At 60.4% G+C, this 55141-nt stretch carries 57 protein-coding genes, 4 pseudogenes and 1 riboswitch (2 of these 62 only partly in view); of the genes and pseudogenes, 38 read left to right on the top strand and 23 right to left on the bottom strand.

Translation table 11 applies throughout. The features are described 5' to 3' along the window. Positions 1-162, bottom strand: the 5' end (the start) of a protein-coding gene (gene upp, locus C6382_RS06610) for a uracil phosphoribosyltransferase (RefSeq protein WP_045188053.1). Its footprint begins 477 nt before the window's first position; the window shows 162 of its 639 coding nt (coding positions 1-162); its start codon is at positions 160-162; its stop codon lies off the left edge, out of view. Positions 163-324: 162 nt separating this feature from the next. Between upp and C6382_RS06605 the strand changes: the two genes are divergently transcribed. From C6382_RS06605 to C6382_RS06590, 4 genes are all read left to right on the top strand, one after another. Further along, positions 325-882, top strand: coding sequence for a hypoxanthine-guanine phosphoribosyltransferase (locus C6382_RS06605; protein ID WP_107023814.1), 558 nt, complete (start codon positions 325-327; stop codon positions 880-882). Between the two features lie 5 nt (positions 883-887). Further along, positions 888-1361 carry a WbuC family cupin fold metalloprotein gene (locus C6382_RS06600; protein ID WP_107023724.1) on the top strand — a complete coding sequence of 158 codons (474 nt, stop codon included), beginning with the start codon at positions 888-890 and terminating at the stop codon, positions 1359-1361. 36 nt (positions 1362-1397) lie between these two features. Further along, a complete protein-coding gene (locus C6382_RS06595; protein ID WP_107023723.1) occupies positions 1398-1865 on the top strand; it encodes a hypothetical protein in 468 nt (155 codons plus the stop codon). 70 nt (positions 1866-1935) lie between these two features. After that, on the top strand, positions 1936-2223 hold the full coding sequence (locus C6382_RS06590) for a PA4642 family protein (RefSeq protein WP_107023722.1): 288 nt from the start codon (positions 1936-1938) through the stop codon (positions 2221-2223). Positions 2224-2277: 54 nt separating this feature from the next. On the opposite strand, the gene mqo is transcribed toward C6382_RS06590, so the two are convergent. Then, on the bottom strand, positions 2278-3783 hold the full coding sequence (gene mqo / locus C6382_RS06585) for a malate dehydrogenase (quinone) (RefSeq protein WP_107023721.1): 1506 nt from the start codon (positions 3781-3783) through the stop codon (positions 2278-2280). A gap of 606 nt (positions 3784-4389) precedes the next feature. After that, positions 4390-4623: a hypothetical protein gene (locus tag C6382_RS06580; RefSeq protein WP_107023720.1), complete on the bottom strand. Its 234-nt coding sequence runs from the start codon at positions 4621-4623 to the stop codon at positions 4390-4392. A 177-nt stretch (positions 4624-4800) separates the two neighbouring features. Between C6382_RS06580 and C6382_RS06575 the strand changes: the two genes are divergently transcribed. Continuing rightward, positions 4801-5385: a YajG family lipoprotein gene (locus C6382_RS06575; RefSeq protein WP_038614708.1), complete on the top strand. Its 585-nt coding sequence runs from the start codon at positions 4801-4803 to the stop codon at positions 5383-5385. A 71-nt stretch (positions 5386-5456) separates the two neighbouring features. On the opposite strand, the gene C6382_RS06570 is transcribed toward C6382_RS06575, so the two are convergent. Continuing rightward, the gene (locus tag C6382_RS06570; protein ID WP_107023719.1) at positions 5457-5663 is read right to left on the bottom strand and encodes a hypothetical protein; all 207 of its coding nucleotides are present in this window, start codon (positions 5661-5663) and stop codon (positions 5457-5459) included. 169 nt (positions 5664-5832) lie between these two features. Between C6382_RS06570 and C6382_RS06565 the strand changes: the two genes are divergently transcribed. Next, positions 5833-6093: a hypothetical protein gene (locus C6382_RS06565; protein WP_107023718.1), complete on the top strand. Its 261-nt coding sequence runs from the start codon at positions 5833-5835 to the stop codon at positions 6091-6093. Positions 6094-6165: 72 nt separating this feature from the next. Here C6382_RS06565 and C6382_RS06560 read toward each other — a convergent pair whose 3' ends face one another. Next, the gene (locus tag C6382_RS06560; RefSeq protein ID WP_107023717.1) at positions 6166-7329 is read right to left on the bottom strand and encodes a 1-acyl-sn-glycerol-3-phosphate acyltransferase; all 1164 of its coding nucleotides are present in this window, start codon (positions 7327-7329) and stop codon (positions 6166-6168) included. A 124-nt stretch (positions 7330-7453) separates the two neighbouring features. Between C6382_RS06560 and C6382_RS06555 the strand changes: the two genes are divergently transcribed. From C6382_RS06555 to C6382_RS06545, 3 genes are read left to right on the top strand one after another with little or no spacing between them, the layout of a single operon-like run. Beyond that, entirely contained in the window at positions 7454-7636 is a 183-nt protein-coding gene (locus tag C6382_RS06555) for a CPXCG motif-containing cysteine-rich protein (protein ID WP_107023716.1), read from the top strand. Next, a complete protein-coding gene (locus tag C6382_RS06550; protein ID WP_107023715.1) occupies positions 7636-7896 on the top strand; it encodes a putative signal transducing protein in 261 nt (86 codons plus the stop codon). The genes C6382_RS06555 and C6382_RS06550 overlap by 1 nt, the downstream gene beginning before the upstream one ends. Before the next feature lie 12 nt (positions 7897-7908). Beyond that, on the top strand, positions 7909-8532 hold the full coding sequence (locus C6382_RS06545) for an SOS response-associated peptidase (RefSeq protein WP_107023714.1): 624 nt from the start codon (positions 7909-7911) through the stop codon (positions 8530-8532). A gap of 59 nt (positions 8533-8591) precedes the next feature. Here C6382_RS06545 and C6382_RS24620 read toward each other — a convergent pair whose 3' ends face one another. Beyond that, positions 8592-9335: a methyl-accepting chemotaxis protein gene (locus C6382_RS24620; protein ID WP_371919577.1), complete on the bottom strand. Its 744-nt coding sequence runs from the start codon at positions 9333-9335 to the stop codon at positions 8592-8594. A gap of 111 nt (positions 9336-9446) precedes the next feature. Continuing rightward, positions 9447-9641, bottom strand: a pseudogene (locus tag C6382_RS24615) (HAMP domain-containing protein); the annotation flags it as partial. A gap of 1246 nt (positions 9642-10887) precedes the next feature. Here C6382_RS24615 and C6382_RS06535 point away from each other — a divergent pair. Next, on the top strand, positions 10888-11703 hold the full coding sequence (locus C6382_RS06535) for a M48 family metallopeptidase (protein ID WP_107023712.1): 816 nt from the start codon (positions 10888-10890) through the stop codon (positions 11701-11703). Between the two features lie 57 nt (positions 11704-11760). Here the strand turns inward: C6382_RS06535 and C6382_RS06530 are convergent, their stop codons facing one another. The 3 genes from C6382_RS06530 to C6382_RS06520 all read right to left on the bottom strand — a co-directional run bounded on the left by C6382_RS06530 (position 11761) and on the right by C6382_RS06520 (position 14610). Beyond that, entirely contained in the window at positions 11761-12348 is a 588-nt protein-coding gene (locus C6382_RS06530; RefSeq protein WP_107023711.1) for a TMEM165/GDT1 family protein, read from the bottom strand. An 88-nt stretch (positions 12349-12436) separates the two neighbouring features. Next, positions 12437-12556, bottom strand: a riboswitch (yybP-ykoY riboswitch). A 39-nt stretch (positions 12557-12595) separates the two neighbouring features. Beyond that, entirely contained in the window at positions 12596-13594 is a 999-nt protein-coding gene (locus C6382_RS06525; RefSeq protein WP_107023710.1) for a class I SAM-dependent methyltransferase, read from the bottom strand. Positions 13595-13644: 50 nt separating this feature from the next. Next, positions 13645-14610 (bottom strand): 2-hydroxyacid dehydrogenase, encoded by a 966-nt coding sequence (locus C6382_RS06520; RefSeq protein ID WP_107023709.1) that lies wholly within the window; start codon positions 14608-14610, stop codon positions 13645-13647. 233 nt (positions 14611-14843) lie between these two features. Here C6382_RS06520 and C6382_RS06515 point away from each other — a divergent pair, with 233 nt between their 5' ends. From C6382_RS06515 to C6382_RS06460, 12 genes are all read left to right on the top strand, one after another. Beyond that, positions 14844-15473, top strand: a complete 630-nt coding sequence (locus tag C6382_RS06515; RefSeq protein WP_107023708.1) for a LysE family translocator — start codon at positions 14844-14846, stop codon at positions 15471-15473. Between the two features lie 123 nt (positions 15474-15596). Then, positions 15597-17279 carry a fatty acid--CoA ligase gene (locus tag C6382_RS06510; protein WP_107023707.1) on the top strand — a complete coding sequence of 561 codons (1683 nt, stop codon included), beginning with the start codon at positions 15597-15599 and terminating at the stop codon, positions 17277-17279. 336 nt (positions 17280-17615) lie between these two features. Next, on the top strand, positions 17616-19499 hold the full coding sequence (locus C6382_RS06505) for a DUF1302 domain-containing protein (protein ID WP_107023706.1): 1884 nt from the start codon (positions 17616-17618) through the stop codon (positions 19497-19499). A gap of 27 nt (positions 19500-19526) precedes the next feature. Next, the gene (locus tag C6382_RS06500) at positions 19527-20891 is read left to right on the top strand and encodes a DUF1329 domain-containing protein (protein WP_107023813.1); all 1365 of its coding nucleotides are present in this window, start codon (positions 19527-19529) and stop codon (positions 20889-20891) included. A 205-nt stretch (positions 20892-21096) separates the two neighbouring features. Continuing rightward, positions 21097-23820, top strand: coding sequence for a LuxR C-terminal-related transcriptional regulator (locus C6382_RS06495; RefSeq protein ID WP_107023705.1), 2724 nt, complete (start codon positions 21097-21099; stop codon positions 23818-23820). 75 nt (positions 23821-23895) lie between these two features. After that, a complete protein-coding gene (locus C6382_RS06490; RefSeq protein WP_107023704.1) occupies positions 23896-24480 on the top strand; it encodes an MliC family protein in 585 nt (194 codons plus the stop codon). Between the two features lie 89 nt (positions 24481-24569). After that, complete coding sequence (locus C6382_RS06485; RefSeq protein WP_371919576.1) at positions 24570-25640, top strand: diguanylate cyclase domain-containing protein; 1071 nt, start codon at positions 24570-24572, stop codon at positions 25638-25640. Between the two features lie 121 nt (positions 25641-25761). After that, a complete protein-coding gene (locus tag C6382_RS06480; RefSeq protein ID WP_107023702.1) occupies positions 25762-27369 on the top strand; it encodes a tetratricopeptide repeat-containing response regulator in 1608 nt (535 codons plus the stop codon). Beyond that, positions 27366-28058 carry a sensor histidine kinase KdpD gene (locus tag C6382_RS06475; protein WP_107023701.1) on the top strand — a complete coding sequence of 231 codons (693 nt, stop codon included), beginning with the start codon at positions 27366-27368 and terminating at the stop codon, positions 28056-28058. The genes C6382_RS06480 and C6382_RS06475 overlap by 4 nt, the downstream gene beginning before the upstream one ends. A gap of 232 nt (positions 28059-28290) precedes the next feature. Next, complete coding sequence (locus tag C6382_RS06470; protein WP_107023700.1) at positions 28291-29481, top strand: sodium:proton antiporter; 1191 nt, start codon at positions 28291-28293, stop codon at positions 29479-29481. Between the two features lie 149 nt (positions 29482-29630). After that, complete coding sequence (locus tag C6382_RS06465) at positions 29631-30275, top strand: MBL fold metallo-hydrolase (protein ID WP_107023699.1); 645 nt, start codon at positions 29631-29633, stop codon at positions 30273-30275. Positions 30276-30371: 96 nt separating this feature from the next. Next, positions 30372-31067: an OmpA family protein gene (locus C6382_RS06460; RefSeq protein WP_107023698.1), complete on the top strand. Its 696-nt coding sequence runs from the start codon at positions 30372-30374 to the stop codon at positions 31065-31067. A gap of 86 nt (positions 31068-31153) precedes the next feature. On the opposite strand, the gene C6382_RS06455 is transcribed toward C6382_RS06460, so the two are convergent. The 4 genes and pseudogenes from C6382_RS06455 to C6382_RS24310 all read right to left on the bottom strand — a co-directional run. Continuing rightward, positions 31154-31732: a hypothetical protein gene (locus tag C6382_RS06455; protein WP_107023697.1), complete on the bottom strand. Its 579-nt coding sequence runs from the start codon at positions 31730-31732 to the stop codon at positions 31154-31156. A gap of 57 nt (positions 31733-31789) precedes the next feature. After that, positions 31790-32692, bottom strand: a complete 903-nt coding sequence (locus C6382_RS06450) for an acyltransferase (protein WP_107023696.1) — start codon at positions 32690-32692, stop codon at positions 31790-31792. 2 nt (positions 32693-32694) lie between these two features. Beyond that, positions 32695-34791, bottom strand: coding sequence for a phosphate acetyltransferase (gene pta / locus C6382_RS06445; RefSeq protein WP_107023695.1), 2097 nt, complete (start codon positions 34789-34791; stop codon positions 32695-32697). 82 nt (positions 34792-34873) lie between these two features. Further along, a pseudogene (locus C6382_RS24310) lies at positions 34874-35026 on the bottom strand (DUF3565 domain-containing protein); the annotation flags it as partial. On the opposite strand from C6382_RS24310, the gene C6382_RS06435 reads away from it, so the two are divergent. From C6382_RS06435 to C6382_RS06425, 3 genes are all read left to right on the top strand, one after another. Further along, positions 34995-35480: a peptidylprolyl isomerase gene (locus C6382_RS06435; protein ID WP_028944158.1), complete on the top strand. Its 486-nt coding sequence runs from the start codon at positions 34995-34997 to the stop codon at positions 35478-35480. The pseudogene C6382_RS24310 and the gene C6382_RS06435 overlap by 32 nt on opposite strands. Positions 35481-35635: 155 nt before the next feature. Further along, positions 35636-36118 (top strand): glutathione peroxidase, encoded by a 483-nt coding sequence (locus C6382_RS06430; RefSeq protein WP_107023694.1) that lies wholly within the window; start codon positions 35636-35638, stop codon positions 36116-36118. 155 nt (positions 36119-36273) lie between these two features. After that, positions 36274-37377, top strand: a complete 1104-nt coding sequence (locus C6382_RS06425; protein WP_107023693.1) for an NADH:flavin oxidoreductase — start codon at positions 36274-36276, stop codon at positions 37375-37377. Here C6382_RS06425 and C6382_RS06420 read toward each other — a convergent pair. Then, the gene (locus tag C6382_RS06420) at positions 37346-38563 is read right to left on the bottom strand and encodes a glycosyltransferase family 1 protein (protein WP_107023692.1); all 1218 of its coding nucleotides are present in this window, start codon (positions 38561-38563) and stop codon (positions 37346-37348) included. The genes C6382_RS06425 and C6382_RS06420 overlap by 32 nt on opposite strands. Positions 38564-38678: 115 nt before the next feature. On the opposite strand from C6382_RS06420, the pseudogene C6382_RS24610 reads away from it, so the two are divergent. After that, positions 38679-39512 (top strand): annotated as a pseudogene (locus C6382_RS24610) (PAS domain-containing protein); the annotation flags it as partial. Between the two features lie 114 nt (positions 39513-39626). Further along, complete coding sequence (locus C6382_RS24605) at positions 39627-40058, top strand: methyl-accepting chemotaxis protein (protein WP_371919575.1); 432 nt, start codon at positions 39627-39629, stop codon at positions 40056-40058. A gap of 17 nt (positions 40059-40075) precedes the next feature. Here the strand turns inward: C6382_RS24605 and cysZ are convergent, their stop codons facing one another. Next, a complete protein-coding gene (cysZ, locus tag C6382_RS06410; protein WP_107023690.1) occupies positions 40076-40804 on the bottom strand; it encodes a sulfate transporter CysZ in 729 nt (242 codons plus the stop codon). Positions 40805-41070: 266 nt separating this feature from the next. Between cysZ and C6382_RS06405 the strand changes: the two genes are divergently transcribed. Together C6382_RS06405 and trxB are read left to right on the top strand one after the other, a co-directional pair. Further along, positions 41071-41670 (top strand): peroxiredoxin, encoded by a 600-nt coding sequence (locus C6382_RS06405; protein WP_010223549.1) that lies wholly within the window; start codon positions 41071-41073, stop codon positions 41668-41670. A 135-nt stretch (positions 41671-41805) separates the two neighbouring features. After that, a complete protein-coding gene (gene trxB / locus C6382_RS06400; RefSeq protein WP_107023689.1) occupies positions 41806-42768 on the top strand; it encodes a thioredoxin-disulfide reductase in 963 nt (320 codons plus the stop codon). A 72-nt stretch (positions 42769-42840) separates the two neighbouring features. Here trxB and nadC read toward each other — a convergent pair whose 3' ends face one another. Next, positions 42841-43689 (bottom strand): carboxylating nicotinate-nucleotide diphosphorylase, encoded by an 849-nt coding sequence (nadC, locus tag C6382_RS06395; protein WP_107023688.1) that lies wholly within the window; start codon positions 43687-43689, stop codon positions 42841-42843. A 195-nt stretch (positions 43690-43884) separates the two neighbouring features. On the opposite strand from nadC, the gene ampD reads away from it, so the two are divergent. The 6 genes and pseudogenes from ampD (at position 43885) to C6382_RS06370 (ending at position 49861) form a co-directional block, all read left to right on the top strand. Then, positions 43885-44451, top strand: a complete 567-nt coding sequence (gene ampD, locus C6382_RS06390) for a 1,6-anhydro-N-acetylmuramyl-L-alanine amidase AmpD (protein WP_107023687.1) — start codon at positions 43885-43887, stop codon at positions 44449-44451. Then, the gene (ampE, locus tag C6382_RS06385; protein WP_107023686.1) at positions 44448-45281 is read left to right on the top strand and encodes a regulatory signaling modulator protein AmpE; all 834 of its coding nucleotides are present in this window, start codon (positions 44448-44450) and stop codon (positions 45279-45281) included. The genes ampD and ampE overlap by 4 nt, the downstream gene beginning before the upstream one ends. A gap of 189 nt (positions 45282-45470) precedes the next feature. Then, positions 45471-46613 (top strand): annotated as a pseudogene (locus C6382_RS24600) (HAMP domain-containing protein); the annotation flags it as partial. Positions 46614-46754: 141 nt separating this feature from the next. After that, a complete protein-coding gene (locus C6382_RS24595) occupies positions 46755-47468 on the top strand; it encodes a methyl-accepting chemotaxis protein (protein ID WP_371919574.1) in 714 nt (237 codons plus the stop codon). Between the two features lie 170 nt (positions 47469-47638). Further along, positions 47639-48853, top strand: coding sequence for an enoyl-ACP reductase FabV (fabV, locus tag C6382_RS06375; protein WP_107023684.1), 1215 nt, complete (start codon positions 47639-47641; stop codon positions 48851-48853). A 60-nt stretch (positions 48854-48913) separates the two neighbouring features. Then, complete coding sequence (locus C6382_RS06370) at positions 48914-49861, top strand: alpha/beta fold hydrolase (RefSeq protein ID WP_107023683.1); 948 nt, start codon at positions 48914-48916, stop codon at positions 49859-49861. Here the strand turns inward: C6382_RS06370 and C6382_RS06365 are convergent. The 4 genes from C6382_RS06365 to C6382_RS06350 are packed head-to-tail and all read right to left on the bottom strand — an operon-like array spanning position 49848 to position 51823. Beyond that, positions 49848-50186 carry a HopJ type III effector protein gene (locus C6382_RS06365; protein WP_107023682.1) on the bottom strand — a complete coding sequence of 113 codons (339 nt, stop codon included), beginning with the start codon at positions 50184-50186 and terminating at the stop codon, positions 49848-49850. The two genes, C6382_RS06370 and C6382_RS06365, sit on opposite strands and share 14 nt — an antisense overlap. Then, a complete protein-coding gene (locus C6382_RS06360; protein WP_107023681.1) occupies positions 50179-50475 on the bottom strand; it encodes a DUF1244 domain-containing protein in 297 nt (98 codons plus the stop codon). Before C6382_RS06360 ends, C6382_RS06365 begins: the two co-directional genes overlap by 8 nt. Before the next feature lie 24 nt (positions 50476-50499). Beyond that, a complete protein-coding gene (gene folM, locus C6382_RS06355) occupies positions 50500-51198 on the bottom strand; it encodes a dihydromonapterin reductase (protein ID WP_107023680.1) in 699 nt (232 codons plus the stop codon). Between the two features lie 55 nt (positions 51199-51253). Then, complete coding sequence (locus C6382_RS06350) at positions 51254-51823, bottom strand: antibiotic biosynthesis monooxygenase (RefSeq protein ID WP_107023679.1); 570 nt, start codon at positions 51821-51823, stop codon at positions 51254-51256. 224 nt (positions 51824-52047) lie between these two features. Here C6382_RS06350 and C6382_RS06345 point away from each other — a divergent pair, with 224 nt between their 5' ends. Continuing rightward, complete coding sequence (locus tag C6382_RS06345; RefSeq protein ID WP_107023678.1) at positions 52048-52998, top strand: MerR family transcriptional regulator; 951 nt, start codon at positions 52048-52050, stop codon at positions 52996-52998. Here the strand turns inward: C6382_RS06345 and C6382_RS06340 are convergent. Continuing rightward, positions 52983-53600, bottom strand: coding sequence for a hypothetical protein (locus C6382_RS06340; protein ID WP_107023677.1), 618 nt, complete (start codon positions 53598-53600; stop codon positions 52983-52985). The genes C6382_RS06345 and C6382_RS06340 overlap by 16 nt on opposite strands. 72 nt (positions 53601-53672) lie before the next feature. After that, positions 53673-54131, bottom strand: a complete 459-nt coding sequence (locus C6382_RS06335) for a PAS domain S-box protein (RefSeq protein ID WP_107023676.1) — start codon at positions 54129-54131, stop codon at positions 53673-53675. 140 nt (positions 54132-54271) lie between these two features. Between C6382_RS06335 and C6382_RS06330 the strand changes: the two genes are divergently transcribed. Beyond that, entirely contained in the window at positions 54272-54727 is a 456-nt protein-coding gene (locus tag C6382_RS06330) for a flavodoxin (protein ID WP_107023675.1), read from the top strand. Positions 54728-55080: 353 nt separating this feature from the next. Further along, on the top strand, positions 55081-55141 hold the start of the coding sequence (locus C6382_RS06325; protein ID WP_107023674.1) for an alpha/beta fold hydrolase. The gene runs 845 nt beyond the window's last position; only the first 61 of its 906 coding nucleotides appear in the window; it begins with the start codon at positions 55081-55083; the stop codon falls past the right edge of the window.

Below are 55141 nucleotides of genomic sequence, written 5' to 3'. Positions count from 1 at the left end.
GATCTCGTAGGTTTCGAGTGGCAGGTCTTTGGTGGCCTCGTAGGTCAGGAGCGTGCCGACTTCCTGAGCGAGTTCGCGGAAGTTCTTGGTGCTGATATCAGCACGGCGCATCAGGCCGAGCTTGTGACGGATCAGCGGATGGCGGATCTCACGGGTAGGCATAGGGAAAGCTCCGGGGGCGGGCAAAAAAACCGCGGTAGATTAATCTATTCAGCCGTGTGTGTCCTATAGGCATTCTGGACGTTAGTCCATAAACGCTTGATCTGGCGCCCTCGGATGCGTACCTTTGCCCGCTTTTCTCAATTGCAGCCCCTGGAGAGCGCCATGTCCGCTGATCTCGAGCATATCCGTCAAGTCATGCGAGAGGCTGACTGCCTGTACAACGAAGCAGAAGTTGAGGCTGCCATTGCCCGCGTTGGCGCGCAAATCAGCGAAGTGCTGGCCGAGAGCAACCCGGTGGTGTTCTGCGTGATGAACGGTGGTCTGATTTTCGCCGGCAAGCTGTTGACTCACCTGCAGTTCCCGCTTGAGTCGTCTTACCTGCATGCGACCCGCTACCGTAATCAGACCAGCGGTGGTGATCTGTTCTGGAAAGCCAAGCCCGAAGTCTCGTTCATCGACCGTGATGTGCTGATCATCGACGACATCCTTGATGAAGGTCACACTCTCAGCGCCATCATCGACTTCTGCAAACATGCCGGTGCCCGCGCCGTGCACACCGCCGTACTGATCGATAAGGATCACGACCGCAAGGCCAGTGCCGAGCTGAAGGCTGACTTCTGTGGCCTGAGCTGCGTTGACCGTTATGTGTTCGGTTACGGCATGGACTACAAGGGTTACTGGCGCAACGCCAACGGCATTTACGCTGTTAAAGGGCTCTGAATCTCATGCGCCAGCCCGGATTTCTCGACCAGGCGTTGTTTGCCGATCTGGCTGCCAAAGCAGCGGCTAGTCCGCGCAGTCGCCAGCATCACAATTTTCATGAAATGGAAGAGCCTTGCCACCGCATGGCGGTTGGTCTGCAGCCTGCTACCTATATACCGCCACACCGGCATCTGTCGGCCGACAAGGCCGAATGCTTGATCGTCCTGCGTGGCAAGCTTGGCCTGTTGATCTTTGATGAGCAGGGTGCGGTGGTCGACAAGCGGGTGATGCAGGCCGGTGGTGATTGTCTGGGTGTTGATCTGGCGCCAGGGACCTTTCACGGCCTGGTGGTGCTGGAAGCAGACAGCATGATGTTCGAGTGCAAATCCGGGCCTTATCGCCCGGTGGGCGAAGGGGAGCTGGCTAGCTGGGCGCCACGCGAAGGTGAGCCGGGTGTTGCCGACTATCAGGCCTGGATGCGTGCGCACTTCGACTGACGTGCTAGAGTGCCAGGCCGTACCAAGGAGCCTGTCATGCGTGCGATTGTCCTCTTTTTTCTGCTGTTGAGCATGCCGCTGGCTGCTGCACCCTTGCACAGCCAGTTTCTGCCACCAGATGACCAATCCCTGCGTCAGGAAGCCCCTGAAACCCAGCAACTGCTGCAAGTCACCAGCTATTCCGTGGTGGTGGGCAATCAGCGTCAGTCCAACCAGCAACCGATTCCTGTGACCTCGCCGTTGACCCTGCGCCTGAAGGGCAAGCCATTGAGCAAAGGTACAGCCGCGAGTCAGGTGCTGATCAGCTTCGACGGTGAAAGTAAAAGTCTGAAAAAACCGGTGTATGACGACAAAAGCAAAACCCTTAATCTCAATTATCCGCTCAGCCAGTACCACGTGATCCTCGATCTGCTGCGCAACGACACCGTCTACGTGCAGTTCCTCAGCTATGCCAACGGCCATGTCTGGGCCGATCTGCATACCGGCACCATACGCGCGCGTTGAGTGCCGGTGCCGGGCAGGGGTAAACTGCCGGCCCGTGAAAATGTCCGTGATGGTTCAGTTGGAGTCGGCAATGCGTAAAGACAAGAAGCAAGTGATTGGGGATGAGATCAGTGACGAGTACGTCAAATCCTTCCTGCAGTTCGAACCGGCGGATGCCACTTCACCTTCGCTGCACAAACTGATCAAGGCCTATCGCGGCCTGCGCATCGATGACTTCGAGCGCTTTGTCGGTTTCTTTGTCGAGGCCGGCCTGGACCTGGACGGTAAAGACGAGCACGGCAAAACCTTCGTCGATCAGATCCGCGACCAGCGCAACGCCGCCGAGTACATCGCGATCATCGACAAGGCCCGCAGCTGATTATCTTGCGCGAATAAAAAAACGCCCCGAAGGGCGTTTTTTTATTCCGGTGCGTTACGCGTAGTGCTGCGCCGGGCTGTTTTCGACCAGGCCCAGGACTTCGTCGTTGTGCGCGCTGATCTTGTGATACAGCGCAGCGTCAGCGGCCAGGACCTTTTCCCGGGCCGGGAAAATTTCCTTGAGCTTGGCTGCCCAGGCGCCTTTGGTTTGTTCGGGGAAGCAGCGTTCGATCAGCTCAAGCATGATCGATACTGTCACCGAAGCGCCCGGGGAGGCGCCCAGCAGGGCGGCCAGGGTGCCGTCTTTGGCCGCTACCAGTTCGGTACCGAACTGCAGGATGCCGCCTTTTTTCGGGTCTTTCTTGATGATCTGCACGCGCTGGCCGGCCACTTCCAGGCGCCAGTCCTCGGCTTTCGCCTCGGGGTAGAAGCGACGCAGCGAGTCCAGACGCTGCTCCATTGACTGCATCACTTCGCTGACCAGGTACTTGGTCAGGTCCATGTTGTCGCGGGCCACCGCGAGCATCGGGCCGATGTTGCCCATGCGTACCGACAGCGGCAGGTCGAGGAACGAGCCGTGCTTGAGGAACTTGGTGGTAAAGCCGGCATACGGGCCGAACAGCAGCGAGGTCTTGCCGTCGACGACGCGGGTATCCAGGTGCGGCACCGACATCGGTGGCGAACCGACTGCGGCCTGGCTGTAAACCTTGGCCTGGTGCTTCTTGACCACTTCCGGGTTGTCGCAGCGCAGCCATTGGCCACTGACCGGGAAGCCGCCAAAGCCCTTGCTCTCTTCGATGCCCGACTGCTGCAGCAGCGGCAAGGCCGCGCCACCGGCGCCGAGGAAGACGAAGCGGGCGTCGACTTCACGGCTGCTGCCGCTGTTGACGTCCTTGATGCTGACGGTCCAGCCGCTGCCGTTACGGCGCAGGCCAGTGACCCGCTTGCAGTACTTGACCTGGGCATCCGGCGCGCTGGCCAGGTGCTTGAGCAGTTTGTTGGTCAGGGCGCCGAAGTTGACGTCGGTGCCTTTCATGACGCGAGTGGCGGCGATTTTCTGGTCGGCAGGGCGACCCGGCATCATCAGCGGCATCCACTCGTTCATCAGCGCTTTGTCTTCGGTGTATTCCATTTCGCTGAAGGCGTGGTGCTGCTTGAGCAGCTCAAAGCGCTGCTTCAGGAAGCTGATGCCTTTTTCGCCTTCGACGTAGCTCAGGTGCGGCACAGGGTTGATGAACGCCCGTGGCGAGCTGAACGCGCCTTTCTTGCTCAGGTAGGCCCAGAACTGGCGGGACACCTCGAACTGGGTGTTGATGTGCACCGCTTTCTTGATGTCGATGCTACCGTCGGCAGCTTGCGGCGTGTAGTTCAGTTCACACAGTCCGGCATGGCCGGTCCCGGCGTTGTTCCACGGGTTGGAACTTTCCGCGGCACCCGAATCCATCAACTCGACGACTTCCAGCTTGATCGCCGGGTCGAGTTCCTTGAGCAGTACGGCCAGGGTGGCACTCATGATGCCTGCCCCTACCAGTACTACATCGACTGCTTCGTTCTGCGCCATTTAACGCGTCTCCAAAATCTACAGCACCAAATTGACAGCATAGGATCTCTGGCTTGGCCAGGATCGCCATGTCCGATTCTTCGCAGTTTTTGCAACTTCAGCGGACACCGCCAAACGGGCTTTGCGTTGCCTATGAACGCATTTTAAGGCCGATGCGGCAATTCGACTTATGGTCAAGGTGTCCGTCGTGCGTTATGGACCGGCCTCAGGCACTCATCCTGGATGAGCACTGTTGCCAGCTGTTCAGGGCTGTTCGGGACACTTTAGGTGCTTTTGCACATGCCAGACTGTTCATTGCTCGCCACACTCTCGTGAAGTTGTGAAAACCCGTTTTTTCACGCTCTTTTGGAGTCGTGAACCTCAAAATGGTCTGCGCGATGGCAGACCCGGCAGGTTCAGGCAGAGCAGAGGGCCGAATATTGCAGGCACACTGGCTGGTGCAAGACCTGTGTGGAAGGCTCTCTGTGGGCGGTGCGGAGGATGCCGATGGTGAACATTGGCGGTGCTACGAGGCCCGATCAGGAGACGTCCTTATAATCGGGGGGAGATTATAGCGATGTCTCGGGCAGAAATGATCTTTATTAGCGACTTTTATTGATGCACGGTTCAGGCAGCGAGGCTGCGCTGTACCCAGTTACCGCGTGCACGCGCGCAAACCCGGGCGCTGGCGGGCAGGGGGCGGTTGAGCCAGCTGAGGCGTATTTCGTCGATTTCCACCCAGTCGTCCGCATCAGGCCGGGTTGCGCACTGTTTGAAGGCCAGGCAAAGCCCCTGGGCGTCGAGTCGTGCGAAGTTGCGCATTGGCCGGCGGTTGAGCAGTGAAGGCCAGAACCAGGACATAGCGGTCTACCTCTTTGAATGTTCTGGGCACCAGCATAGCCACCAGGTGATTAAACGATTGTGACAACGAACCGGCGGCGCTTGCGCCTGTCTTATTCGCTAATGGCACGGCGATGGCTGGGCCGCGTCGTGCTGGTTATACTGGCGGCCTTTGCTGCCTATTCTGGAGAGATGAGCATGTTGCAACGTTTGTTGTTCGGTTTGATCGCGGTGACCAGTCTGACCCTGGCCGGTTGTGCCCACAGCCCGCAACAACTCAGCCCGCAACCCAAACTCACCGCCCAGCTCGCCCCGGTCGGCCATGGCCAGCCGGTGGTGGTCAAGGTGGTCGATGGCCGTGCTTCGCAAACCCTGGGCACCCGCGGTGGCCTGTACCCTGAAACCAGCGCCATCACCGTGACGGGCAACGATATCCTGCCGAAACTGCAAGCCCAGGCCGAAGCCGCTGTGCGCCTGCTGGGTTTCACACCGACGCCAAACGCCTATAACGCACCGCAGCTGACCGTGACCCTGGCCGAGCTGAAGTACCAGTCGCCCAAAGAAGGCATGTACGTGACTGAAGCCACCATTGGTGCGACCTTCAAAGCTGACGTGTCCAATGCCAATCGTCGCTACAGCGGCCGTTATGGTGCTTCCCTGGACCAGCGCTTCGGCATGGCGCCGAACCAGGAAACCAACACCAAGCTGGTGAGCGATGTTCTAAGCGACGCCCTGACCCGTCTGTTCAAGGACCAGGCCATCGGCCAGATCCTGGGCGAGTAAGCTGGGCAGCTTGAACACCCGCAAAAGCCCGATGGCTGTAGTGCCGCCATCGGGTTTTTTTGTACCTGGCTTCAGGCCGCTTCGACGTAGAGGTCCAGCACGCTGATGCCGGTCTGGCCATCGACCTCGGGCAGGTCGTCGTGGGCATGGCCGCCCAAGGCGCAGTACACCAGCCACTGACGGTCCTGAACGTTGAAGGCCAGGCCATCGATCAAGGCCTGCTGCTCGTCGCTCTGGGCGATCAGGTAGAGGCGGTCCTGGTTTTCGGCGTGCAGCATGACAAGCTCCGGTTCGTTGCGAAGGCCGCTAGGGTGGCGTGTGTTGATGACGAACGTATGACGGCGGAAATTAATCGTCGTTTGTCGCAAAGGGCAGGAATACGCGCGGCGCTTGGGTAGAATGCGCGCCGTATCGAGTGTTTCGATGTACTTCTTTTGAGGTTCTGCGATGTCGTTGCAAGTGATCTGGGGGCTGTTTGCCGCCCACCCGGCCAAGCTGATCAACCTGCTGGCCCTGGTGTTGACCTGCCCTGGCGGGCTGTTGCTGCACAGCGCCCGGCGCCGTGCCGCGCAAACTCTGGCCGGTATGGCCGCCGATGAAGCGGTGGTCGATGGCATGAACATGCGCATCAACCGCTTCTATTACATTCTCGGCTTTGCCTTCCTGGCGTTGGCCTTGCTGCTGTCCTGGTTCAGTACCTGGATCTGAACCCTAATCGCGGGGCAAGTCGAGTCGTCGCACCGCCGCTCCCACAGTGGGAGCGAGCTTGCCCCGCGATGATCAAAGCCCCAACCCAGCTTTAACCCGATACTGGTTACGCACCGGCGTCGCATACTGCTGCACCAGGTACGGCTGCTGCTCGACCGGGCAGGCATCCAGACGGCGCTGCCATTCGGCCTGGGCGCGGGCCAGTTCGTCGGCCGGGAACAGCTTGGCCGCCGTCGGCACCTGCAGGGCAGGATCGGCCTCAGCCCATTGCGCATAGGCCAGGTAATGCACCGGGAACAACCGGTAGCCGCCGAGAATCTGCCGATCGATTTCCACCGCCAGTTGCTTGGTGTCCTCGAAGAATTCTGTCACCGGCGGGGCGAAGTTGATGTGCACCCGTCCCTTGTAGCCGGTGATGCCCTGGGCAATGCTCAGGTCATCTTCACCTGGCGCCTTGGTGTAGCTACCAGTGGTGGCGCGGATGTACAGCTCGCGGGCCTTGGCCTGATCGCACGGGTCGTATTCATAGCTGATCGACACCGGGCTCAGGTTCAGCGACTGGATCACCGCCCCGAACGGCTCTTCCTTGCGGCTCATGTGGAACATTTTCAGGATTGCCGAATCGGTGCGATCGTCACCATCCTTGGCCCGGCCTTCAGCCTGGGCAATCCAGATCGACGAACCGTCGTTGCGGATCGAATGGTTGATGTAGGCCGAGAGCAGTTGGTAGGCCGCCAGTTTTTCCCGGCGCCCGCTGATCGAGCGGTGGACGATGAAGCTTTTGTTCAGGCGCATCATGTCGCTGACAAACGGCTTTTGCAGCAGGTTGTCGCCAATGGCGATCCGCGGCGTCGGCAGGCCGGCGTGGTACACCGCGTAATTGACGAACGCAGGGTCCATGACGATGTCACGGTGGTTGGCCAGGAACAGGTAAGCGGTGCCGGACTTGAGCAGCTCGACGCCGGTGTAGGTCACGCCGTCGGTGGCCCGCTCGATGGTATGGTCGACGTAATACTCGACTTTGTCCTGTAGGGTCGAAACGCAACTGACACCGGCAAACTCTTTGCGCAGACGCCGGGCGATCAGCGGCTTGAGCAGCCAGCCGAAAGCTCCGGCCATGCGCGGGAAGCGGAAGTGGGTGAGGATATCGAGGAATGCCGGGTCGCTGAGCAGGCGTGCCAGAACGGCAGGGACCTCAGCGTCGTCGTACGGTCGGATGGCATCGAATTCGCCCATCATGCTCTCTTGTTGGAAACGGCTAGGGTAAAAGGTAGGGCCGGGGTTCGAAAAACGGCTCGAACACGCGCAGGTCCTGTAAATAGACCGGCAATTATACGCACAAGTCACTCGGGAGGCCGCGATGCTGGAAACTGCAACCTACGATTGCCCCTATTGTGGTGAAGAAGTTGAAACGACAGTGGACCTGTCTGGTGGTGATCAGGAATACATCGAGGACTGCCAGGTCTGCTGCAAGCCGATCAGATTCGTGCTTCAGGTGCATGGTGAGGAATGGATGCTGGACGTTTACGGTGAGAATGACTGATGCAGCGAATCTATGATCCGGAAAACCTGCTGGAAGCTGAAATGCTCATCGGCATGCTCACCAGTGAAGGTATCCAGGTACACCTGGTGGGCCGTGACTTGATGGGCGCCATCGGCGACCTGCCGGTGCACGGTCTGCTGGGTCTGGCGGTCGCCGATGAACAGGCCGAATGCGCACGCCAGTTGATCGCTGCGTACAATACTGCCCAGCCACTTGCGGGCGACGAACCGGAGAACATTCCCGGAACCCTGATTTGCTAGGTTTTTGCCCTCATGTGTGGACGTTATGCGCTGTTTCGCTGGTCTCCCGCTTTTGCTGCGTTGCCGGGATTTCCCAGTGACCAGCAGGCGCAATGGAATATCTCCCCTGGCGCCTCGGTGCTGATCCAGCGCCGCCTCGAAGATGGCCAGCTGGAGCTGGCGCGGGCGCGCTGGGGGCTGACCCCGGCCTGGCTCACCGACCTGTCACGCACACCGGCCCATGCCCGGGCCGAGACCCTGGCCGAGCAACCGATGTTTCGCGAGCCGTTTCGCCTGCGCCGCTGCCTGATGCCGGCCAACGGCTTTTATGAATGGCGCGGCACCCAGCGTAAACGCCCCTACTGGCTGACGCCGGGGGAGGGCTCTTCGCTGTTCTTTGCGGCTATCTGGGAGGCGTATCCGGTGCAGGATCAGGTCTGGTTGAGCACCGCAGTGGTGACTCAGGCGGCAGTGAATCAACGGCGGCCGCTGATGCTCGATGCGTCGGGGCAGGCGGCCTGGCTCGATCCCGAAACGCCTGTGGCGCGGCTGTATGAGCTGTTGGCCAGCAGTCAGGCGCCGTTGCGCGAGCGGGTGCTGGCCAATTTTGTCAATGATCCCAAGCTCAATGGGCCGGAGTGTTTGACGCCGGCTTAAAAGCATCGCGGGGCAAGTCGGATCGCCGCACCGCCGTTCCGACTTGCCCCGCGATTGCATTACACCCGGAACTGATTGATCAACCGCCGCTGCTGCTCGGCCAGCTTGGTCAGCTCGGCACTGGCGTTACTCGACTCATCCGCCCCGCCCGCCACTTCATTAGCCACCTGACCAATGTTGATCACATTGCGGTTGATATCCTCAGCCACTGCGCTCTGCTCTTCCGCAGCGCTGGCGATCTGGGTGTTCATGTCATTGATCACCGACACCGCCTGAGTGATGCTTTCCAACGCCTCGGCAGCACGCGCGGCCTGTTGCACGCTGTCATCAGTCTTGCCCTGACTGTTCTCCATGACCCGCACCACATCGCGGGTACCTTGCTGCAGTTGCTGAATCATCTGCTGGATTTCTGCAGTGGCCTGCTGGGTCTTCTGCGCCAGATTGCGCACCTCGTCAGCAACCACGGCAAACCCGCGACCCTGTTCGCCAGCGCGTGCCGCCTCGATGGCCGCATTGAGTGCCAGCAGGTTGGTCTGCTCGGCAATGGCGCGGATCGCGGTGAGGATCGCGTTGATGTTCTCGCTGTCGCGGGCCAGGGTCTGTACCACGCCAACTGCCCGGCCAATCTCTTCGGCCAGGGCGCTGATCGAGTCTGAAGTGTTACGCACGATCTGCAGGCCCTGATGGGCCGCCTGATCGGCGTTACTGGCCGCCTGGGCGGCATGGGTGGCATTACGCGCCACATCCTGGGCGGTAGCCGTCATTTCATGCACCGCGGTGGCCACCAGGTCGATCTCGGCCATTTGCTTGTGTACGCCCTGGTTGGTGCGGATCGCTATGTCGGCAGTGTGTTCCGAGGAATCGCTGACCTTCTGCACCGAGGCCACGACCTGGCTGATCATCGCCTGCAGCTTGGCCAGGAAAGTATTGAAGCCCTTGGCGATCGAACCCAGTTCATCGGCGCGGTCACTGCTCAGGCGGCGGGTCAGGTCGCCTTCGCCCTGGGCAATGTCGTCGAGCATGGTCACCATCTGGCGCAACGGACGGGCGATGCCGTGAGCCAGCAGCCAAATGACCAGCAAGCCGAGGGCGGCGATGCCCAGGCCCATCAGGGTCATGCCGGTGAGATCGGTGCTGCGTTGGGCGCTGAGTTCGTCCTGAAGCTTGTTCACGTCAGCCATTACCGCGCTCAGTGGCAACTCCAGCAAAAGCGTCCAGCGCGCGTCGGTATTGCCGATCTTGAACGGCAGGTACAACTCGATGCGCCCGGCCTTTTGATTGACCTCGTAGCGCAGGTTTTCACCGCCAAGCTGGCTCAGCGTAGTGGCGACACTGGCGTCGAGGACGTCACTGGCTTTCTCGCCGAACTTGCTTGGGTCTTTGGTAAACGCCACCAGGCGTCCGTTGGCGGAGAGCAGTGCCAGTTCGCCAGCACCGTTATAGAGCTGTTTATCAGCGGTGTTGAGCAGCTCCTGGATGAAGTTCACCGACAGGTCGGCACCGGCAATTCCCTGAAACTGGCCATCAATCAGGATCGGTTCGACGAAAGAGGCGAGCATGACCATCTTGTCGCCCACCTTGTAAGGCGCCGGGTCGATCACGCAGGCTTTTTTCGAGTCTCGCGAGCACAGGTAGTACTCACTGGCACGTACACCGGTGGCGAGGATGGTCTGATCATTGACGTCGGCCAGTTTGTCCAGGCCGAGGCTGCCGTCATCATTACGGAACCACCAGGGCAGAAAGCGCCCGTTGGCACTGTCGATACCAGTGATGGCGGTACCGACGAAGCGGCTGTCAGCTTGGTCCAGGGCGTTGGCTTCCCAGCCCAGGTAAGTTCCCAGGATCAACGGGTTGGTCACAGCTGTCTGTTTGAGCAGGGCGATCAATTGTTCGCGCTCGATCTTGAGCAGCGGGTTGCCATTGGCATCTTTCATACCCAGCATGGCGTTGCTGGTGGCCAGCCCGCGGGCGATCAACAGCGGCGCTTCCAGGCCGCGCTGGATTTCGCTGACTTGTGTGCGGGCCAGGGCGCTCAGGCGTTGTTCGATCACTGCCTCGAACTGCTGCTGGGTGCGGGTCTGCACCAGCTCTTGGGTACGCTGGCCGCTGTACACGGCGTAAAGCACCAGGGCGGCAACTATGCTTAAGACAATAGCGCCGGCCAGGGCCGCGACAGAAAACTGGATCGACCTGAACTTCATGAAAGGCTCCAAGCACAAGAAATTTCGTCTGCCTTGCGTTATCGGCGTTTGCCGGTCAAAGCATGAGTGCCGTCTGGAGAATTCTTTGTGCAGGGTGTGGCGGGCTCAATCGAGTCGGCCTAGGATACGCGGCATGTTCGAATGGAGTGTTTTCATGCGTAAGTCATTAGTTATCGGTGCCCTGAGTGCCAGCGTACTGCTTTGCGGATGCCAGGCAGTGAGCACCACCAGCGGCGGCGCCGTGGGGGTCGAGCGTAAGCAGTATATGTTCAGCATGCTGTCGACCGACGAGGTCAACCAGATGTATGCCCAGTCCTATCAGCAGACCCTGGGCGAAGCGTCGAGCAAAGGTGTGCTCGACAAGACCAGTGCCCAGGCCAAGCGTGTCCAGGTGATTGCCGACCGCCTGATTGCCCAGGCACCGAAGTTCCGTCCGGATGCGGCGCAGTGGAATTGGGAAGTCAACCTGATCAAGAGTGACGAGCTCAATGCCAACTGCGGTCCTGGCGGCAAGATCTTTTTCTATACCGGGTTGATCGACAAGCTGAAGCTGAGCGATGACGAGATCGCCGCAGTGATGGGCCATGAAATTGCCCACGCCTTACGTGAGCATGGCCGTGAAGCCATGTCCAAGGCCTATGGTGTGCAGATGGCGCGTCAGGGCGCGGGCGCCTTGCTCGGTCTTGGCCAGGACAGCCTGGCGATTGCCGACACCGTGGTGCAGTACAGCATGACCTTGCCTAACAGCCGCGCCAACGAGAATGAGGCCGACCTGATCGGCCTGGAGCTGGCCGCTCGTGCCGGTTACAACCCCAATGCCGCGATCACCCTGTGGGACAAGATGAGCCAGGCATCGGGTGGTTCGCAGCCGGAGTTCATGAGTACCCACCCGGCCTCGGCCAGCCGTCAGGCTTCGTTGCAGGCGGCGATTCCGAAGGTGATGCCGTTGTACGAGCAGGCCAAGAAGTAACCTGGGGGGGGCCGCTTTGCGGCCCATCGCCGGCAACGCCGGCTCCTACAGGTGCTCTCAGCCTATCCAGCCACTGACCTGCATCGCCGAATACACCGCCACGGCGGCCAGTACGAAGAACGCCGCCGAAGCCAGGCGACGGATCAGGGTCAAGGGCAGTTTCTCGGCGGCGAAGTTGCCCGCCAACACCACTGGCACGTTGGCAATCAGCATGCCCAGAGTGGTGCCGATGATCACCATGATCAGGTGCGGATACTGGGCTGCCAGCATCACCGTGGCGACCTGAGTCTTGTCGCCGATTTCCGCGATGAAGAAGGCTATCAGGGTGGTCAGGAACGGTCCGAAGCGCCGCGCTGTGCTGGCCTCGTCGTCATCCATCTTGTCCGGAATCAGCGTCCACAAGGCGGTGGCGGCGAAGCTCGCAGCGAGGATCCAGTGCAGGCTGGCGGCGGAGAAGAAGGTGCTGACCCAGGCACCGACAGCGCCGGCAGCCGCATGGTTGGCCAGGGTCGCGGCGATGATGCCGGCGATGATCGGCCAGGGTTTGCGAAAGCGGGCAGCGAGGATTAGCGCGAGCAATTGGGTTTTGTCGCCAATTTCGGCGAGGGCCACGATCGCGGTCGGGACGAGCAATGATTCCAGCATCAGGATTCCTACGGGGGCGGGTCGACACGGCTATGACACGTACAGCCTTCCCGCCCCGGGTAAGGTGTGCGTGTCATAGGTCTTGTCAAACCCTGGGTCCGTCTGTGCGGACCGCGGGTCGCACGCGCCATGGTCTGTTGACCAAGTATGTTGACGCGTACCGGGCGAGCTGGGTGCTCGCGGGAGACTACTCCCCTAGGACGGAGCGGATTCTGCCTAGGCAAATCCGTTTCGGCAAGCGCTGATTTTAACCGCGTGTTGCCTGGTAGATGCGAAAGCCTTGCCCCTCGGCGCGTATCCGGCAATTGCCCAGCGCTTCTTCGATTAGCGGTTGATAGCGCAGGAAGCTGTTAGCTACCAAACGCATTTCTCCGCCTTTTTTCAGATGATCGGCTGATTTTCTCAGCAGATTTTCCGAGGCCTGGTAATTGGTGTGAACGCCGGTGTGGAACGGCGGGTTGCTCAGGATCACATCCAGATCGCGGGGGGCGGCATCGATGCCGTCACCGCAGATCACCTCACCTTCCAGACCATTGGCGGCGAGGGTCAGGCGGCTGCTGGCGACGGCAAAGGCGTCGACGTCAAGCAGGGTGATCCGGCTTTGTGGATAACGGCGCTTGAGCGCCGCACCGAGCACACCGGCGCCACAGCCGAAGTCGAGAACATGGCCGACCGGCAGTTGATCAAGGTTTTCCAGCAGCAGGGCGCTGCCGCGATCCAGCCTGCCATGGCTGAATACGCCAGGCAGGCTGACGATCTTCAGCGCGCCATCAGCCAGCTCCAACTCGAAATGCTCTGCCACGCTCTCCAGCGACTTGGCTTCAGGTGCGTGTTCTACGGTGACCTGCCACAGCTGGCAGTGGCGGGCGCTGTCGAGCTTGCGCGGTTTGCCAAAGGCATGTAGCTGTTTTGCCGCGCCTTCGATGCCGCCGCGCTTTTCGCCGACCAGATACAGCTCGCGTCCAGCCAGGCGCGAGGCCAGGGCATTGAGCAGGTAGTTGGCCAGTTCGCGGGACTTGGGCAGGAACAGTACGGCAGCGTCGAAAGCCTGGGCAGGCGCCTCTACGCCGAAATGGCTGCGACCGGCAAAGCGGGCATCGATAGCGCTCTGATCGCCGGCATGCCAGCTCCAGCCGTGGGCTGCCGGCAGCTTGCCGAGCAGGTCGTCGGCGGGCAAACCTGCGAGCAACAGCGAGCCCTGGAAAAGCTCGGCCTGACGAAGCAACACTTCACTGCGCGGGTCCATGGATGGAGGCTCCTGAAAAAGTGGCGCAGTTTATCAGAGCCAGACGCGGCTTAACCGACCTGTCGACGTGGGCTGCCGGCAAAAAACGCCTCGGCGTTTTCGCACAACTGTTCGACGATACGCTGGCGTGACTCCACCGCGCCCCAGGCACTGTGCGGGGTGACGATCAGGCGCGGGATGTCCCTGGCCAGCAACGGGTTGCCATGGACCGGCGGTTCGACACTCAACACGTCGGTGGCGGCCCCCCCCAAGTGGCCGGAGCGCAAGGTATCGGCTAGCGCCTGCTCGTCGATCAGACCGCCACGGGCGGTGTTGATGACAAAGGCGCCGGGCTTGAGCAGGGCCAGTTCGCGGGCGCCGATCAGGTTGCGGGTGTGTTCGTTGAGCGGGCAGTGCAAGGTCAGCGCATCGACCCGAGGCAGCAGTTCATCGAGAGGCAAGCGGTCTTCACGAGGCGGGCGCCCAGGCAACTGTCCGAACAGTACCCGCATGCCAAAGGCTTCGGCCAGGCGCGCCACGGCTCCGCCCAGTTCACCGTGTCCGAGCATACCGAGGGTCTTGCCCTCCAGCTCGATGATCGGGAAGTCCAGCAGGCAGAACTGCTTGGCCCGCGCCCACTGTCCCTCGGCCACGGCGTGTTGATAGTCTGGCAGGCGCGTGGCCAGTGCCAGCAGCAGGGCCAGGGTGTGCTGGGCGACCGACGGTGTGCCATAACCCTGGCAGTTGCTGACCACGATGCCCTGGGCCTGTGCAGCCTGCAGATCGACATTGTTGGTGCCGGTAGCGGCCACCAGGATCAGCTTCAGGCTGGGGCAGGCTGCCAGGGTGCTGGCGTCGATCGTCACTTTGTTGCTGATGGCCACAGTGGCGCCCAGCAAGCGCTCCATCACCTGATCGGGGGCGGTGGCCGAGTACAGTTGCAGCTCGTCGAAGCAACCGCGCAGGCGATCCAGGCTGAGGTCGCCCAGGTCCAGGGAGTGATGGTCGAGGAAAACGGCACGGCGAAGGGCGGACATGGAAGCTCCAGTGAGTGACGGTCGGGCTCAGGTCGGATAAGCAAATTAACGTCTTTTGCAGCTTGATTCCAATCCATCCTGCAGGGCGACTGTGGGAGCGGGCCTGCCCCGCGATGTGGAGTGACGGATCTAGCACAATAGCGGGGCGGGCCCGCTCCCAGCGGTTGTTACGAGGTGTGTCTAGGGCGTAATGTACGGTCTTCTGATTTCACCCACTGCCGCAAGGAGCTCCCATGTACTGGGCTGAATTTCTCACTGTTGCCTTGATTCACCTGTTGGCCGTGGCCAGTCCCGGTCCCGATTTTGCCGTGGTGGTCCGCGAGAGCGTGACCCATGGGCGCCGCGCTGGTACCTGGACTGCCTTTGGCGTGGGTATGGCGATTTTCCTGCATGTGGGCTATTCGCTGCTGGGTATCGGCCTGATCGTGTCGCAATCCATTGTGCTGTTCAACGCCCTCAAGTGGCTGGCGGCGGCTTATCTGCTGTACATCGGCTTCAAGGCATTGCGCGCAGGTCCCGGCGTACCCGGTAGCGATACCGTGCAGGCTTCGACGGTCGAGCGTACGCCGCGTGCGGCGTTTGTTGCCGGTTTCATGACCAATGGCCTGAACCCCAAGGCCACGCTGTTCTTCCTGTCCTTGTTTACCGTGGTGATCAACCCGCACACGCCGCTGGCCATCCAGGCCGGTTACGGCGTGTACCTGGCTGCCGCCACCGGCCTGTGGTTCTGTCTGGTGGCGATGCTGTTCAGCCAGCAGCGCGTCCGCGCAGGCTTTGCCCGTATGGGCCACTGGTTTGATCGCACCATGGGCGCGGTACTGATTGCCCTGGGTGTGAAGATCGCCTTCACCGAAATGCACTAATGGCGATTCGCCTCTAGCGATTTGCCCGGCCAAATCATTCCTTCGGCTGATTTGGCCGGCGTTGTGGCGTTCTAGAGTAGGTTATGTCTTGCCCAGCTCGTGCACTCTAGAAAAGGGACTCCTATGTTGCAGACTCGTGTCATTGCGCCTGCCGAGGGCGCGTATCAGTTTCCACTGTTGATCAAGCGTTTGTTGTTGTCCGGCAGCCGCTACGAGAAAACCCGCGAAATCGTTTACCGCGATCAGTTGCGCTACAGCTACCTGACCCTCAACGAGCGCATTGCGCGCCTGGCCAACGTGCTGACCGAGGCCGGGGTCAAGGCCGGTGACACCGTGGCAGTGATGGACTGGGACAGCCATCGTTACCTGGAATGCATGTTCGCGATTCCGATGATCGGTGCGGTGGTGCACACCATCAATGTGCGCCTGTCACCGGAGCAGATCCTCTACACCATGAACCACGCCGAAGACCGCTTCGTGCTGGTCAACAGCGATTTCATCGGCCTGTACCAGGCCATCGCCGGGCAGCTGACCACGGTAGAGAAAACCCTGTTGCTGACTGACGCAGAGTCCAAGACCGCCGATCTGCCGAACCTGGTGGGCGAGTACGAGCAATTGCTGGCTGCGGCCAGCCCGGTCTATGACTTCCCTGATTTTGACGAGAACTCGGTCGCCACGACGTTCTACACCACCGGTACCACCGGTAACCCCAAAGGTGTGTACTTCACCCACCGGCAACTGGTGCTGCACACCCTGGCCGCCGCTACGGTCACCGGCAGCATCGACAGTGTGCGCCTGCTGGGCAGTAACGATGTGTACATGCCGATTACCCCGATGTTCCACGTCCATGCCTGGGGCATTCCTTACGTGGCCACGATGCTGGGGATCAAACAGGTCTATCCAGGGCGTTACGAGCCGGAGATGATGTGCGAGCTGTGGCGCAATGAGAAGGTTACCTTCTCCCATTGCGTGCCTACGATCCTGCAGATGCTGCTCAATGCCAAAGGCGCGCAAGGCCAGGATTTCGGCGGCTGGAAGATCATCATTGGCGGCAGCGCGCTGAACCGCGCCCTGTACGAAGCCGCCAAGGCTCGTGGCATTCAGCTGACCGCCGCCTACGGGATGTCCGAGACGTGCCCGTTGGTCTCTGCCGCTCACCTCAACGACGAGCTGCTGGCGGGCAGCGAGGATGAGTGCATCACCTACCGGATCAAGGCCGGCGTGCCGGTGCCGTTGGTGGAAACGGCGATTGTCGATGGTGAGGGTAATTTCCTCCCGAATGATGGCGAAACGCAGGGGGAGCTGGTACTGCGTGCACCCTGGCTGACCATGGGTTATTTCCGTGAGCCGGAAAAGGGCGCCGAACTCTGGCAGGGCGGCTGGCTGCACACCGGTGACGTTGCCACTCTCGACAGCATGGGCGTGATCGACATTCGCGACCGTATCAAGGATGTGATCAAGACCGGCGGCGAGTGGATCTCCTCGCTGGAGCTTGAAGACTTGATCAGCCGTCATCCAGCGATTCGCGAGGTGGCGGTGGTCGGGGTCGCCGACCCACAGTGGGGCGAACGACCTTTTGCCCTGCTGGTCGTCCATGAAAACCAGGTTATCGATGCCAAGGCGCTCAAGGAACACCTCAAGCCTTTCGTGGAACTTGGGCACATCAACAAGTGGGCGATTCCCAGTCAGATTGCCCTTGTTACTGAAATTCCCAAGACCAGCGTCGGCAAGCTCGACAAGAAGCGCATCCGCCTGGACATCGCTCAGTGGCAAGCCAGTAACAGCACGTTTCTCTCGACCTTGTGAAGGCTGGCGGGTCGTACCCGATCGGGTGCGACCCGCAGGCTAGACACTTATTCGCTTTGTCAAACGACACTTTTAAGCCATTCTTGCCCTGCCAGCACAGCGGCCGGTGCGCAACACCGCGCCACAGGGGCAGACATGCAAATCACACTTTAGAGGGATCAAGCACCTGTACCTGCTGGCTATAGTCGGGTCAGGGGATTTTCAGGAATGGGGGGCCGCACATGAATGTGCCTGGCCACTTGCTTGACGATCAGGGTGCGCTGACACCTGTCGAGCAAAGCGTTTCTGCAAAGGACTCACGCCATAAAAATAAAGAAAGTACATGGAGTAGCGTCGATGACATCAGTAAATCTGTTCTGGCGCCGGGCGAAACTGCCCTTGGCCGTCAGCCTCGCTTCTACGCTCGCCGGTCCTGCATTCGGCGTCAGTTTCAACATCGGTGAAATCGAAGGGTCGTTCGACTCGTCGCTGTCCGTGGGGGCCAGTTGGTCGACGGCTAAACCGAACGAGAATCTGATAGGCGTCAACAACGGCGGCAAAGGCTTGTCGCAGACCTCCGACGACGGCCACCTGAACTTCAAGCGCGGTGAGACCTTCTCGAAGATCTTCAAGGGCATTCATGACCTGGAGCTCAAGTACGGCGATACCGGTGTGTTCGTCCGTGGCAAGTACTGGTACGACTTCGAGCTCAAGGATGAACACCGCGAGTTCAAGGACATCAGCGACTCCAACCGCAAAGAGGGCGCCAAGTCCGCCGGTAGCGAGATTCTCGACGCCTTCGTCTATCACAACTACTCCATCGCCGATCAGCCGGGTTCGGTGCGCTTCGGCAAGCAGGTGGTCAGCTGGGGTGAAAGTACCTTCATCGGTGGCGGTATCAACTCGATCAACCCGATCGACGTTGCCGCCTTCCGCCGCCCTGGCGCCGAGGTCAAGGAAGGTCTGATCCCGGTCAACATGTTCTATGTGTCGCAAAGCCTGACCGACAACCTCTCGGCCGAAGCCTTCTACCAGATCGAATGGGACCAGACCGTCGTCGACAACTGCGGCACGTTCTTCTCGCAACCGGACGTGATCGCCGATGGCTGTACCGACAACCTGCGCTTGCTTAACAGCAGCCGCAGCCTGCCGCCACAAGCACTGGGCTTCCTGGCGAGCCAGGGTGTCGACATCAACGAAGAGGGTGTAAAGGTCGACCGTAGCGCCGATCGCGATGCGCGCGACAGTGGACAATTCGGTGTGGCCTTTCGCTACATGTTCGAACCGCTGGATACCGAGTTCGGCGCCTACTTCATGAACTACCACAGCCGTGCGCCGATTTTCAGTGCCACGGGTGCTGATCCTTCGGTCTATGCCGGCCTGGCCAACTTGCCGCCCGAGCTGCGGCGACTGGCGCCGCAGATTGTCGCCGGTAATTCGAAGTACTTCGTTGAGTACCCTGAAGACATCCGCCTGTACGGTTTGAGCTTCTCCACCACCCTGCCTACCGGTACCGCGTGGAGCGGTGAGCTCAGTTACCGGCCCAATGCGCCGGTTCAGCTCAACACCACCGATATTCTCTATTCGGGTGTTACACCGATTCCGGGGCTGGGCAACGCGTCGCTGCTCAAGGGGGTTCCAGGTCAGGATCGGCACGGCTACACCCGTAAGGAAATCACCCAGTTCCAAACGACACTCACCCACTTCTTCGACCAGGTGATGGGCGCCAGCCGCCTGACCGTGGTGGGTGAAGTTGGCGTGACTCACGTCGGCGGCCTGGAGAGTGCACACAAGATGCGTTATGGTCGTGACCCAGTCTACGGTCCAGGGCCGCTGGAACCTACCGGACCGCTCAATACCTGCGAGTTCCTCAACAATCTGACCATCACCGGTGCCGGTAACAATGCCTCGTCGGCCAACGCTTCGCGCAAATGCGAGAACGACGGCTTCACCACCAGCACCTCCTGGGGCTACCGAGCTCGCGCGATCTGGGACTACAACGACGTATTCGCCGGGGTCAACCTCAAGCCTAACGTGGCCTGGTCCCATGACGTCTCCGGTTACTCCCCGGGCCCTGGCGGCAACTTCGAGGAAGGGCGCAAGGCAGTCAGCCTGGGCCTGGATGCCGAGTACCAGAACACCTACACCACCAGCCTGTCGTACACCAACTTCTTCGACGGCAAGTACACCACCGTGGATGACCGCGATTTCATCGCCCTCAGCTTCGGTGTGAACTTCTAAGAACACGGATTCAGGACGAGCATGAACATGAAAATGACCAAGAATCTGCTGCAAGCCGGTGTGTTGGGCCTGTCGCTGCTGGCCTCCAGCGTCATGGCGGCGGTGTCCGCCGACGAGGCGGCCAAGCTCGGCACGACCCTGACGCCAATGGGCGCGGAAAAAGCCGGTAATGCCGATGGTTCGATCAGTGCGTGGAAGCCGCTGGCCAAGAATGCCGGCGCCGTTGACGCCAAGGGCTTCCTTGCCGACCCATACGCTGGCGAAAAGCCGCTGTACACCATCACCGCGCAGAACGTCGACCAGTACAAGGACAAACTGTCCCCGGGTCAGGTGGCGATGCTCAAGCGCTACCCGGACAGCTACAAAATCCCGGTGTACCCGACCCACCGCGGCTCAACCGTGCCGGATGATGTATTTGCCGCGATCAAGGAAAACGCCACCAAAACCAATCTGGTCGCGGGTGGCAACGGCCTGGAAAACTTCACCACTGCCGTGCCCTTTCCAATTCCCAAGACCGGCGTCGAAGCTATCTGGAACCACATTACCCGCTATCGCGGTGGCAGCGTGACCCGTCTGGTAACCCAGGCCACGCCGCAAACCAATGGCTCCTACAGCTTGGTGTACTTCCAGGATCAGTTCGTCTTCCGTGACAAGATCAAGGGCTACGATCCGGCCAACCCGGGCAACGTGCTGTTCTACTTCAAGCAGAAGGTGACGGCGCCGGCGCGTCTGGCCGGTACCGTGCTGCTGGTTCACGAGACCCTCGATCAGGTCAAGGAACCGCGCAAGGCGTGGGTCTACAACGCCGGTCAGCGTCGTGTGCGTCAGGCACCACAAGTGTCCTACGACGGTCCGGGTACTGCAGCCGATGGCCTGCGGACCTCCGACAACCTGGACATGTTCAACGGTGCGCCGGACCGCTACGACTGGAAGCTCGAAGGCAAGAAAGAGATGTACATTGCCTCCAACAGCTACAAGCTCGACTCGCCGACGCTCAAGTACGCCGACATCATCAAAGCTGGGCACATCAATCAGGACTTGAGCCGTTACGAGCTGCGCCGCGTCTGGCACGTGGTCGCAACCCTCAAGCCAGGTCAGCGTCATATCTACGCCAAGCGTGACTTCTACATCGACGAAGACACCTGGCAGGCTGCTGTGATCGACCAGTACGACGGTCGCAATCAACTGTGGCGCGTTTCCGAGGCCCACTCCCAGGACTACTACAACGTCCAGGTGCCGTGGTACACCCTGGAAACCATCTACGACCTGCAGTCGGGTCGCTATTTGGCACTGGGCATGAAGAACGAGGAGAAGAAGGCTTACGACTTCGGATTCTCGGCTAGCATTAGCGACTTCCAGCCCGCAGCGCTTCGCCAGGAAGGTGTGCGCTAAGCTTCAAACCTCCGTGTGATCTCCCAGAACGCCCCGGCTTGCCGGGGCGTTTCTGTTTCTGCGGCCTGCCTTGGTTCGGGATTGTCGCTTTTTGTTGTAGTCTTTTTTCGGCAAAGCGCGGCAATCATCTTCAAATGTGCGTTTTTAACCGCTAGTCTGCCCAGACCCGTACTGCCGAAGATTTTCTAACTAAAACGAGCCGGCCATGACTGATCTGTCCCGTACGCAAGGGTTCGCCAGCCAGGCCATGAGCGTCCTGGAAGGACGCTTCTATCGCCCGCCACTGCCTGAAGGGCACGTGCCGCGGGCGCGCTTGTGCCAGCGCCTGCAATCGGGGCTGGGCGGCCGCTTGTTGCTGGTCACCGCGCCAGCAGGTTTCGGCAAGAGCTCTCTGGCTGTGGAGTTCTGTCAGGGGCTGCCCAATCACTGGAGCAGCCTGTGGCTGGGGTTGAGTCGTCGCGATAACGACCCGGGGCGCTTTCTCGAACGCTTGCTTGAGGGCTTGCAGCAGTATTGCCCGGCACTGGGCAATCAAGCCATGGGCCTGCTCAAGATGCGCCAGCGCCACCAGCCGTTTGCCTTCGAAGAATGGCTCGATGGCCTGCTCGATGAGTTGGCCCACCACCTGCAACCTCACAACCCCTTGTTGCTGGTGTTGGATGACTACCATCTGATACAGGGCCCGGTGCTTGATCGTTGCCTGCAATTCTTCCTCAACCATCTGCCACCGGGGCTGGTGCTGCTGGTCACCAGCCGTCAGCGTCCGGACTGGCACCTGGCGCGCTTGCGTCTGTCGCGACAGTTGCTTGAACTCAACGAACAGGACCTGCGCCTGGCCCCCGACGAATCGTTGGCGGTGTTGGGCCAGCAGTCAACGGGCTTGCGCGGCCAGGCCCTGGATAACCTGATTCAGCGCAGTGACGGTTGGATTGCCGGGCTGCGTTTCTGGCAGTTGGCGGCCAGCGAGTCTGGCGCCGACAGTGCGTTGCCGCAGGCCCTGCATGGCGGCGAGGGGTTGATCCGAGATTACCTGCTCGAAGAAGTGCTCGATATTCTGCCGGCCGAAGTGCAGGGCTTCCTCAACGACACCGCTTGCCAGGAGCGCTTCTGTAGCGAGCTGTGCGATGCCCTGCGTGAGAGTCACGACAGCGCCGAGATCATCGCCTACCTGCAGGCGCATCAGGTATTCCTGGTGCCGCTGGACGAACATGGGCGCTGGTACCGCTATCACCATCTGTTTTCCGACTTGCTGCGCAGCCGTCAACCCAGCCTGCCTCTGTCGAGCTTGCACCTGCGTGCCTGCCGCTGGTTCCAAAGCCAGGGATTACTCGACGAGGCTGTGGAGCAAGCCTTGCGGGCAGGGCACCTGGATGTCGCCGCCAATCTGGTACAGAACCTGTCCGAAGAGCAACTGCTGGCCGAGCAGAACGTTGGTATGTTGCTGCGCTGGAAGATGGACCTGCCCGATAGCCTGCTGATCAGTACCCCACGGCTGATTGTGCTGTACAGCTGGGCCTTGGGCCTGGCTGGGCAACTGGACGCCGCCGAAGAGCTGGCCAGTCACCTGAGTCGCTTCCTGCCAGCGCCTTCGGCGACGGCGCAGCGCTCCATGCTGGCGCAATGGCTGGCCTTGAGTGGGGTCATCGCCCGCAGCCGTGGTGATCGCGAGCGCACCCGGTCCTATTGCGTAGAAGCCCTGCGCAGCCTGCCGCAGAAACGCTACGGCCAGCGTCTGGTGTGCTTGTCGACGGTTTCCAACCTGGCTATTGCCGATGCTGACTTCTCGCGGGCCCGCAGCTGGAACCGCGAGGCGCTGGAGCTCGCTCAGCGGGTCGGCAACCCACTGTTCGAAGCCCTGGCACATTACGATCGCGCGCGGGTGTTGCATGCTCGCGGCGAAGTGCTGCGGGCGCTCGATGAAATACGCCAGGGTTTGCAGCGTTTGCAGGGGCTGTCGGCGCAGCGCTTGTACGCAGCGCGGGCGCGGCTGACCTTGTACGAAGGCTATCTGCTGGTCGCGCGCCTGCAACCGGACGCCGGGCGCAGCCGCCTGCGCGCAGGTCTGGTCGAGGCACGGGCCTGTCGCGACATCAGCGTGCTGATCGGTCATTGCGTGATCGCTTCGCTGGATGGCCGCGAAGGGCGTTTTACCGAAGCCTTTGCCGAACTTGCCGAGGCCGAACGGCTGATGCACATCTGGGACGTACCGCCGATCTTCTATCTGGCAATGATTACCCTGATCAAATGCGAACTCTGGCTGGCGCAAGGGCGTACTGATCTTGCCGAGTCCTGGTTGTTGCGTCTGGGCCAGACCTACGGCGGCAAAAAGGCAGCTGCGGCACCGGAGTTCCATCCCTTGCTGGGGCTGCATATCGAATTGCAACAGGCCTTGCTCGAGCGTACCCAAGGGCGCCTGGAGCAGGCCGGACAACGTCTGCAAGCGCTGGTAGAGCGCGGTCAGGCCAGTGGTGGCCAGTTGTTGTGTGTCACCGCGCTGTGCCAATGGACAGACTTGTTGCTGGCCAGCGGTAACGAGATGCAGGCCCGTGATTTACTCGCGCTGAGCCTGGAGGCTGGCCGCGGTGGCGCCTTGCAGGTGTTCCAGCGGCTATTGCAGGAACATCCGCTGTGGCTGCGCGAGCAGTTGCTGATGCAACCTGCGAGTCCGACGCAAGCCAGCCTTCTGGCGCTGTTACCGGCACTCGATGCTGCGCAAGTCGCCAGCGCCAGCTGTGAGGCCTTGAGCACACGGGAGAAGGCAGTGCTGGAGTTGATTGCCCTGGGTTGTTCCAACCAGGAAATCAGCGAACGGCTGTTCATCTCCTTGCATACGGTCAAGACCCACGCCAGTCACATCAACAGCAAGCTTGGCGTCGAGCGCAGGACTCAGGCTGTCGCCCGGGCCAAGGCCCTGGGCCTGCTGGCCTGACGACTGAATGTGCGGTCATGGGAGGAATTTCTGCTGTACTGACTGGCAGGTTCTTTTCTGCTGGAGGCCACTCCCATGTTCCGTGCACGCACCCTGGTGCAGCTGACCTGCTTGTTGCCCATAGGTACAGCGCTGGCGGCAGAAGGGCCGTCGTTTTCCTGCGACAAGGCCGAGGGCGTGGCACTGAAAGTGTGCCAGAGTCCGCAACTGAGCAAACTCGACCGTGACCTCGCAGCCCTCTATAAACGCGTGCTCGGACAAGCCGACAGCGATTCGCAAAAGCAGCTCAAGGCGACCCAGCGCGGCTGGATCAAGGGCCGTGATGAATGCTGGAAAGCCAGCGATGTTGATGCCTGTGTACTTGAGCAGTATCAGGTTCGCATGGTCAAACTACAGATCCAGTCCGGTGCAGTGTTGGTACCAGCAGCCGTTGAATTTGACTGCAATGACGGCAGCATGCCTTTCACTGCCGTGTTTTACAACCAGCTCGAACCGCGAGCGGCGGTGCTCACCTATGGCAGCGATCAGGCCATCGCACTTGCCCTGCCTTCAGGCAGCGGCAGCAAATATGGCGCCCAGGGCGTCGAGTTCTGGGAGCATCAGGGCGAAGCCAAAGTGAAATGGTATGGCGCCGAGCTGACCTGCCAGGCAGTGCACTGAGGTAGAGCCTACGCCAGGCTTTACGAGAGGCAGAGGATCGAAGAAGATGGCTGCTTGCCATCATTGTTGAGCGCTTCACCATGACGCAGATGCTGTACATCGTCGCGCCATGGATCGGCTTGGTCATCCTGTCGATCCTGTGGGTACGTGCGTTGTTGCGCGGGCGTGAGCTTGAACGGCAATTGCGTGAATGCCGCCAGCCCCTTGATGATCCGGGCCGCAGACAGGCGCAGGATTGTGCCGTGCAGCCGGAAGACGTCGAGCGTTACAAGCGCAGCCAGTACTTTGCCCGCATTGGCACCTGGGACTGGGATATCGACACCGAACAGCTCTATTGGTCTGATGCCATTTACCCCATGTTCGGCTTTCAGGTCGGGGAAATCGTCCCCAGCTATGAGCGTTTCTGCGCCAGTGTGCATCCGGATGACCGTGCCCAGGTCCGCGCCGGGGAACTGCGCTGCATTGAAACGGGTGAAAATCATGATGAGGAGTACCGCGTGGTCTGGCCTGACGGCAGCATTCGCTGGCTGCGCGAGACCGGCAACGTGGTGTGCAACAGTCAGGGCAAGGCCGTGAAAATGATCGGGGTGGTGCGCGATATCACCGAAGAAAAAGCCTGGGCCAGCCAGCTACAGAACCTGGCGCACAACGATGCCTTGACCGGCCTGCCCAACCGTCTGGTATTTGAGCAACGCCTGGCACTGGCCCTGGACAAGGCCCGCAATAGCAACACTCGGGTGGCCTTGGTGTTTATTGACCTTAACGGTTTCAAGGCGATCAACGACTGTAGTGGTCATGCCACCGGTGACCAGGTGTTGAAGTTTACTGCCAGGCGGCTCAAGCAAATGCTGCGTACGGCCGATACTGTGGCCAGGATTGGTGGCGATGAGTTCGTCCTGATTCTTGAAGGGTTCTCGCCCGGTGTCAGGGTGGAGGAAGAAGTGCGGCTGCTTTGCGTCAACATGATCGAGTCGCTGGCTTTTCCCATGATCGTTTCCGGTGAGCTATTGCAGGTGGGTTCCAGCTTGGGTGTAGCGATCTATCCGGATCATGCCGCGAGCATGGACACCTTGATTCACCTTGCGGACCTGGCCATGTATGAAGCCAAGCGCAGTGGTGACAACCAGTACCGGCTCGCTGTAGCAGGAGCTTGCGCATAAGCCCGATGGTCAGCCCATGAGTGTCGACCCTGATGTCGTGCCGGATATACCCGCGAAGCCAGCCTGTGGTTGTTGAGGTCTGTGCATCCTTTTTTTCTATTTGTCATGTCAGGTTTCGTGGATGCAGGTCTACAGCCATAAAAATTTTTTGATCGTCGATGATTTCTCGGACTTTCGCAGTTCGGCGCGCTCCATGCTGCGTGAGCTGGGCGTGCGTGATGTCGATACTGCCGATAGCGGTGAGCAGGCTCTGCGTATGTGCGCGCAGAAGCGTTATGACTTCATCCTCCAGGACTTTCACCTGGGCGACGGCAAGAAGAACGGCCAGCAGGTGCTTGAAGACCTGATCCTCGACAAGTTGATCAGCCATGAGTGTGTGTTTCTGATGGTTACCGCCGAGACCAGCCAGGCGATTGTCCTCAGTGCCCTGGAGCATGAGCCGGATGCCTACCTGACCAAACCGTTCAACCGTATTGGTCTGGCTCAGCGTCTGGAAAAACTGGTGCAGCGCAAGACCTTGCTCAAGCCGATCCTCCAGGCCCTGGACCGTGGCCGCCCGGCTGAAGTGCTCGCTGCCTGCGCCGAGTTGTGCAAGAAGGATCCGCGTTTTGCGCCACTGTGTTTGCGTTATCGCGCTGACGCGTTGCGCGACCTGAATCGTTACGACGAGCTGGAAAAATTCCTCACCGCGATCATCTCCAGTCGGGCCACACCTTGGGCCTACGCGGCGCTGGGCAGCCTGTTGTACAAACGCAATCAGTTCGGCCAGGCCCAGGGAATCTATGAGCAGGCGCTCAAGGCCTTTCCGATGATGCCTGGCCTCTACGACGGACTGGCTGAAGTACTGGTCGCCCTGGGGGAAAGCAAGCGCGCCCAGGGCGTGCTGGAAGAAGCGGTACGGCTGTCACCGCTGGCGGTGCGCCGGCAGATGATGCTGGGCAAACTGGCGCTGAGCAACGATGACTTCGACACCTCCTCGAAGGCTTATCGGCATGCGGTCAGCCAGGGCCAGAGCTCGCGCTACAAGGATCCGGAGAGCAACCTGGGCCTGGTCCAGGCGCTGATGAACAAGAACTCCGGCAACGGCCTGGATGCGCGTACCCGGGTCGAGATCAACACCGTGCTCAGTGAAGTGGCCAAGGAAAACGTCGAGGACCAGGGCCTGCAGGTGCGGGCGCGGTTGATGAAAGCGGCCAGCCTGCAACAGGCCGGCGACGCCGAGACCGCCGCCAAGCTGACCGAGCAGGCCATGGCTCGCCTGGACAAGATGGAGCAGTTCTTCTCTGTCGAAGCGGCATTGGTGGTGGCGACCCAGTTGCAGCAGCTCGGCCAGGAATCGGCCGGCACCTCGATTCTGAAAAACTGCGTGGAAACCTACGGCGATGACCCCAAGGTTATGCAGAGCGTGTCGCGCCTGACCGACGATCCAGCAGTACTCGGGGCGGTGACCGAAGCCGTCGACCTCAATCGCCAAGGCGTGCGCAGTTATCAGGGCGGTCAGCTCAGTGACGCTTTGGGATTGTTCCGCCGCGCTCTGACGCTGCAACCGAAGAACATCAGCATTGCCCTCAACACCGCCCAGGCCCTGCTGCGTATCGGCGGTGAAACGCCACCGCCAGCCTTGATGGACGAATGCCGCGCCTGTTTGACCTGTGTGGCCGGCATCCCCGAGAACGACAGTCGTTACGACCGTTTCCGCAAACTGCACATCCGGGCCTTTAGCGCATGAACCAGGACAATCAGGGACTGGATTTTTCCACGGTGATCGCCTCCACCGTGCATGACATGAAAAACTCACTGGCGGCCCTGATCCAGGCCCATGGTCAGTGGTTGGCGCGCCTGCCCGAAGCCCAGCGTAACGGCAGCGAGCAGGGTGTGATGGAGCACGAGTTCACCCACCTCAATGGCATGCTGGTGCAGTTGCTGGGGCTTTACAAACTGGGTGTCAACCAGTTGCCCATGTGTCCGGATTACCACGAACTGGACGACTTCATCGAAGCGCAGTTGGCAGCCCAGCAGAACCTGCTCCAGCACCGCGATATCCTTGCCAGCTGGCGTATCGAAACTGCCAGTCCGTTAGGATTTTTCGACCGCGAGCTGGTCAGCTCGGTGGTCGCCAACGTCCTCAACAATGCCATCCGCTACGCCGGTCACACCTTGCTGATTACGGTCAGCGACGAAGGCGAACAACTGTTGTTGAGCATCAACGACGATGGTCCAGGGTTCCCCCTGCGCATGCTCGAACGTCAGCTGGATTACGTGCAGGGGATTGATGCGCAAAGCGGTAGTACCGGTTTGGGCTTGTACTTCGCAGCGCGGATTGCGGCCTTGCACGAGCGCAATGGTGTGAAGGGGCGAATTGAAATTGCCAACGGCGGCGCCTTGGGCGGCGGGTTGTTCAGGTTGTATTTGCCGTAAGTACGGCAACGCTCGGCTCCACGCCGGTGGAGACTTGCTTTGTGCGAGATCAACCTTGGCGTGGATCGCTGATCTGCGCAATGTTCAGCCACTGTGAGCCAGGGTGGCCGCGAAGAACGCAAACGTGAACAAGGCCTTCCAGGGCCTTGAACACCTCAGCTAGAGGGCAATTTGCGGATCACCCGAACCCCACCCACAATGAAGTGATACCTCCTAGCCAAGCAGGCCTGCGATGTATCAAAACCTAGCCTTGCTTGCCGCCTTTCTCCTTGTGTACAGCATTTTTGCCGGACGTCTTGAGTCACGCCTGCTCAATGGGCCGCTGATGTTCATGCTCGTCGGCTTGGTGCTGGGGCCTGCGCTAATGGGGGTGTTGCAACTGCGGATCGAGAGGGAAGGTGTCAAGGTGCTGGCCGAACTGACGCTGGCGATAGTGCTGTTCAGTGATGCCGCCAATGCCAACCTCAAGGTGCTACGGGCACATGAGGGGTTGCCCCTGCGCTTGTTGATTATCGGGCTGCCGCTGACCATCCTCGGAGGCTGGCTGGTCGGTATGTGGTTGTTTGCGCAGGTGCCGCCTCTAGAGTTGGCAATTCTGGCGACCTTGTTGGCGCCCACCGATGCTGCATTGGGCAAGGCAGTGGTCAGCAATCCCAAGGTGCTCGCTCCCGTGCGTGAGGGCTTGAACGTGGAAAGCGGGTTGAATGACGGGATCTGCGTTCCGGTACTACTGGTGTTCCTGGCGCTACTAGTCGAGGAGCAGGCGCGCGCGCCTGCCTCGCTGGCAGTGGAACTGGTGGTCGAAGAACTGGGTATTGGTGCGTTGGCTGGGATTTCCCTCACGCTAATCGCCAGGCAGTTGTATCGACTCTCCGAGAAGCACCACTGGCAAGCGTCACTGTGGTCGCAACTGACCCTGCCTGCGCTCTCCATCTTGTGCTTCGCCATCGCGCAGCTTCTGGGCGGCAGTGGGTTTATTGCTGCATTCGTTGGTGGGCTTCTGGCAAGTTACCTGTTTGCCGAACAAAAACACACCCTGCTTCAGGGCAGCGAAGAGTTTGCCAGTTTGCTGTCGGTCATTACCTGGGTTGTGTTTGGTGCGGTGGTGATCCCCAAGGTGTGGGGTAGCCTTACGCTGAACATCTGGCTATACGCAATACTCAGCTTGACCGTGATTCGCGTGATACCGGTGCTTGTCGGCCTATGGGCAACCCGTTTCGATTTCGAGACCCGCCTGTTCATTGGCTGGTTCGGTCCGCGAGGCCTGGCCACTATCGTCTTTGCGGTTATGATTATGGATTACCCTCTGCAGGCTACCAACACAGTGGTGGCTACGGCTATCTGTACGGTTCTGCTCAGCGTGCTGCTACATGGTGTGAGTGCCAACCCATGGGTTGCACGCCTGGCCGGTCGTGGGCCTTGATTGCACGCTATCCCCCCTGTTCGGTGGGGACGGGGCAACACGCGCTGATGAGACGACGTTCGCTGAGGGGGATATTCAGGGCACCTTCACGCATCCCTGGTGTGTATGACTCGCAATGTTTGAGTGCCATTAACTTTACAGGAACACCCATGAACCCCGAAAAATCCGCACTCATCCGCGAAACGTTTCCGGTCGGCCCATTGCAGTGCAATTGCACCATCATCGGCGACCCGATCAGTAAAAAGGCCATCGTCGTCGATCCGGGAGGCAACCATGAGCAGATCCTCGCCCGCCTGGACGCCCATGGCCTGAGGGTGGTGAGCATCATCCACACCCACGCGCACCTGGATCATTTCCTTGCCTCCGGGCTACTGAAGGAAAAGACCGGCGCCACTTTGCACTTGCACAAGGACGATCAGTTCCTCTGGGACAACCTGGAAATGCAATGCCAGATGTTCGGCGTGCCTTACACGCCAGTGCCGTCGCCAGACCGCTGGTTGGCCGATGACGAGGAGCTGGCCTGTGGTTGTGGGGTGGCGCTGCATACGCCGGGTCACACCCCGGGCTCGATGAGTTTCTGGTTTGCCGAGGCCAAGCTGCTGATTGCCGGCGACACCCTGTTCCGTCGTGGCATTGGTCGCACTGATTTGTGGGGTGGCGATCAAGCGACGATCGTGCGCTCGATCAAACAGCGCCTGTACAGCCTGGATGAGGACGCTACGGTGGTCACTGGCCATGGCCCGGATACTCGTCTGGGTGACGAGATGCGCCAGAATCCTTTTGTGCGTGCCTGATTGTTCAGGGAATTTTTTTGCTCTTTTGCAATCCAAGGCTGGCACAGAACCCTACAGCGGTCTGCGGCACTTTCGAATTACAGTAGGAGCTTGTCCATGTTCACCATGCGTCGTTTGATTATCGTCGCTAGCGTTGCCGCCCTGATGACCGGTTGCGCCAACCAGAGTCCGTACGACAGCCAGGGTCAGGCGCAGCAAGGCTCCACCGGGATGAGCAAAACCGCCAAGTATGGCGGTCTGGGTGCGCTGGCCGGTGCGATTGCCGGTGCTGCCATCGATCACGATAACCGTGGCAAGGGCGCGCTGATCGGCGCTGCCGCTGTGGGCGCTGCTGCTGCCGGTTACGGCTATTACGCCGACAAACAGGAAGCTGCCCTACGTGCGAGCATGGCCAACACCGGTGTTGAAGTGCAGCGTGAGGGTGACCAGATCAAGCTGATCATGCCGGGCAACATCACCTTCGCTACCGATTCGGCGAACATCGCTCCAAGCTTTTACTCGCCGCTGAACAACCTGGCCAACTCGTTCAAGCAGTACAACCAGAACACCATCGAAGTGGTCGGCTACACCGACAGCACCGGCAGCCGCCAGCACAACATGGACCTGTCGCAGCGTCGTGCGCAATCGGTGGTCTCTTACCTGACCTCCCAAGGCGTCGATGCCAGCCGTGTGACCGCCCGTGGTCTGGGTCCGGACCAACCGATTGCCAGCAACGCCGACACCAATGGCCGCGCGCAGAACCGTCGGGTAGAGGTCAACCTCAAGCCGATTCCTGGCCAGCAGTACCAGTAAGTTGCAACAGAGGTGAAGGAGGGGAGCCTGGCTCCCCTTTTTTGTGGGTTTTGTCCGGTAGGCGCGGGCTTGCCCCGCGATCAGCTTCAGTGCTGGGTTTTGATCGTCAACACATCGGTAAACACCATGTCGACGGTCTGGCCGATCTTGAGGTTCTTCATCCGCGCCTGCAGGTCCGGATCTTCAACCTTCACCACCTTTTGCGGGCCTTCAGGCGGCAGCAGGGTGACTTCGTGTGCGTTCAGGTCGATCTTGGTGATCTTCGACGTGACCTTGACCTGACGGAAAGCTTCGCCACCCGGGTTAGGGTTGTCTTTGGTGGCACGGATCACCCCGGCTTCCTTGCTGACACCAGGTTCACCGCCGACCTTGGTATCCAGCACCGTCGCCACCGAGCGGTTGACCTTTATATTGACCCGGTCGCCAACCTTGAGGTTGTGCAGGTCCTTGGCGTTCTCGCTCAACTGGATCGGCACCTGAGTGTCATTGGGGCCCGCGACCGTTACCAGGCGCTTGTCGACATCGACGGCCAGAACCTTGGTATCGACGATACTTTCACTGGCGATAGCGTCGATCAGAATGTCCTCTGCCTGCACCGAGAAACTGGCTGCAGTCATGAGTGAAGCAAGAGCGATGGCGTGGGTCAGGGTGCGCAACGGTTTCATAGGCTTACATTCCGTGTGATGGCTGATCAAGCAAAGAGCATAGATGCTCCTGGTGAATCAGGTGCAGTTGTTTTGTCGCAGGTGTTCAAGCAGGGCATCCTTGTCCTGCCACCGCTGGTTGATCCACTGCTGGAAGGCCAGGCGATAGGCTTCGTCCTGGTCGTAGTTCTTGCCCAGGAACTCTTCCGGGATCGCCAGTTCCTCCAGGTGCACAACGATGTGCTTGACCCGGCCGCACAGCAAATCCCAGAACCCTGGCGCACCCGCTGGGTAGTGAAGGGTGACATTGACGATCGACTGCAACTGCTCGCCCATGGCATCCAGAACAAAGGCAATGCCCCCTGCTTTGGGTTTAAGCAGGTACTTGTAGGGCGATTGCTGCTGGCGATGCTTGCCTGGGGTGAAACGCGTGCCTTCGGCAAAGTTGAAGATGGCCGTGGGTTTGCCGCGAAACTTTGCACAGGTGCGGCGGGTGGTTTCCAGGTCTTTGCCGGCTTTTTCCGGGTGCTTGGCCAGGTACGTCTTGGAGTAGCGTTTCATGAACGGAAAGCCCAACGCCCACCAGGCCAGGCCGATCACCGGTACCCAGATCAGTACCTGCTTGAGGAAGAACTTCAGCGGGCGGATGCGGCGGTTGAGCACGTACTGCAACACCAGAATATCGACCCAGCTCTGGTGATTGCTGGTGATCAGGTAGCTGTGCTGGTAATCCAGCCCGGCCAGGCCTTCAACCTGCCAGCGCGCCTTGCCCAGCAGGTTGATCCAGGTGTTGTTGTTACTGATCCAGGCTTCGTGGATATGACGCATCAATTCATCGGTGACCCGCTGCGCCGCCGCGAACGGCAGACACAGCTTGAACAGGCTGACGATGAATAACGGGGTGCAGCAGACAATGGTGTTGAGCCCCAACAGCAACGAGGCAATGACCCCGCGCAGTGGCGCGGGTAGAAATCCGAGCATGTTCAGCTGTCCAGTGAGCGGTTGGCCTGAATCGCGGTCAGGGCAATGGTGTAGACGATGTCGTCGACCTGGGCACCACGGGGCAGGTCGTTGACCGGTTTGCGCAGGCCCTGCAGCATCGGCCCAAGGCTTACGCAGTCGGCGCTGCGCTGCACCGCCTTGTGGGTGGTGTTGCCGGTGTTCAGGTCGGGGAATACGTAAACGGTCGCGCGCCCTGCAACCTGGCTGTTGGGTGCCAGTTGCCGGGCAATCTCCAGGTTGGCGGCGGTGTCGTACTGCAACGGGCCATCGATCTGCAGGCTGCGTTGGCTTTCTTGAGCCAGCAGGGTGGCTTCGCGGACTTTCTCCACCTCTTCGCCACTGGCCGAATCGCCGCTGGAGTAACTGATCATCGCTACCCGCGGGGCAATGCCGAAGGCTTCGGCGGAGTCGGCACTTTGCAGGGCGATTTCCGCCAGCTCGCTGGCGCTAGGGTGCGGGTTCATCACACAGTCGCCGTACACCAGCACCTGTTCGGGGAACAGCATGAAGAACACCGACGACACCAGGCTGCAGCCCGGTGCGGTCTTGATCAGTTGCAAGGCCGGACGGATGGTATTGGCGGTGGAGTGGACCAGCCCGGAGACCAGGCCATCGACCTCGTCCAGGGCCAGCATCATGGTGCCGATCACCACCGGGTCTTCCAGTTGCTGCTCGGCCATGGGCGCGTTGAGACTTTTGCTCTTGCGCAGGCTGACCATCGGCTCGACATAGCGCTCACGGATCAGGTCGGGATCAAGAATCTCCAGGCCTTCGGGCAAGGTGATGCCCTGGGCGCGGGCTACTGCCTGAACGTCGTCAGGCTTGGCCAGCAACACACAACGGGCGATACCACGCGCCTGGCAGATGGCGGCGGCCTGCACGGTCATCGGCTCGGCGCCTTCGGGCAGAACGATGCGCTTGTTGGCTTGCTGGGCGCGCTGGATCAACTGATAGCGGAACACTGCTGGCGACAGGCGTAGCTCGCGCGGCGTACCGCAGCGCTGGTGCAGCCAGTCGGCATCCAGGTAACTGGCGACGAAGTCGGTGATGATTTCCGCGCGCTCGCGGTCATCCACCGGAATTTCCTTGTTCAGCTGGTTCAACTGGTTGGCGGTGTCATAAGAGCCGGTACTCACCGAGAGGATCGGCAAGCCGGCCAGCAATGCACCTTGGCACAGTTCGAGAATGCGCGGGTCAGGCTTGCTGTCGCTGGTCAGCAACAGTCCGGCCAGGGGCACGCCATTGATCGCCGCCAGACTGACGGCGAGGATGATGTCGTCGCGGTCGCCCGGTGTCACTACCAGGGTGCCGGGCTTGAGCAGTGGCACGGTATTGGCCACGGTACGGGCACAGAGGATGATCTTGTTCATCCGCCGCTGTTCGTAATCACCGGCGTTGAGCACCTGGGCGCCGAGCAGCTCGGCCACGTCGCGAGTGCGCGGGGCGTTGAGGTCGGCCTGATAGGGAATGCAGCCCAGCAGGCGGAAGTCACCGCCGCGCAGCAGTGGCGAATGTTCTTTCAGGCGTTCGGCGAATACGCTCATGCTCTCGTCGGTGCGTACCTTGTTGAGGATCACGCCGAGCACTTTCGGGTCTTTCGGCCCGCCAAACAGCTGGGCCTGCAACTCGACCCGGCCGGAGAGCTCAGTGAGCACTTCGTTTTCCGGTGCCGAAACCAGGATCACCTCGGCATCCAGGCTCTTGGCCAGGTGCAGGTTGACCCGGGCGGCATAGCTGGCGTGACGGGTCGGGACCATGCCTTCGACGACGACCACGTCCTTGCCGATGCACGCTTGCTGGTACAGGGTGATGATCTCTTCAAGCAGCTCATCGAGCTGACCATCGCCGAGCATGCGCTCGACGTGGGCCAGGCTCAACGGCTTGGGAGGCTTGAGGCCATGGGTGCGCGCGACCAGTTCAGTGGAGCGCTCGGGGCCGGTGTCGCCAGGGTGCGGTTGGGCAATTGGTTTGAAGAAGCCGACTTTCAGCCCGGCGCGCTCAAGGGTGCGAACCAGGCCGAGGCTGATGGAGGTCAGGCCGACACCAAAGTCGGTTGGCGCGATGAAAAATGTCTGCATGCGAGCTTCTCGAAATGAGCTGTGCAAAAAGAACCAATTGCCAAGGGTATCGCTATCGGCCCCCTGAGCGCATCAGCCACAGGTAAAAGCCTGGTATCGGGCAGGCTGGCAAACTGCCCCGTTTGTCCGGGTTGCGTTCGCTTTCAGGCGATGCGTTGGTTACACTTGTGGGCTCTACATTCTTATGCAAAAGGTCTCGCCCCATGCTGATCGCCGCCAACAAGGCTGTCTCCATCGACTATACCCTGACCAACGACGCTGGTGAGGTCATCGACAGCTCCGCCGGCGGCGCTCCGCTGGTCTACCTGCATGGCGCAGGCAACATCATTCCAGGCCTGGAAAAAGCCCTGGAAGGCAAAACTGCTGGCGACGAGCTGGAAGTTGCCATCGAACCAGAAGACGCCTACGGCGAATACCTGGCCGAACTGGTCAGCACCCTGAACCGCAGCATGTTCGAAGGCGTCGATCAGCTGGAAGTGGGCATGCAGTTCCACGCTTCCGCGCCGGATGGCCAGATGCAGATCGTGACCATCCGTGATCTGGACGGCGACGATGTGACCGTTGACGGCAACCACCCGCTGGCCGGCCAGCGCCTGAACTTCAAGGTCAAGGTCGTCAACATCCGTGACGCCAGCGAAGAAGAAGTAGCCCATGGCCACGTCCATGGCGAAGGTGGCCATCACCACTGATTTTCTGCGCTAAGCTCAGAGAGTCGCGAAGGCGCCCGGGCAAGACCGTCGCACTCCAGTAGGGGAAGACGGCTTGGCAGGGCGCCTTTTTAATGGGCTGGTGCTACTGATTGCAGCCCGCAGCGGCAACCGGGATCTGGAGAGGGGAGTACGTCATGAGTGCATTTCACGACCTGAAGTTGCAGGCGCTGAATGGCCAGGAGTTGCCTCTGGCGCCATTCAAGGGCCAGGTGGTGCTGGTGGTCAATGTCGCCTCCAAGTGCGGCCTGACCCCGCAATACGCGGCACTGGAAAATCTGTATCAGCAGTACAAAGGCAAAGGTTTCAGTGTCCTGGGCCTGCCGTGCAATCAGTTTGCCGGGCAGGAGCCGGGTACTGAAGAAGAAATTCAGAAGTTCTGTAGTGTGAATTACGGCGTGACCTTCCCGCTGGGCAGCAAGCTGGAGGTCAATGGCGCTGAGCGCCATCAGCTGTATCGCTTGCTGGCCGGAGAAGGCGCGGAGTTCCCCGGCGACATCACCTGGAACTTCGAGAAGTTTCTGGTCGGCAAGGATGGCCGGGTGCTGGCGCGCTTCTCGCCGCGTACTGCACCGGATGATTCGACCGTGGTGACGGCGATCGAAAAAGCGCTGGCTTGATGGATCTATCGCGGGGCAAGCCCGCTCCCACAGGGTGACCCTGGTGGGAGCGGGCTTGCCCCGCGATGCTGTTAAATCACTCAAATCAATAGTACTGGGCCACGCTAACAGCTCACCCTATCCTCAGGCGCATCCCTACTTCCCAGGAGCGCCGCATGTCCGCTACCGCACTGTTCACCCCTGTTCAACTGGGTACCCTTGAGCTGCCAAGCCGTGTGGTCATGGCGCCGATGACCCGGACCTTCTGTCCCGGCGGTGTACCCCATGCCAAGGTCGTCGAGTACTACCGTCGTCGCGCCGCCGCAGGTGTCGGCCTGATCATCACCGAAGGCACCACAGTCGATCACAAGGCCGCCAACGGCTATCCGAACGTGCCGCGCTTGCACGGTGAAGACGCCTTGGCCGGCTGGAGAAAAGTCGTCGATGCCGTGCATGCCGAAGGCGCTCGCATCGTCCCGCAGCTCTGGCACGTGGGCAGCGTGCGGCGCCTGGGCACCGAGCCGGACGCCAGCGTGCCGGGCTATGGCCCCAGCGAGAAGGTCAAGGACGGCCAGGTGCTAGTCCACGGTATGAGCCGTGACGATATTCGTGAAGTGATTGAGGCCTTCGCCCAGGCCGCCCGCGATGCTCAGGCCATCGGCATGGATGGGGTGGAGATCCACGGTGCTCACGGTTACCTGATCGACCAGTTCTTCTGGGCAGCCAGCAACCAGCGTAGCGACGAATACGGTGGCGATCTGGCCGGACGTTCGCGTTTTGCCATTGAGCTGATCCGTGCCGTGCGCACCGCCGTCGGCCCGGACTTTCCGATCATTTTCCGTTTCTCGCAGTGGAAGCAGCAGGACTACAGCGCTCGCCTGGTGGAAAGCGCCGAGGCGCTGGGCGCGTTTCTGCAGCCGCTGGTCGAGGCCGGTGTGGATATTTTCCACTGTTCCACCCGGCGCTTCTGGGAACCGGAGTTTGAAGGTTCGGAGCTGAATCTGGCCGGCTGGACCCGCCAGCTCACCGGCAAGCCGACCATCACCGTCGGTAGCGTCGGCCTGGACGGTGAGTTCCTGCAGTTCATGGTTGCCACCGACAAGGTGGCGCAGCCGGCCAGCCTGGAAAATCTGCTGACGCGCCTGAACAATGATGAGTTCGACCTGGTAGCCGTGGGCCGCGCGCTGTTGGTCGATCCTGATTGGGCTGCCAAAGTCCGTGATGGTCGTGAGCAGGACATCCTGCCGTTCAGCCGCGAGGCGTTGACGACTCTGGTTTGATCGTCAGGGTTGTCGGGGGCTGGGGCGCGAGACTACCCAGGCCTTGGCGGCAGGCCTCGTGCAGGTGGCTTTCGAATTGCTCGATAATCGCCGGCCAGCCTTGGCGGCTGGCGTGTTGACGGGCATTCAGGCGTACCCGGCGCAAGGCTTCCGGGTCTTCCACTAGCCAGTTGCAGGCATCGATAAAGGCATCCTCATCGCCAGGCATGGCCAGCGCGCCGCTATGGCCGTGGCGGATGTGCTGGGCGGCGGCGGCCTGATCGTAGGCCACCACGCCCAAGCCCGAGGCCAGGGCTTCGAGCACGACGTTGCCAAAGGTTTCGGTCAGGCTGGGAAACAGGAAGATATCCCCTGAGGCGTAGTGTTCGGCCAGCACTTCACCGCGCAGGGCACCGCAGAACAAGGCATCGGGTAACTGTTGTTCGAGTGCACTGCGTTGCGGGCCGTCACCGACCACAATCAATCTGATGTGCCGCTGTGGATAATGTTGACGTGCTGCGTGCAGGCAGTGCTGCAGTACACCGAGATTCTTCTCCGGTGCCAGGCGCCCGACATACAGCAGGGCGATATCATCATTTTCCAGCCCCCACTGTTCGCGCAGCGCCTGATTTCGCCTGCCGGGATTGAACAACTGACTGTCAACGCCACGGGCCATCAGCGTCAGGTTATCGAACCCACGACGTTCCAGTTCAAGGTGCTGGCTGATGCTGGGCACCAGCGTGGTCTGCGTGCGGCGATGAAACCAGCGCAGGTAATGGGTGAGCAACCTTGCCAGCAATCCCAGACCGTACTCGCTGGAGTACTGATGAAAGTTGGTGTGAAAGCCGCTGACCACAGCAATGCCCAACCGGCGTGCTGCCCGTAATGCGCTCAAACCCAACGGTCCTTCGGTGGCGATATACAGCACATCAGGGCGCTGTCGACGCCAGCGCCGGATCAGCTTGTGCATCGACACCTGACCCCACTGCAATCCTGGATAACCGGGCAACGGCCAGCCGCGGCAGAGCAGCTGCCGTTCATCCTCGGCACCCAGCGGATCGCCAGCCTGGCGCGGGCGCACCAGTTCGACCCGATGGCCGCGCTGGAGCAAGCCTTCGCTCAAGCGGCCAAGGGTATTGGCCACGCCATTGATCTCGGGTGGGAAGGTTTCGCTGATCAGGGTGACATGCAGGGTGGGTATGCTCATGGACAGTAGTTTCAGCACCTGCGATTGCGCTGCTGTGACGCATTCATGACTGATTTGTGACGCCCGGTTTTCGGCGGTGGTGGACGAAAAATATTTCCCAGAGCGGTGCTCAAGAATGTCTGACAATCAGCCGATGCAGAAGCATTCGAATGACCGATTTCGCTCCAGGAGAGCGTTGATGTTCAACAGCAAACTGAAACAAGAAAACCTCCGTCTGCGCGAAGAGCTGCTGTCGATGGAGCAGGTCAAGAGCAGTCTGGACAGTGAGATGCTGGTCTTGCAGCTCGACCCCCAGGGGCGGGTCGAATCGGTCAACAGCAACTTCGAGAAGGAGATGCTGTACAGCAGCCATCAATTGATCGGGCGCAATATCGAAGAGATTGTTCCGGCCCACGTCAAACAGCTGGATTTCTACCAGCGCATGAAGACAGCCATCACCCGTGGTGAGCATCTCAATGGGGCGTTTCGTCTGCTCCGCGGCAATGGCGAAGAGGCTTGGCTGCGTTCGATTCTGCAACCGGTCAAGAACAGCGAAGGGCGTCTGAAATACTTCACCCTGCATTCCAGCGACCTTACCCGCACCATTGAAACCTCGCGTGAACATGAAAGCCTGATCAAGGCGCTGATGCGTTCCACTGCGGTGATCGAGTTCAACCTGCAAGGTGAGGTGCTGGCTGCCAACGATCGTTTTCTGCAGACCATGGGCTATCGCCTGGAGCAGGTGGTCGGCAAGCATCACCGTCTGTTCTGCGCGCCTGAACAGTACAACTCCCCGGCCTATCAGGCATTCTGGGATCAGCTGCGCCGTGGCGAGTTTGTCGCCGAGCGCTTCAAACGTGTGGATGCCCATGGCCGGGTGGTGTGGCTGGAGGCCTCTTACAACCCGATCATCGATGCCCATGACGTGCTCTACAAGGTGGTCAAGTTCGCCACCGTTATTACCGACCAGGTCAATCAGGAAATCGCCGTGGCCGAGGCTGCCGATATTGCCTATAACACCTCGGTGGAAACCGACAACAGTGCGCGCAAGGCCACCGAGGTGGTGACCCAGACCGTCGAGGTGATGCGCGGCCTTGAGTCCTGTATGCAGGAGGCTGCAGACGGTATCGAGGCGCTGGACAAACAGTCTCAGGTCATTGGTTCGATCATCAAGACCATCAGTGATATTGCCGGGCAAACCAACCTGTTGGCGCTCAACGCCGCCATCGAGGCGGCCCGTGCCGGTGAGCAGGGCCGAGGTTTTGCGGTGGTCGCCGACGAAGTACGGCAACTGGCTTCACGTACCAGCACCGCCACCGAGGAAATCGCTCGCGTGGTGCAGCAGAACGAGCAATTGGCCAAGGCCGCAGTGGACATCATTGACAGCAGCAAGCGTCAGGCCGAACAGGGGCTGACCCTGGCCGGACAGACGGGCACGGTGATCGTCGAAATCCAGGACGGGGCGAAGAAAGTGGTCAATGCCGTGGGGCAGTTTTCCAGTCAGCTCAGTGCCTGACGGCAGCGGCGTTTACGCTATTTGCGCTCGCGTACCCAGAACAATGTGGCGCCGGCGACTGCGGCAGGCATCATCAGCACGTTGACGAAGGGAATCATCAACGCCAGGTAGGTGATGCCGCCAAAACCCAGACTCTGCCAGCGCTTTTGACGCAGCCAGGCGAGCATGTCCTGCCAGCTCATCTTGTGGTTGTCAGCCGGGTAGTCGATGTACTGGATGGCCATCATCCAGATGCCGAACAGCAACCACAACGGTGCGGCGATAATGTTGATCACCGGGATCAGCGAGAGAATGAACAGCGCAATCGCCCGCGGCAGGAAATACCCCAGCTTGCGCATCTCGCGGCCCAGGGTGCGTGGCACCATGGCCATCAGTTCGGCCCAGCTGAAAGTCGGGAAGTCATCGGTGCCACGCACCACCACTTCGACCTTTTCCGCCAGAAAACCATTGAACGGCGCGGCAATGATGTTGGCGAGCATGGTGAAGGTAAAGAACACCATCAACACTACCAGCGCCACGAACAGCGGCCACAGCACATAATCGAGAAAACTCAGCCAGCTCGGCAGGCTGGGCATCAGCGAATCGACCCAGAGGCTGAACTGATGACCGGCAAAGTAGATCAGACCGACGAACAGCAGCAGGTTGACTGCCAGTGGCAGCAACACGAACAGGCGCAGGCTCGGGCTCAGGACCAGTTTCAGTCCTTCGCGCAGGTACTGAGGGCCAGAGAGGACAGGGGCTTGCATAGAGGGCTCCGGGTTAAGACAAACGCGCTGACCTTACCGAGTTTGAGCGGCTGACGAAAGCGCGGCGCAAGCTGGGACACGGGCTGTAACAAAAGCTCGGCAGGCTGCGGGGCATACCTTCATAGGCAAACAGCTGTCGTTCCGAGGGATGAATAGAGACGGCCTATAAGGTGGATTGTCTAAGGATATTTCCTTAATCTCTGCGGCCTCGCTAAAGTGCGCACATCTTTTCAACGCCTTCGAATTCTAACCTTCAAGGAGTTTTCATGAGCATTCTGGTCAACAAGCAAGCCCCTGATTTCGATGCGGCGGCAGTGCTGGGCGACGGTTCGATCGTCGACAGCTTCAAGCTTTCTTCGCTGCGCGGCAAATACGTCGTGCTGTTCTTCTGGCCGCTGGACTTCACCTTTGTCTGCCCATCGGAAATCATTGCCCACAACAACCGCATGGACAAATTCCGTGAGCTGGGTGTGGAAGTGGTCGGTGTCTCCATCGACTCGCAGTTCACCCACCACGCCTGGCGCAGCACGCCGGTCGAGAAGGGCGGGATCGGCGCAGTCGAGTTCACCATGGTTGCCGACGTCAAGCATGAGATTACCCGTGCCTACGGTATCGAGCACGATGACGGCGTAGCGCTGCGAGCCTCGTTCCTGATCGACCAGCAAGGCGTGGTTCAGCATCAGGTAGTCAACAACCTGCCGCTGGGTCGTGAAGTCGATGAGATGATCCGTCTGGTCGAAGCCCTGCAGTTCACTGAACAGCACGGTGAAGTCTGCCCGGCCGGCTGGCGTCCAGGCCAGAAAGGCATGAAGGCTGACGCCAAGGGTGTTGCTGATTACCTGGCGGAAAACGCTGCCAGCCTGTAAGGCTGAGGCTTAACGATTTCCAGGACCTGCGGCCAAAAGCCTTCCCCAAGTGCTTGGCAGGTTCCTTTTTATTCCAGCCGGCGATCCCGGCGTTACGGGACTGGCCAGTGAGTGCCAGCTCGAGAGGAGTGTGACATGTCTGAAGTACGTCATTCGCGAGTGATTATCCTCGGTTCCGGCCCTGCCGGTTACAGTGCTGCGGTCTACGCTGCACGTGCCAACCTCAAGCCGCTGCTGATCACCGGCATGCAGGCTGGCGGCCAGCTGACCACCACCACCGAAGTCGACAACTGGCCGGGCGATGCCCACGGCCTGACCGGCCCGGCGCTGATGCAACGTATGCAGGAACACGCCGAGCGTTTTGAGACCGAGGTGGTATTCGACCACATCAACGCCGTTGACCTGGCCAGCAAGCCTTATACCCTCAAAGGCGACAGCGCCACCTACACCTGCGATGCGCTGATCATCGCCACCGGTGCCAGCGCTCGTTACCTGGGCCTGCCGTCGGAAGAAGCGTTCATGGGCAAAGGCGTTTCCGCTTGCGCTACCTGCGACGGCTTCTTCTATCGCAACAAGCCTGTGGCAGTCGTTGGTGGTGGTAACACTGCCGTCGAAGAGGCCCTGTACCTGGCCAACATCGCCAGCAAGGTCACCTTGGTGCACCGCCGCGAGACCTTCCGCGCCGAGAAGATCCTGGTCGACAAGCTCAACGCACGTGTGGCTGAAGGCAAGATCGAGCTGAAACTCAACGCCACTCTGGACGAAGTGCTGGGTGATGACATGGGCGTCACCGGTGCGCGCCTGAAGAATAACGACGGCAGCCTTGATGAAATCAAGGTTGACGGTGTGTTCATCGCCATCGGCCACACCCCGAACACTTCGCTGTTCGAAGGTCAGCTGACCCTCAAGGACGGCTACCTGGTGGTCAACGGCGGCCGTGACGGCAACGCCACCGCCACTAACGTTGAAGGTGTGTTTGCGGCGGGCGACGTGGCTGACCACGTTTACCGTCAGGCCATCACCTCTGCCGGTGCCGGCTGCATGGCAGCGCTGGATGTCGAGCGTTACCTGGATGGTCTGCAGAACGCGGCGCACTGATAGGTCTGATCGCGGGCTTGCCCCGCGATGGTTTCAAAGAAAAACCGGCCTGCTGGCCGGTTTTTTTGTGCCTCAGAGGCTAAGCCGCATCGACAGATCCACCGCTTTCACATCCTTGGTCATGGCACCAATCGAGATGTAGTCCACACCGGTCTCGGCAATCACCCGCAGGGTGCTTTCGTTGACCCCGCCACTGGCTTCGAGCTTGGCCTTGCCGGCATTCAGACGCACGGCTTCGCGCATGTCGTCCAGGCTCAATTCGTCGAGCATGACGATGTCGGCGCCGGCATCCAGCGCTTGCTTGAGTTCGTCCAGGCTTTCCACTTCAACCTCCACCGGCTTGCCGGGGGCGATCTTGTGGGCGGCGTTGATGGCCTGGGCAATGCCACCGCTGGCAGCGATGTGGTTTTCCTTGATCAGGAAGGCATCGAACAGGCCGATGCGATGATTGTGGCAGCCGCCACAAGTGACCGCGTACTTCTGCGCCAGACGCAGACCCGGCAGGGTCTTGCGGGTGTCGAGCAGTTTGACCTGGGTGTCGGCGACCATGTCGGCAAGGAACTGCGCGCGAGTCGCCACGCCCGAAAGCATCTGCAGGAAGTTCAGCGCACTGCGCTCGCCGGTCAGCAGCGAGCGGGCCGGGCCTTCAAGGTGGAACAACACCTGGTTGGCCTGCGCGCGCTCGCCATCCTTGACCTGCCAGTGCACGGCCACCCGTGGATCGAGCTGGCGAAACACGGCGTCGACCCAGGCGGTCCCTGCGATGACGCAATCATCGCGGGTAATGATGGTGGCCTGGGCCAGGCGCTCGGCCGGGATCAGTTGGGCGGTGATGTCGCCGCTGCCGATGTCTTCAAGCAGCGCACGGCGCACGTTGGCTTCGATTTCGGCGGTCAGGTCGGCGAGGCGTAAATTCGGCATGGCAGGCTCCACAAGCTAGGTGCCCGCGATTATAGGGCAGCCGGTGTTGGTGAGTGTCTTGATTTTGACTAATAGTACGATATGTATTTTTGGCGTAATCGGGTCCGCCCCGCTGGATTTCGACACGTTTTAACGATGCATCCCGTCACGCCTCGGGGCATACTGGGGTGGTGCTCTTGTGCCTCAGGATCTTCTATGCAACTGGACCGCGCTACAGGCTGGTTCGCCGGTATCACCCATTGCCCTTCGCCGAATTTCAATGCCCGTGCCGAAGGTGAGGTTATCTCCCTGCTGGTGATTCACAACATCAGCCTGCCACCGGCGCAGTTCGCCACCGGCAAGGTCCAGGCGTTCTTCCAGAATCGCCTGGACCCCAATGAACACCCCTACTTCGAAGGGATCAAGCATTTGCGCGTCTCCGCGCATTTTCTGATCGAGCGTGACGGCAAGATCACCCAGTTTGTCTCCTGTCTGGACCGTGCCTGGCATGCCGGGGTGTCCTGCTTTGCCGGGCGCGAGGCGTGCAACGACTTCTCCATCGGCATTGAGCTGGAAGGCACCGACGAGCTGCCCTTTACCGAGGCTCAGTACCTGTCGCTGCACAACCTCACCCGCCAGATCCAGGCGGCCTGGCCGGCTATCGACGCGCAGCGGATTCAAGGTCACAGCGATATCGCCCCGGGGCGCAAGACCGACCCAGGCCCGGCTTTCGACTGGTCGCGCTACCGTGCGGCCCTCAAGGACAACGAGGACAGATCATGAGTTTTCTGGTGTTGTTACTGGTGCTATGGGTCGAGAAATTCTCGGCACTGCGTCAGCGACTGCAGCGCGATGGTTTCTTTCGCACTGAACTTGCGCGCCTGGAGCGCAACGGCAAGGGGCATCCGTGGTGGGTATTGTCGATCCTGGTGTTGTTGCCAGTGGCAGTGCTGGCCTTGCTGCTCCAGGTGCTGGAACCGCTCGCCTATGGCCTGCTGGCATTGCCGTTACATCTGTTGGTGCTGATCTACAGCCTGGGCCGGGGTGATGTCAAAGCCTCCCTCGGGCCTTTTCGCGATGCCTGGCGCCGGGGTGATGAGCAGGCGGCGGTGCATGTCGCCGAGCGCGACCTGGGCGTTACCGGAAACGATGCTTCATCGCTGCTCGAGCGGGTTCAGGGGCACTTGCTGTGGCAAGCCTACCAAAGCTTCTTTGCGGTGATTTTCTGGTATGTCCTGCTGGGGCCGGCCGCGGCGCTGGCCTACCGTTTGCTCGCCCTGACTGGCGAGCATGCCCATGCTCCAGCGTTACGCGAGCGTGCCGAGCAATTGCGTCATGCCTTCGACTGGGCTCCGGTGCGGATACTGGGTGTGAGCTTTGCTCTGGTCGGCAATTTTGTCGCGGTCAGCCGGGTTATGCTGCATGAGCTGCTGCACTGGAATATCACCGCACCCAGGCTGATCTGCGCAGTCGCCCATGTCGCTGGGGACATGCCCAAGGGCGCGCCAGCGGGCCCTGAGGGGCTGGTCGGGCTGGACTCTCTGTGGGAGCTGCTGCTGCGCTCCGCAGTGCTCTGGTATGCCTTTTTTGCCTTGTGGACCGTACTGGGCTGATGATGAAGGCAGGGCAGCCGTTGGTCTGTCCTGCCATCGATTAACCTTAAGTTACAAAACCCCATTCCGATATGCGTTATACAGGTACTGGTGATAATCATCAGTGGCCTAGTGCCATTGTGCGCGCAGAACAATAAGAATCGGAGGGGACTACCCGTGAAGAGCCTGTTGTATCCGGCCATCGCGCTGATGAATCGGTTGAGCTTCGCAATGAAGTTCAGCCTGATAAGTATCCTGTTTTTCCTGCCCATGCTGGTGACCAACTTCTACCTGGTCCGCGATTCCTATGGGCAGTTTCATGCCACTCGGGTCGAGCTGCAGAGTCTTGAACTGCTGGGAGACAGCCTGGCTTTGCGTGGTGACCTGGAATCCCTGGGCAACCTGGTGCAGATCAATGCCGTGCTTGGCCAGTCGGGCAAGGCTGAGGATGTCGAGGCGCAGATCAGCGACCTTGAGCAACAGATACTCAAACGGTTAGAGGGACTTACAGCGGTCATTGCCGACGACGGCCAGGCCAGGGATTTTCATTCCAAGCGCGACGAATTGCTCGGCCAGCTCAAGGCTGCCCAGGCAGAGTCGTCTCTGTCGAGCAAGGTCGCTTACCTGGACAAGTTGTTGGGCCAGGCCCAGGTGTTGAGCAAAATGATTGCCAGCCAGGCCGGGCTCAGCCAGGACAGCGATCTGGCTATCCGCCAACTCACCGAACTGATGACCACGGTTACCCCGCAAGTCACCCAGACCCTCGGAGAAGGCCGGTCAATGGGCGCTTACTCCCTGGGCCAGGGCTTTCTCAGTTCGGCTGTCAGTACCCGCTTCGAGGACTTGCTGCAGCGCCTGGACAAACTTGCTGCCGATTACGCCCTCAGGGTTCAGGATGTGCTGGCCACTGAGCCTGGGGCGCAAGCTCGCCTAGGCAGCCTGGCCGCCAGTAGCCAGGCCTCTTTGAAGCAGGCCAGCGAGCTGTTCGAAGAACAGGTGGTGGTAGCCGATACCCTCAGTGCACCATGGCCGTCGTTCTATCAGCAGGTCAGCGATCTGATGGCGCAGACTTACGCGCTCAACACCGCTACGGGCGAGTTTCTCGAGCAGCAACTGCAACAGCGTCTGGGTGAGCATCGTTTGCACATGATCCTGCTGGTGTCTGCCCTGGCCGGCGTGTTCTTGCTGATTGTCTATCTCTACAGCGGGTTCTACGCCTCGACCCGGCATACCCTGAAAACCCTAGGTGCAGTCATGGACAAGGTTGCCGCTGGCGACATGACTGTGAACTTTCGCGCCAGCAGTCGTGACGAGCTAGGTGAATTGGGTCAGGTGTTCAATGGCACTGTGCGGCGCATTCATGACCTGATCGAGCAGGTGGGGCATACCGTGGTCGAGGTCGAACGCCAGGCTGAACAGGTGCATGCCGTGTCGGCACGCAGCAATCAGGCGGTCAGCGGCCAGCGCGGGCAGATCGAACAGGTCGCCACGGCCATGAACCAGATGTCGGCCACCGCCCAGGAAGTGGCACGCAGTGCCGCCGCCGCGGTCAACAGTGCCCACAGCGTCAATCAGGAAACCGTCAGTGGCCGCGGCCTGGTCGAATCCCAGCAAGGCAATATTGTGCGCCTGGCCGGCGAAATCGATCAGTCGGTTGTGGTGATCAACCAGTTGGCCAGCGACAGTCAAGCCATCAGCCGAGTGCTGGAGGTGATCAAAAGCATTGCTGAGCAGACCAATCTGCTCGCCCTGAATGCGGCCATCGAGGCGGCACGGGCCGGGGAGCAGGGGCGCGGCTTTGCCGTGGTAGCTGACGAGGTCCGCACCCTGGCTAAGCGCACCCAGCACTCGACCGAAGAAATCGAACAGATGATTTCGCGCCTGCAGGGCGGTGTCGGTGCGGCGGTCAAGGCCATGGATGCCAGTCACCAGGTGGCTGCCAGCACGGTCGGGCAGTCGCAGCAGGTGCAGCAGGCGCTGGAGAACATTCTTGGTGCGGTCGGCAGTATCGTTGACCAGAACCAGCAGATTGCCGCTGCCGTGGAGCAGCAGACGGCGGTCGCGCATGACATCGACCAGAATATCGTCGAGATCAACCGCGCGGCTGAACACACCACCCAGGGTGCCCACCAGACTGAAGATGCCAGCCGCCAGCTGTCAGCCCAGGTGATGGAGCTCAAGCGCCTGATCGGCGCGTTCAGGGTCTGAGATCAGCGGTTGCTGAACTTTTCCACGCTGTGACAAAGTAGCGCCCTGAAGGATTCCAGGGAGCCGGATGTGTCGGCAACGCTGCGGGTGTAGTCTCACCCTCACAGCAACGGAACCTCGAGTCCCCGCGATTCGGCTCCCTCAGCACATTCACTGACGAGGTACAGACATTGGCCATCATCCACCCTAAAGTTCGCGGTTTTATCTGCACCACTACGCATCCGACCGGTTGCGAGCTGAACGTACGTGATCAGATCGAAGCCACCCGCAAGCAGGGCGTGCGCAAGGATGGTCCGAAAAAGGTCCTGGTGATCGGTGCTTCCAGCGGCTACGGCCTGGCGGCGCGCATCACCGCAGCGTTCGGCTTCGGTGCCGACACCCTGGGTGTGTTCTTCGAAAAGCCGGGTACCGAGACCAAGGCAGGTACCGCCGGCTGGTACAACTCAGCGGCCTTCGACAAGTTCGCCAAGGCCGAAGGCCTGTACAGCAAGTCGATCAACGGTGACGCCTTCTCCGACGAAGCACGGGCCAAGGTCATCGAACTGATCAAGAACGAAATGGGCGGCCAGGTCGATCTGGTGGTCTACTCGCTGGCTTCGCCGGTGCGCAAGCTGCCTGCTTCTGATAAAGAGCGGGCCGGCGAGCTGGTGCGCTCGGCGCTCAAGCCAATTGGCCAGCCGTACAAGTCGACTGCTATCGACACCAACAAAGACACCATCATCGAGGCGTCCATCGAGCCGGCTACCGAACAGGAAATTGCCGACACCGTGACCGTCATGGGTGGCCAGGACTGGGAACTGTGGATCGATGCCCTGAACGCCGCTGGCGTACTGGCACCACAGGCCCGCACCGTGGCCTTCAGCTACATCGGCACCGAGATCACCTGGCCGATCTACTGGCACGGCGCCCTTGGCAAGGCCAAGCAGGATCTGGACGAGACCGCCCAGCGCCTGAGCCAAAAAGTCGGCGGTAGCGCCAACGTAGCCGTGCTCAAGTCGGTGGTCACCCAGGCCAGCTCGGCCATTCCGGTCATGCCGCTGTACCTGTCGATGGTCTTCAAGATCATGCAGGAGAAGGGCGTTCACGAAGGTACCCAGGACCAACTGGACCGCATGTTCCGTGACCGCATGTACCGTGCTGACGGTGCCCCGGCGGAGCTGGATGAGAAAGGCCGTCTGCGCCTGGACGACTGGGAACTGCGCGATGATGTGCAGGACGCCTGCAAGGCCATGTGGCCTCAGGTCACCACCGAGAACCTGTTCGAAATGACCGACTACGCCGGTTACAAGAAGCAGTTCCTCAACCTGTTCGGCTTCGAGCGTGCGGATGTCGACTATGACGCCGACGTCGCCACCGACGTAAAGTTTGACTGCATCGAGCTGTAACCACACCATCGTCGCCGCCCCTGTGTTCGCTCAGGGGTGGCGACTGTTTGAGGTTCCCCTATGAGCAGCCTCGAAACATTTCCACCTCTGCCAGCCGCTAGCAGCACAGCACGCGCGTTTTGTGAGCGTGCAGGCGATGGTTATCCCCTTGGCGGCTTTTGTTGGCGCCACCCGCTGCCGGACAGTACGCGTGCGGTGGTGATCATCAACGCGGCCACCTCGGTGCGCTGTAGTTATTACGCACGATTTGCCCAGTACCTGTTCAGCCACGGCTTCGATGTCATGACCTACGACTATCGCGGCATTGGTGAGTCGCGTCCGGTGTCCATGCGCCACTTCAAAGCTTCCTGGACGGACTGGGGGGCACTGGATTTCGAGGCCATGCTGCAGCGCGCTGCTCGCGAGTTTCCCGGGCAACCGGTTGATGTCGTCGGCCACAGCTTTGGCGGTTGTGCCGCCGGGCTGGCACCATCGTCCGCTCAGCTGCGCAGGCTGGTTACGGTCGGCGCGCAGTTTGCCTACTGGCGTGACTATGCCAGTGACAGTCGCTGGCGACTGTTTGGCAAGTGGCATGTGCTCATGCCGTTGCTGACCCGGCTGTTCGGCTATTTCCCCGGCAAGCGCCTGGGTTGGCTGGAAGACACCCCGGCAGGGGTCGTGAAGGACTGGAGCACGCTGACGGCGGCTTACGAGCTGCGCCCCAGTGGCAAGGCACTGGTTGATTTGCCGTTTGCTCAGGTGACAGCGCAGACGCTGGCGATCAGTTTGACCGATGATCCCTTTGGCACCGTCGCGGCGATCGAGCGACTACTGGGGTATTTCAGGTCCAGCCCGCGCAGCCATTTGCGCATTGCACCTGGCGATATCGACGAAGCACAGATCGGCCATTTCGCCTTTTTCCACAGCCGCTTTCAGGCCCGGCTCTGGCCAATTGCCCTGCAGTGGTTGCAACAGGGACAACTGGCCGACGACGCGCCGGGACGTGTGGTGACGCTTAGCGAGCCGTGAGCGGTTGAGCGGAGAATTTCACCCCGGCCAGGCCATGCTTGATCAGCGCTCGGATGTTGCCGTGGTCGCTGCCTTCCGGGGTGGCCAGGACCGAGCGGTAGTGTTCGCCGAATGCCAGCAGCGCTTCTTCATCGCTCAGGCCTTCGAGCAGGGCCAGGCCCAGGGTCTTGCACGAACCTTCGTTCTGCCCGGCGGCGCTTTCCACGCCACCGTTGTTGAACGCTTGCGGCTGGTAGTCGTAGTGGGCGGCGATAAAGGCCAGGGTATCGGCAAATTGATGGTCGCCGGACTTCAGGCTGGTAAGCAGGGTGTTCAGATCAGTCATTGGGCTTTCCTTTGGCGAACGCCGCTTGCTGTTCGGCGCTGGCTTCTTTCTGGTATTGGCCTTTCCACTCGGCGTAAGGCATGCCGTAGACCACTTCGCGGGCCTCATCCATGCTCAGCTCGATCTGACGCTCGTCGGCGGCGGCCTTGTACCACTTGGACAGGCAGTTGCGGCAGAAGCCTGCAAGGTTCATCAGGTCAATGTTCTGCACATCCTTGCGGCTGTCCAGGTGAGCAACCAGGCGGCGGAAGGCCGCGGCTTCGAGCTCAAGTTTCTGTTGGTCGTTCATGGTCGTTCTCGTGACAAGGACAATTCAGTCTACCGCGATGCGGTTTTTCAGATGGCGGCCACCGTTGATGACCACGTTGCTGCCGGTGCTGTACTGGTTGTCGAGGAGGAACTGCACCGCCTCGATCAGTGGTTGAGCGCCAGGCTCGAATTCCAGCAAGGCCTTTTTCAGGGTTTGCTGCCGGTAGGCTTCGTCGCTGTTTTCCTTGAGGATCAGCAGCCCCGGCAGGATCGCGTTGACCCTGACCACCGGCGCGTATTTTTCAGCAAAAGACAGGACCATGTTCTGCAGCGCGGCCTTGGTGGCGGCATAGCCGATATGGCTCTTGCTGCCGCGCGAGGAGGTCTCGTCGCAGATATGGATGATATCGGCCTTGGCCATTTTCAGCAGTTGCTCGCCCAGCGCCAGGTTCAGGTGGTAGGGCGCTTCGACATGCAGCTTGAACATGGTGTTGAGATTGGCCAGATCGTCATCAAGCCACAACGAGGCATTGTGAATGATTGCCCGCAGGCCGTCATGGTTGGACTTCAAATAGTCGATCAGCGCCTGGCGATCTTCTTCCCGGCACAGGTCGGCCTGGAACTGGACGATGTTCGGGTGCGCAGCCTCAGGGCTTTTGCTACGGCTGGCGCTGACCACGGTATGGCCGGCCTGCGCCAGGTTCAGGGCCAACGCCAGTCCGACTCGCTGGCTGGCTCCGGTGACAAGAATTGGGCTGTTCATGGTGGGGGCGGTCAACTTTTACAGGTTCGCTTGGATAACCCCCAGCATACCCGAACTAGGCCGGATTGCGCGCACCCTGCGGCCTACAGCGGCGCGTTGGGGTATTAAGCCAACTGGCCAACAAGCGGGTCGACAGCGGAATGAACAAATACACCATCAACGGCGTCAGTCCCAGCGTACTGAGCAGGATCCGTGGCAGCAGGTCGAGGGCGCTGAGCCAATGGCCGAATAGCAGGTTGAACAACAGCGAGACCGGAAAGAACGCCAGCCAGATCGCCACGGCTTGCTTCCAGCGCGGTGGACGTTGCACCGGATTGCTGCCGAACCAGCCGTCCAGGCCGCTGGCGCGCAGCTCTTGCGGTTGTTCGAACAGGCCGTTGCCGCGATCCAGCCAGGCCTTACGTGAGGCCGAGTGCTCCCAGGCCTGCATGGTCTGCTCGCTGGTGAAACGGAAGATGATCTGAAACTCGTCACCTTGTGGGGGGGGCGCAAGGACGCCTGAGCCCAGGTAACCGGTAAAGTCGGTGGCCAGTTGTTCGCCTTCGTGCAACCAGCTTATCAGATCCTGATAGCGGCCTTCGGCGACGCGGCGCGTTACCATCAAGGTAACGGGAGGGGTAGACATTGTGTATCTCCTGGCAACTGGGCATAGCGGGTGGCCTGCCCATGAAATGCGTCCGGGGTGGTGGACGGCATCTGCTTGCATGCAAAAAGCGGGCACGGATTATTCCCGAAATAAGCTGACTCGTCAGTGCTCAGACGTTGCCAGCCAAAACAAATGCCAATGGTCGCTACTGACTGCCCGGAGTAGAATGTGCGTCAACCCTCAAGAATCGTGGTTTTCCGGCAATGCTTGAACCTGCCCAGCCTTCGTTGAACCCCGGTGATCTCGCTCATGAAGAGCTGTTCCCCATTCGCGAAGTCTCCCGTCTGACAGGTATCAATCCGGTCACCTTGCGCGCGTGGGAGCGCCGCTATGGGCTAATTCAGCCCACGCGCACCGAAAGTGGGCACCGGCTCTATTCACAAGCCGATATCGATGACGTGCGCAGCATCCTCGGCTGGATCGAGCGGGGTGTGGCGGTCAGCAAGGTCGGCAAGATTCTCGCCCGCAGCCAGAGCCTCAAACCGCAGACTGAAGCTGTGCCCAGCCAGGCATCCCAGGACGACTTCAAGCAATGGCAGCTGCAGTTGCGCCAAGTGGTCAGGGCGTTCGATGAGCGGCGTCTGGAGCAGGTCTACGGCCAGGTGTTCAGCAGTTACCCACTGGTGGTGGCATTCCAGGACATCCTCTTGCCGGTCTGGCAGGAATTGCGCTGCACCCAGGACGCCTTCGGCCACCTCAGTGAATGGCTGTTTCTCGATGGCTTCCTGCGCGGGCGGGTACTGCAGCGTTTGCAGCTGTCTGCTGACCAGCAAGAAGTCAGGGTGGTGCTCGCGGCGATTCCCGGGCATTGCCGGGAGCTGGAGTTGCTGGTCACCGCCTTGATGCTGGGGACCAGTGAAATCGGCGTGACGGTATTGGGGCTGGGCCAGCCAGTGGAAGAACTCAGCCTGGTCTGCGAGCGCATGCGCCCGCATGCCCTGGTGCTGTTTTCCAATCATCCACCGGCGCAGGACCTACCCAAACGCCTGGCCCGTCTGGCCCTGGCACTGGACTGCCCGTTGCTGCTGGCTGGTGAGGCTGCGGACCTGGCTCAGGACAGCCTGATCGGCTCGCAAGTCGCGTGCCTGGGCAGTGAAGGGCGTTTAATGCGTCGGCGCTTGCAGCAGTACCTGGCCGGTCACCTGGACAGCTGAGGATGCAACTCCGGATGGGCCTGGCGATGGGCCTGGAGGATGTACTCGCGTAGCCGTTCGATCTCCGAGTGCTTGCTCTCGCTCAGGTTATAGGCGGCCAGACGCTTGCCGGTACGCCGCTGCAGGACACCGTGCAAGGCGATGGGAGCGCAATTGTCGGGGGCGAACCAGAGGTCGAAAGCGCTCGGCGGTTTGGGCAGGTCACGGAACTCCAGCAACACGCCCTTGAACGAAATTTCCCTTACCCACAGGCCGGTACTCAGGCCCAGCTCGTCTTCCAGCGCCACCGGCGACTCCAGGGTCAGGCGCCATGGGCGTACCATCGGGCCTTCTTCATAGATGTGCGGTGCGCCCAGCTGCAGCTGCAGGGAATGGAACTCGTCCTCGACCAGGTGCAGGGGAAAGGTCATCTGATGGTTGTCGAATTGTGCCTGCAAGGTGACCTGCTCCTGGGCAATCAGCTGGGTCAGCAGGTCTTTGATCTCGCTGCCGCCATTGACCATCAGGCGCGACACCGACTCAGCCGCAGCGGGCTGTGATGTGTGTTGCATGGACCTGATGAAGTCCAGCTCGTCCTGAGTCAGGAGGGCATTTGCTTGCATGGTCGAACTCGAAAATGTCAGTTGTGAATGCAAATCTTCACGGTCATGGACAACCAAACGGCGGTTTTGTTTTTACCGTTCGTCGCCTTCCAGTTCGGCAATGCGTGCCCGCGCCTGTGCCAGTTCGCGTTCCAGTTCGAGCACTCGCTGTTCGGCCTCGACCTGACGGCTGACATCTTTCTGGATACCGATGAAGTACTTGCGCTGGTCGGCTTCGTTGAGCACCGGAGTGATCGACAACTCGTTCCAGAAGGCGCTGCCGTCCTTGCGGTAGTTGCGCAGGATTTCCCGGCTCGGCTGACCGCTCTTGATCGCTTCACGGATCAAGGCGCGTGCCGCTTGGTCACGGTCATCGTTCTGCAGAAAACGGCAGTCGCGGTAGAGAATATCGTTGGCGTCATAACCGGTCAGGCGCTCGAATGCCGGGTTCACATAGAGCAGGATGGTGTCGTCGTCACCTTCCTGTTCGGCGACCACGATGCCGTCGTTGGAGGCATCAATCATGCGTTGCAGCAATGTGGCGTTAATCATCGGCGAGGTCCGCAAGGTAGTAGTTCGGGCACGGAGGCTGATTCTAGAGGATTGGTTCAGGGCTCACATCTGGAGAATAAGGCCTTTTGCCAGTGTCCAATGTTAGTATCCTACGCTTTTACTCAGTTTCGGAATCCACTATGAAAGTCGCCATCCTTTCCGGTTCGGTCTACGGTACGGCCGAAGAAGTCGCACGGCATGCCGAATCGCTGTTCAAGGCTGCAGGGTTCGAGGCCTGGCACGCTGCCCGCGCCACGTTGCAAGACCTCCAGGGCTTTGCCCCCGAAGCCTTCCTGGCGGTGACCTCGACTACCGGCATGGGCGAGCTGCCGGATAACCTGGTGCCGCTGTTCAGTGAAATTCGTGACGTGCTGCCCGCCGCCTGGCGTGGTCTTCCCGGTGCCGTGATCGGGCTGGGTGACTCCAGCTACGGCGACACTTTCTGTGGCGGCGGCGAGCAGATGCGTGAATTGTTCGCCGAGCTGGGCATCAACGAAGTGCAGCCGATGCTGCGTCTGGATGCCAGCGAAACCGTCACACCGGAAACCGATGCTGAGCCCTGGCTGGCTGATCTGATCGGTAAGCTGCGTGGCTGATCACCCTGCCAGCGGTTGCTCGCGCAGCAATTGCAGCAAGGCCCGGGCGGCTCCGGCCAAGGGATGATCGATGGGCAGCAGGGCATGAGCGCCTCATTGCAGAACGGCTGGAATGCGAACGCGGGGTCGTTCTGTTTGCGGCACCGCTGCTGGTATGGGGAGTGTGACACAGCACGCAATTTTGCTGCCTGACTCACAGAGTCAATAAGCTGGCTGCCAATGCAACTTACCTTTGCCTGTGTGCTGACTAGACTGCTCCACAGTCGAGCACACGCATGTGCCGAGGTGATTGCAATGATCGCAACTGATGCCTTGCTCAACACGACATTCTACTATTCAGCGAGGCCACGCTGATGTCTCTGGCCGAGATTCCCTTGTGTGTCTGGCGTACCCGGGGCCTGAGTTTTACCTTCC

Origin of the sequence: Pseudomonas sp. BBP2017 (assembly GCF_003024385.1) — a bacterium.
Classification (GTDB): domain Bacteria; phylum Pseudomonadota; class Gammaproteobacteria; order Pseudomonadales; family Pseudomonadaceae; genus Aquipseudomonas.
This window is presented reverse-complemented; position numbering and strand designations above follow the sequence as displayed.

Coding starts and splice junctions, on each gene's coding strand:
- C6382_RS06555 (WP_107023716.1), top strand. CDS start 7,454: ATGCTGGAAACTGCAACCTACGATTGCCCCTATTGTGGTGAAGAAGTT.
- C6382_RS06370 (WP_107023683.1), top strand. CDS start 48,914: ATGAGCAGCCTCGAAACATTTCCACCTCTGCCAGCCGCTAGCAGCACA.
- C6382_RS06595 (WP_107023723.1), top strand. CDS start 1,398: ATGCGTGCGATTGTCCTCTTTTTTCTGCTGTTGAGCATGCCGCTGGCT.
- C6382_RS06600 (WP_107023724.1), top strand. CDS start 888: ATGCGCCAGCCCGGATTTCTCGACCAGGCGTTGTTTGCCGATCTGGCT.
- C6382_RS06475 (WP_107023701.1), top strand. CDS start 27,366: ATGAACCAGGACAATCAGGGACTGGATTTTTCCACGGTGATCGCCTCC.
- pta (WP_107023695.1), bottom strand. CDS start 34,791: ATGCAGACATTTTTCATCGCGCCAACCGACTTTGGTGTCGGCCTGACC.
- C6382_RS06340 (WP_107023677.1), bottom strand. CDS start 53,600: ATGCAAGCAAATGCCCTCCTGACTCAGGACGAGCTGGACTTCATCAGG.
- C6382_RS06560 (WP_107023717.1), bottom strand. CDS start 7,329: ATGGGCGAATTCGATGCCATCCGACCGTACGACGACGCTGAGGTCCCT.
- C6382_RS06350 (WP_107023679.1), bottom strand. CDS start 51,823: ATGTCTACCCCTCCCGTTACCTTGATGGTAACGCGCCGCGTCGCCGAA.
- C6382_RS06435 (WP_028944158.1), top strand. CDS start 34,995: ATGCTGATCGCCGCCAACAAGGCTGTCTCCATCGACTATACCCTGACC.
- C6382_RS06420 (WP_107023692.1), bottom strand. CDS start 38,563: ATGAGCATACCCACCCTGCATGTCACCCTGATCAGCGAAACCTTCCCA.
- C6382_RS06545 (WP_107023714.1), top strand. CDS start 7,909: ATGTGTGGACGTTATGCGCTGTTTCGCTGGTCTCCCGCTTTTGCTGCG.
- C6382_RS06590 (WP_107023722.1), top strand. CDS start 1,936: ATGCGTAAAGACAAGAAGCAAGTGATTGGGGATGAGATCAGTGACGAG.
- C6382_RS06530 (WP_107023711.1), bottom strand. CDS start 12,348: ATGCTGGAATCATTGCTCGTCCCGACCGCGATCGTGGCCCTCGCCGAA.
- C6382_RS06465 (WP_107023699.1), top strand. CDS start 29,631: ATGAACCCCGAAAAATCCGCACTCATCCGCGAAACGTTTCCGGTCGGC.
- mqo (WP_107023721.1), bottom strand. CDS start 3,783: ATGGCGCAGAACGAAGCAGTCGATGTAGTACTGGTAGGGGCAGGCATC.
- C6382_RS06360 (WP_107023681.1), bottom strand. CDS start 50,475: ATGAACGACCAACAGAAACTTGAGCTCGAAGCCGCGGCCTTCCGCCGC.
- ampD (WP_107023687.1), top strand. CDS start 43,885: ATGCAACTGGACCGCGCTACAGGCTGGTTCGCCGGTATCACCCATTGC.
- C6382_RS06450 (WP_107023696.1), bottom strand. CDS start 32,692: ATGCTCGGATTTCTACCCGCGCCACTGCGCGGGGTCATTGCCTCGTTG.
- C6382_RS24620 (WP_371919577.1), bottom strand. CDS start 9,335: ATGGCCGAGATCGACCTGGTGGCCACCGCGGTGCATGAAATGACGGCT.
- C6382_RS06405 (WP_010223549.1), top strand. CDS start 41,071: ATGAGCATTCTGGTCAACAAGCAAGCCCCTGATTTCGATGCGGCGGCA.
- C6382_RS06425 (WP_107023693.1), top strand. CDS start 36,274: ATGTCCGCTACCGCACTGTTCACCCCTGTTCAACTGGGTACCCTTGAG.
- C6382_RS06580 (WP_107023720.1), bottom strand. CDS start 4,623: ATGTCCTGGTTCTGGCCTTCACTGCTCAACCGCCGGCCAATGCGCAAC.
- C6382_RS06330 (WP_107023675.1), top strand. CDS start 54,272: ATGAAAGTCGCCATCCTTTCCGGTTCGGTCTACGGTACGGCCGAAGAA.
- C6382_RS06525 (WP_107023710.1), bottom strand. CDS start 13,594: ATGGACCCGCGCAGTGAAGTGTTGCTTCGTCAGGCCGAGCTTTTCCAG.
- trxB (WP_107023689.1), top strand. CDS start 41,806: ATGTCTGAAGTACGTCATTCGCGAGTGATTATCCTCGGTTCCGGCCCT.
- C6382_RS06490 (WP_107023704.1), top strand. CDS start 23,896: ATGTTCCGTGCACGCACCCTGGTGCAGCTGACCTGCTTGTTGCCCATA.
- C6382_RS06495 (WP_107023705.1), top strand. CDS start 21,097: ATGACTGATCTGTCCCGTACGCAAGGGTTCGCCAGCCAGGCCATGAGC.
- C6382_RS06570 (WP_107023719.1), bottom strand. CDS start 5,663: ATGCTGCACGCCGAAAACCAGGACCGCCTCTACCTGATCGCCCAGAGC.
- C6382_RS24605 (WP_371919575.1), top strand. CDS start 39,627: ATGCGCGGCCTTGAGTCCTGTATGCAGGAGGCTGCAGACGGTATCGAG.
- C6382_RS06505 (WP_107023706.1), top strand. CDS start 17,616: ATGACATCAGTAAATCTGTTCTGGCGCCGGGCGAAACTGCCCTTGGCC.
- C6382_RS06575 (WP_038614708.1), top strand. CDS start 4,801: ATGTTGCAACGTTTGTTGTTCGGTTTGATCGCGGTGACCAGTCTGACC.
- folM (WP_107023680.1), bottom strand. CDS start 51,198: ATGAACAGCCCAATTCTTGTCACCGGAGCCAGCCAGCGAGTCGGACTG.
- C6382_RS06430 (WP_107023694.1), top strand. CDS start 35,636: ATGAGTGCATTTCACGACCTGAAGTTGCAGGCGCTGAATGGCCAGGAG.
- C6382_RS06470 (WP_107023700.1), top strand. CDS start 28,291: ATGTATCAAAACCTAGCCTTGCTTGCCGCCTTTCTCCTTGTGTACAGC.
- C6382_RS06335 (WP_107023676.1), bottom strand. CDS start 54,131: ATGATTAACGCCACATTGCTGCAACGCATGATTGATGCCTCCAACGAC.
- ampE (WP_107023686.1), top strand. CDS start 44,448: ATGAGTTTTCTGGTGTTGTTACTGGTGCTATGGGTCGAGAAATTCTCG.
- C6382_RS06460 (WP_107023698.1), top strand. CDS start 30,372: ATGTTCACCATGCGTCGTTTGATTATCGTCGCTAGCGTTGCCGCCCTG.
- C6382_RS06480 (WP_107023702.1), top strand. CDS start 25,762: ATGCAGGTCTACAGCCATAAAAATTTTTTGATCGTCGATGATTTCTCG.
- nadC (WP_107023688.1), bottom strand. CDS start 43,689: ATGCCGAATTTACGCCTCGCCGACCTGACCGCCGAAATCGAAGCCAAC.
- C6382_RS06535 (WP_107023712.1), top strand. CDS start 10,888: ATGCGTAAGTCATTAGTTATCGGTGCCCTGAGTGCCAGCGTACTGCTT.
- C6382_RS06510 (WP_107023707.1), top strand. CDS start 15,597: ATGTTGCAGACTCGTGTCATTGCGCCTGCCGAGGGCGCGTATCAGTTT.
- C6382_RS06455 (WP_107023697.1), bottom strand. CDS start 31,732: ATGAAACCGTTGCGCACCCTGACCCACGCCATCGCTCTTGCTTCACTC.
- C6382_RS06565 (WP_107023718.1), top strand. CDS start 5,833: ATGTCGTTGCAAGTGATCTGGGGGCTGTTTGCCGCCCACCCGGCCAAG.
- cysZ (WP_107023690.1), bottom strand. CDS start 40,804: ATGCAAGCCCCTGTCCTCTCTGGCCCTCAGTACCTGCGCGAAGGACTG.
- C6382_RS06345 (WP_107023678.1), top strand. CDS start 52,048: ATGCTTGAACCTGCCCAGCCTTCGTTGAACCCCGGTGATCTCGCTCAT.
- C6382_RS06515 (WP_107023708.1), top strand. CDS start 14,844: ATGTACTGGGCTGAATTTCTCACTGTTGCCTTGATTCACCTGTTGGCC.
- C6382_RS06520 (WP_107023709.1), bottom strand. CDS start 14,610: ATGTCCGCCCTTCGCCGTGCCGTTTTCCTCGACCATCACTCCCTGGAC.
- C6382_RS24595 (WP_371919574.1), top strand. CDS start 46,755: ATGAACCAGATGTCGGCCACCGCCCAGGAAGTGGCACGCAGTGCCGCC.
- C6382_RS06365 (WP_107023682.1), bottom strand. CDS start 50,186: ATGACTGATCTGAACACCCTGCTTACCAGCCTGAAGTCCGGCGACCAT.
- C6382_RS06500 (WP_107023813.1), top strand. CDS start 19,527: ATGAAAATGACCAAGAATCTGCTGCAAGCCGGTGTGTTGGGCCTGTCG.
- C6382_RS06550 (WP_107023715.1), top strand. CDS start 7,636: ATGCAGCGAATCTATGATCCGGAAAACCTGCTGGAAGCTGAAATGCTC.
- C6382_RS06485 (WP_371919576.1), top strand. CDS start 24,570: ATGCTGTACATCGTCGCGCCATGGATCGGCTTGGTCATCCTGTCGATC.
- C6382_RS06605 (WP_107023814.1), top strand. CDS start 325: ATGTCCGCTGATCTCGAGCATATCCGTCAAGTCATGCGAGAGGCTGAC.